General features: G+C 45.8%; 49 protein-coding genes. 24 read left to right on the forward strand and 25 right to left on the reverse strand.

Annotated features, from left to right (window positions below; all coding sequences use genetic code 11):
* Positions 1–3242 (reverse strand): DNA polymerase III subunit alpha (locus tag MHH60_RS26660; RefSeq protein WP_341161178.1); only part of this gene is annotated, 3242 nt, incomplete at its 3' end.
* Positions 3243–3383: 141 nt separating this feature from the next.
* Between MHH60_RS26660 and MHH60_RS26665 the strand changes: the two genes are divergently transcribed.
* The 3 genes from MHH60_RS26665 to MHH60_RS26675 all read left to right on the forward strand — a co-directional run bounded on the left by MHH60_RS26665 (position 3384) and on the right by MHH60_RS26675 (position 4611).
* The gene (locus tag MHH60_RS26665) at positions 3384–3707 is read left to right on the forward strand and encodes a YtrH family sporulation protein (RefSeq protein ID WP_036678886.1); all 324 of its coding nucleotides are present in this window, start codon (positions 3384–3386) and stop codon (positions 3705–3707) included.
* A 5-nt stretch (positions 3708–3712) separates the two neighbouring features.
* A complete protein-coding gene (locus tag MHH60_RS26670; RefSeq protein ID WP_038569663.1) occupies positions 3713–4213 on the forward strand; it encodes a DUF4044 domain-containing protein in 501 nt (166 codons plus the stop codon).
* 83 nt (positions 4214–4296) lie between these two features.
* Positions 4297–4611 carry a YtpI family protein gene (locus tag MHH60_RS26675; RefSeq protein WP_076133956.1) on the forward strand — a complete coding sequence of 105 codons (315 nt, stop codon included), beginning with the start codon at positions 4297–4299 and terminating at the stop codon, positions 4609–4611.
* 134 nt (positions 4612–4745) lie between these two features.
* On the opposite strand, the gene MHH60_RS26680 is transcribed toward MHH60_RS26675, so the two are convergent.
* Complete coding sequence (locus MHH60_RS26680; RefSeq protein WP_076124897.1) at positions 4746–6080, reverse strand: DRTGG domain-containing protein; 1335 nt, start codon at positions 6078–6080, stop codon at positions 4746–4748.
* A gap of 299 nt (positions 6081–6379) precedes the next feature.
* Here MHH60_RS26680 and MHH60_RS26685 point away from each other — a divergent pair, with 299 nt between their 5' ends.
* Together MHH60_RS26685 and MHH60_RS26690 are read left to right on the forward strand one after the other, a co-directional pair.
* Entirely contained in the window at positions 6380–7213 is an 834-nt protein-coding gene (locus MHH60_RS26685; protein WP_076133955.1) for a hypothetical protein, read from the forward strand.
* A gap of 133 nt (positions 7214–7346) precedes the next feature.
* A complete protein-coding gene (locus tag MHH60_RS26690) occupies positions 7347–7487 on the forward strand; it encodes a hypothetical protein (RefSeq protein WP_175617313.1) in 141 nt (46 codons plus the stop codon).
* Between the two features lie 782 nt (positions 7488–8269).
* Here the strand turns inward: MHH60_RS26690 and MHH60_RS26695 are convergent.
* A complete protein-coding gene (locus MHH60_RS26695; protein WP_076133952.1) occupies positions 8270–8551 on the reverse strand; it encodes a hypothetical protein in 282 nt (93 codons plus the stop codon).
* A 196-nt stretch (positions 8552–8747) separates the two neighbouring features.
* On the opposite strand from MHH60_RS26695, the gene MHH60_RS26700 reads away from it, so the two are divergent.
* Entirely contained in the window at positions 8748–9323 is a 576-nt protein-coding gene (locus MHH60_RS26700) for a hypothetical protein (protein WP_197740342.1), read from the forward strand.
* 167 nt (positions 9324–9490) lie between these two features.
* Here the strand turns inward: MHH60_RS26700 and MHH60_RS26705 are convergent, their stop codons facing one another.
* Positions 9491–9829, reverse strand: coding sequence for a YlbF family regulator (locus MHH60_RS26705; RefSeq protein WP_036683973.1), 339 nt, complete (start codon positions 9827–9829; stop codon positions 9491–9493).
* 305 nt (positions 9830–10134) lie between these two features.
* Here MHH60_RS26705 and MHH60_RS26710 point away from each other — a divergent pair, with 305 nt between their 5' ends.
* From MHH60_RS26710 to MHH60_RS26735, 6 genes are read left to right on the forward strand one after another with little or no spacing between them, the layout of a single operon-like run.
* A complete protein-coding gene (locus MHH60_RS26710; protein ID WP_036683975.1) occupies positions 10135–11502 on the forward strand; it encodes a YheC/YheD family endospore coat-associated protein in 1368 nt (455 codons plus the stop codon).
* A gap of 10 nt (positions 11503–11512) precedes the next feature.
* The gene (locus MHH60_RS26715) at positions 11513–12679 is read left to right on the forward strand and encodes a YheC/YheD family endospore coat-associated protein (protein WP_076133950.1); all 1167 of its coding nucleotides are present in this window, start codon (positions 11513–11515) and stop codon (positions 12677–12679) included.
* A complete protein-coding gene (locus MHH60_RS26720; protein ID WP_076133949.1) occupies positions 12680–14053 on the forward strand; it encodes a YheC/YheD family endospore coat-associated protein in 1374 nt (457 codons plus the stop codon). It begins immediately after the preceding gene.
* Positions 14050–15162, forward strand: a complete 1113-nt coding sequence (locus MHH60_RS26725) for a YheC/YheD family endospore coat-associated protein (protein ID WP_076133948.1) — start codon at positions 14050–14052, stop codon at positions 15160–15162. The genes MHH60_RS26720 and MHH60_RS26725 overlap by 4 nt, the downstream gene beginning before the upstream one ends.
* 26 nt (positions 15163–15188) lie before the next feature.
* The gene (locus tag MHH60_RS26730) at positions 15189–15707 is read left to right on the forward strand and encodes a GNAT family N-acetyltransferase (protein ID WP_076124882.1); all 519 of its coding nucleotides are present in this window, start codon (positions 15189–15191) and stop codon (positions 15705–15707) included.
* Positions 15689–16819, forward strand: coding sequence for a YheC/YheD family endospore coat-associated protein (locus tag MHH60_RS26735; protein WP_076133947.1), 1131 nt, complete (start codon positions 15689–15691; stop codon positions 16817–16819). The genes MHH60_RS26730 and MHH60_RS26735 overlap by 19 nt, the downstream gene beginning before the upstream one ends.
* Positions 16820–16896: 77 nt before the next feature.
* Here the strand turns inward: MHH60_RS26735 and MHH60_RS26740 are convergent, their stop codons facing one another.
* The 5 genes from MHH60_RS26740 to MHH60_RS26760 all read right to left on the reverse strand — a co-directional run bounded on the left by MHH60_RS26740 (position 16897) and on the right by MHH60_RS26760 (position 23620).
* Positions 16897–18282 carry an ABC transporter substrate-binding protein gene (locus MHH60_RS26740; protein WP_076133946.1) on the reverse strand — a complete coding sequence of 462 codons (1386 nt, stop codon included), beginning with the start codon at positions 18280–18282 and terminating at the stop codon, positions 16897–16899.
* Positions 18283–18375: 93 nt separating this feature from the next.
* Positions 18376–20022 (reverse strand): response regulator, encoded by a 1647-nt coding sequence (locus MHH60_RS26745; RefSeq protein WP_076133945.1) that lies wholly within the window; start codon positions 20020–20022, stop codon positions 18376–18378.
* Positions 20000–21769: a cache domain-containing sensor histidine kinase gene (locus tag MHH60_RS26750; protein WP_076133944.1), complete on the reverse strand. Its 1770-nt coding sequence runs from the start codon at positions 21767–21769 to the stop codon at positions 20000–20002. The genes MHH60_RS26745 and MHH60_RS26750 overlap by 23 nt, the downstream gene beginning before the upstream one ends.
* Positions 21770–21814: 45 nt before the next feature.
* Positions 21815–22633 (reverse strand): carbohydrate ABC transporter permease, encoded by an 819-nt coding sequence (locus MHH60_RS26755; RefSeq protein WP_036684144.1) that lies wholly within the window; start codon positions 22631–22633, stop codon positions 21815–21817.
* A 90-nt stretch (positions 22634–22723) separates the two neighbouring features.
* On the reverse strand, positions 22724–23620 hold the full coding sequence (locus MHH60_RS26760) for a carbohydrate ABC transporter permease (protein WP_038569654.1): 897 nt from the start codon (positions 23618–23620) through the stop codon (positions 22724–22726).
* Between the two features lie 237 nt (positions 23621–23857).
* On the opposite strand from MHH60_RS26760, the gene MHH60_RS26765 reads away from it, so the two are divergent.
* Both MHH60_RS26765 and MHH60_RS26770 read left to right on the forward strand, forming a co-directional pair.
* Complete coding sequence (locus MHH60_RS26765) at positions 23858–26398, forward strand: heparinase II/III domain-containing protein (protein WP_076133943.1); 2541 nt, start codon at positions 23858–23860, stop codon at positions 26396–26398.
* A gap of 26 nt (positions 26399–26424) precedes the next feature.
* Positions 26425–26745, forward strand: coding sequence for a cupin domain-containing protein (locus tag MHH60_RS26770; RefSeq protein ID WP_076133942.1), 321 nt, complete (start codon positions 26425–26427; stop codon positions 26743–26745).
* A 67-nt stretch (positions 26746–26812) separates the two neighbouring features.
* Here the strand turns inward: MHH60_RS26770 and MHH60_RS26775 are convergent, their stop codons facing one another.
* Genes MHH60_RS26775 through MHH60_RS26785 form a run of 3 tightly spaced genes read right to left on the reverse strand, consistent with a single transcriptional unit; the run spans position 26813 to position 29918 of the window.
* Entirely contained in the window at positions 26813–27940 is a 1128-nt protein-coding gene (locus MHH60_RS26775; protein ID WP_076133941.1) for a glycoside hydrolase family 88/105 protein, read from the reverse strand.
* A 47-nt stretch (positions 27941–27987) separates the two neighbouring features.
* Positions 27988–29010, reverse strand: coding sequence for an alpha/beta hydrolase family protein (locus MHH60_RS26780; protein WP_076133940.1), 1023 nt, complete (start codon positions 29008–29010; stop codon positions 27988–27990).
* A 17-nt stretch (positions 29011–29027) separates the two neighbouring features.
* Entirely contained in the window at positions 29028–29918 is an 891-nt protein-coding gene (locus MHH60_RS26785) for a pectinesterase family protein (protein WP_076133939.1), read from the reverse strand.
* A gap of 73 nt (positions 29919–29991) precedes the next feature.
* On the opposite strand from MHH60_RS26785, the gene MHH60_RS26790 reads away from it, so the two are divergent.
* Entirely contained in the window at positions 29992–30873 is an 882-nt protein-coding gene (locus MHH60_RS26790) for a helix-turn-helix transcriptional regulator (RefSeq protein ID WP_076133938.1), read from the forward strand.
* Between the two features lie 7 nt (positions 30874–30880).
* Here the strand turns inward: MHH60_RS26790 and MHH60_RS26795 are convergent, their stop codons facing one another.
* Together MHH60_RS26795 and MHH60_RS26800 are read right to left on the reverse strand one after the other, a co-directional pair.
* Complete coding sequence (locus tag MHH60_RS26795) at positions 30881–32335, reverse strand: glycoside hydrolase family 28 protein (RefSeq protein ID WP_076133937.1); 1455 nt, start codon at positions 32333–32335, stop codon at positions 30881–30883.
* Positions 32336–32354: 19 nt separating this feature from the next.
* Entirely contained in the window at positions 32355–33920 is a 1566-nt protein-coding gene (locus MHH60_RS26800) for a glycoside hydrolase family 43 protein (protein WP_076133936.1), read from the reverse strand.
* 202 nt (positions 33921–34122) lie between these two features.
* Here MHH60_RS26800 and MHH60_RS26805 point away from each other — a divergent pair, with 202 nt between their 5' ends.
* From MHH60_RS26805 to MHH60_RS26825, 5 genes are all read left to right on the forward strand, one after another.
* On the forward strand, positions 34123–36366 hold the full coding sequence (locus tag MHH60_RS26805; RefSeq protein WP_076133935.1) for an AraC family transcriptional regulator: 2244 nt from the start codon (positions 34123–34125) through the stop codon (positions 36364–36366).
* A 321-nt stretch (positions 36367–36687) separates the two neighbouring features.
* Positions 36688–37668: an ABC transporter permease gene (locus MHH60_RS26810; RefSeq protein WP_081388883.1), complete on the forward strand. Its 981-nt coding sequence runs from the start codon at positions 36688–36690 to the stop codon at positions 37666–37668.
* A 12-nt stretch (positions 37669–37680) separates the two neighbouring features.
* On the forward strand, positions 37681–38565 hold the full coding sequence (locus MHH60_RS26815; RefSeq protein ID WP_076133934.1) for a carbohydrate ABC transporter permease: 885 nt from the start codon (positions 37681–37683) through the stop codon (positions 38563–38565).
* A 141-nt stretch (positions 38566–38706) separates the two neighbouring features.
* Positions 38707–40239: a DUF3502 domain-containing protein gene (locus MHH60_RS26820; protein WP_076133933.1), complete on the forward strand. Its 1533-nt coding sequence runs from the start codon at positions 38707–38709 to the stop codon at positions 40237–40239.
* A 393-nt stretch (positions 40240–40632) separates the two neighbouring features.
* Entirely contained in the window at positions 40633–40776 is a 144-nt protein-coding gene (locus MHH60_RS26825) for a hypothetical protein (protein WP_179088868.1), read from the forward strand.
* A 724-nt stretch (positions 40777–41500) separates the two neighbouring features.
* Here MHH60_RS26825 and MHH60_RS26830 read toward each other — a convergent pair.
* Complete coding sequence (locus tag MHH60_RS26830) at positions 41501–42226, reverse strand: HAD family hydrolase (RefSeq protein ID WP_076133931.1); 726 nt, start codon at positions 42224–42226, stop codon at positions 41501–41503.
* Positions 42227–42419: 193 nt separating this feature from the next.
* On the opposite strand from MHH60_RS26830, the gene MHH60_RS26835 reads away from it, so the two are divergent.
* Together MHH60_RS26835 and MHH60_RS26840 are read left to right on the forward strand one after the other, a co-directional pair.
* Positions 42420–43583, forward strand: coding sequence for a YhgE/Pip domain-containing protein (locus MHH60_RS26835; protein ID WP_076133930.1), 1164 nt, complete (start codon positions 42420–42422; stop codon positions 43581–43583).
* Positions 43584–43679: 96 nt separating this feature from the next.
* Positions 43680–44189, forward strand: a complete 510-nt coding sequence (locus MHH60_RS26840) for a PadR family transcriptional regulator (protein WP_076133929.1) — start codon at positions 43680–43682, stop codon at positions 44187–44189.
* Positions 44190–44294: 105 nt separating this feature from the next.
* Here the strand turns inward: MHH60_RS26840 and MHH60_RS26845 are convergent, their stop codons facing one another.
* The 8 genes from MHH60_RS26845 to MHH60_RS26880 all read right to left on the reverse strand — a co-directional run bounded on the left by MHH60_RS26845 (position 44295) and on the right by MHH60_RS26880 (position 52314).
* A complete protein-coding gene (locus tag MHH60_RS26845; RefSeq protein ID WP_036684015.1) occupies positions 44295–44552 on the reverse strand; it encodes an AbrB/MazE/SpoVT family DNA-binding domain-containing protein in 258 nt (85 codons plus the stop codon).
* A 600-nt stretch (positions 44553–45152) separates the two neighbouring features.
* Complete coding sequence (locus MHH60_RS26850) at positions 45153–46679, reverse strand: S8 family serine peptidase (RefSeq protein ID WP_081388882.1); 1527 nt, start codon at positions 46677–46679, stop codon at positions 45153–45155.
* 93 nt (positions 46680–46772) lie between these two features.
* On the reverse strand, positions 46773–47408 hold the full coding sequence (locus MHH60_RS26855) for a DUF6033 family protein (protein WP_076133927.1): 636 nt from the start codon (positions 47406–47408) through the stop codon (positions 46773–46775).
* 1 nt (position 47409) lies between these two features.
* Positions 47410–47694, reverse strand: a complete 285-nt coding sequence (locus MHH60_RS26860) for a hypothetical protein (RefSeq protein WP_036684022.1) — start codon at positions 47692–47694, stop codon at positions 47410–47412.
* A gap of 16 nt (positions 47695–47710) precedes the next feature.
* Complete coding sequence (locus MHH60_RS26865) at positions 47711–48832, reverse strand: TIGR04066 family peptide maturation system protein (RefSeq protein WP_081388881.1); 1122 nt, start codon at positions 48830–48832, stop codon at positions 47711–47713.
* Entirely contained in the window at positions 48832–50235 is a 1404-nt protein-coding gene (gene ccpM, locus MHH60_RS26870) for a Cys-rich peptide radical SAM maturase CcpM (RefSeq protein WP_076133925.1), read from the reverse strand. Before ccpM ends, MHH60_RS26865 begins: the two co-directional genes overlap by 1 nt.
* A gap of 95 nt (positions 50236–50330) precedes the next feature.
* Positions 50331–50510, reverse strand: a complete 180-nt coding sequence (locus tag MHH60_RS26875) for a CLI_3235 family bacteriocin precursor (protein ID WP_076133924.1) — start codon at positions 50508–50510, stop codon at positions 50331–50333.
* A gap of 76 nt (positions 50511–50586) precedes the next feature.
* Positions 50587–52314 carry an ABC transporter ATP-binding protein gene (locus MHH60_RS26880; protein ID WP_076133923.1) on the reverse strand — a complete coding sequence of 576 codons (1728 nt, stop codon included), beginning with the start codon at positions 52312–52314 and terminating at the stop codon, positions 50587–50589.
* Between the two features lie 176 nt (positions 52315–52490).
* On the opposite strand from MHH60_RS26880, the gene MHH60_RS26885 reads away from it, so the two are divergent.
* Positions 52491–53246, forward strand: coding sequence for a LytR/AlgR family response regulator transcription factor (locus tag MHH60_RS26885; protein ID WP_341161179.1), 756 nt, complete (start codon positions 52491–52493; stop codon positions 53244–53246).
* Between the two features lie 26 nt (positions 53247–53272).
* Positions 53273–54037, forward strand: a complete 765-nt coding sequence (locus MHH60_RS26890) for a sensor histidine kinase (RefSeq protein ID WP_172628795.1) — start codon at positions 53273–53275, stop codon at positions 54035–54037.
* A 78-nt stretch (positions 54038–54115) separates the two neighbouring features.
* Here MHH60_RS26890 and MHH60_RS26895 read toward each other — a convergent pair whose 3' ends face one another.
* On the reverse strand, positions 54116–56209 hold the full coding sequence (locus MHH60_RS26895) for a glycoside hydrolase family 36 protein (RefSeq protein ID WP_076133920.1): 2094 nt from the start codon (positions 56207–56209) through the stop codon (positions 54116–54118).
* 119 nt (positions 56210–56328) lie between these two features.
* Entirely contained in the window at positions 56329–57639 is a 1311-nt protein-coding gene (locus tag MHH60_RS26900; RefSeq protein ID WP_076133919.1) for an ABC transporter substrate-binding protein, read from the reverse strand.
* Between the last annotated feature and the right edge of the window lie 32 nt (positions 57640–57671).

A 57671-nucleotide genomic window follows, 5' to 3' on the forward strand; every position in this document is an offset into this window, starting at 1 on the left:
GCGGCGGCACTACGGCGCTGCAACAGCCCGCGGAGAGCCTCCGCAGACAGCAGCGCCACTTCCTCGGCCAGCAGCTTGAAGCCTTCGTCTTCCTGCTGCACCTTGGCGCGCAAGGCCAGCAGCGCGCCCTTGGCAATCAAGCTGCGGCTTCGCTTCCACACCTCAGGGAAGAGCACGACCTCGCAGCGCTCGATCTGATCTTCCCATTCGACGAAGGCCATCGATTTCCCTTGCTTCGTCGTAATTTCCTTAACGGATACTACCATTCCGGCCGTAACCGTCTGGCTCTCATCCGCGGCTTCACCAAGATCCATCAGCCGCTGCATGCCGGGCTCCTCAAGCAGTTCCGCGCTATCATCAAGCGGATGGCCCGAAAGATATAACCCCAGCAGCTCACGTTCCATCTCCAGCTGCTGGCCAATGGTGAACTTAGGGATATCCGGATAGCGGATTTCCCAGTTCGGTGTCTCCACCAAATCGTCGAACAGCTGGATTTGCAGTTCATCCCGCTCCTTGCGCCATTTCAGCGCAGCGTCAACCGTCTCGTCCAGCATAGCCAGCAGCTGGGCGCGGTGACCCGGCAGACAGTCAAAAGCTCCCGCCTGCAGCAAAGATTCCACTACCCGCTTATTGCAGACCCGCAGGTCCACACGTCGACAGAAATCTAGCAGACTGTCGAACGGCCGCTCCTTGCGTACTGCCATAATGTTCTCCACTGCCAGCGTGCCGACGTTCTTAATGGCTGCGAGTCCAAAGCGGATATGCCCCGTTCCGGTTCCTTCGCCTGGAACCGGAGTAAACAATACGCCGCTCTCGTTCACATCCGGCGGCAACACGCCGATGCCCGTGCGGCGGCAGTCCAGCACATACTCCGCTACCTTGCGGTGAGTGCCCATTACAGCGGTCAACATAGACGCCATAAACTGCACCGGATAATGTGCCTTGAGATAGGCTGTCTGGAAAGCCAACACTCCATAAGCCGCGGCATGAGCACGCGGGAAGCCGTAATCGGCAAAGCGCACAATCATATCATAAACAGCATTCGCATCCGTTTCATTATACCCCTGCTGCAAGCTCCCTTGAACAAAATGGCTCCGTTCCTTATCCAGAGTCTCACGTTTTTTCTTAGAGACCGCTCGACGGAGCAGATCCGCTTCTCCTAACGAGAAGCCTGCCATCAGAGAAGCAATCTGCATGATCTGTTCCTGATACACAATGATCCCATAGGTGTCCGCTAAAATAGCCTTCAAATCAGAATGTGGATACTCTACTTCAATCTCACCGTGTTTGCCTGCTATATATTTCGGGATAAATTCCATCGGACCCGGACGATACAGCGCTAGAACCGATACAATATCTTCAAAGCCGTTAGGCTTCAGATCTTTAAGTACTCGTCTAACGCCCGCCGACTCCAGCTGGAAGACCCCTGTTGTCTCACCAGCCCCAAGCATTTCATACGTAGCTGGATCATGATCTGGGATGATACGGAAATCCGGAACACTTCCGCTCATTTCTCTAATCGAATTCATGCAGCGTTCGATAATCGACAACGTGCGCAAACCCAGAAAATCCATCTTCAACAGCCCAACGCTCTCCAAATGCTCCATAGAGTATTGGGTTAACGCCGTACTTTCGTTACCTTCCTGAAGTGGGACTGCATCGGTCAACGGACCTTTCGAGATAACAACCCCAGCGGCATGTGTCGAAGCATGGCGGGGCATGCCCTCCACCTTCATTGCCATATCCAGCAACCCTTTAATCTTTGGATTGGTGTCATAAAGTGCTTTAAGATCTGGTGTACTCTCCAGCGCCCTGGCAAGGCTGATCCCTAGTTGACCAGGTATAAGCTTGGCAGCTTTGTCTACCTCGTTATAAGGCAGGTTCAGCACCCTGCCTACATCACGAACGGCAGCCCGTGCAGCCATAGTTCCGAAAGTAATAATTTGCGCCACATGTTCTTTGCCGTATTTCTCCACTACATAACCAATAACCTCATCACGCCGTTCATCGCTAAAATCGATATCAATATCCGGCATGGTGATCCGTTCTGGATTTAGAAAACGTTCAAAGAGCAAGTTATATTTCAACGGGTCCACATCGGTGATTCGCAAAGAGTATGCGGTTAGACTACCCGCGGAGGATCCCCGTCCGGGTCCCGTAGCAATTCCCTGACGATGACAATAAGCAATAAAATCCCACACAATTAAAAAATAATCGCTGAAGCCCATACTCTCGATAACGCCCAGCTCATAGGTCAGACGCTTCTCAGCCGTCTCTCTTTGCTCAGGTGTAGCCCATTGCGGTGTATCTATATATCGTTCCTCCATCCCCTTCCAGCACAGCTCACGCAAATAAGCAGCGGAATCCATGCCTTCAGGGAGCGGAGAATAGGCAGGCAGAATATGATTGCCGAAGGTCAGCTCCAAATTACATTTTTCGGCGATCAATAAGGTATTGGCGATAGCCTGCGGCACATGCGGAAACAATGCCGCCATTTGCTCGCTGCTTTTTAAAAACAGCTGATCTGTTCCGATCTTGAGACGTTCCTCATCGTCCACCGTTTTGCCTGTTCCGATGCAGATCAGCACATCCTGAACTTCAGCATCTTCCTTTGCTAAATAATGGACATCATTCGTCACCACAAGTGGAATTTCACATTCCCCGGCAAGGGCGATCAGCTTGGGATTCACTCTCTTTTGCTCGGAGATCCCGTGGTCTTGCAGCTCCAGATAGAAATCTTCGCCAAAAATCGCCTTATATCGCAGCGCAGCCTTGCGCGCCTCCTCATCACGTCCATGCAGCAGATGCTGCGGCACTTCTCCGCCCAGACAAGCACTAAGGCAGATAATCCCCTCTGAATGAGCTGCCAGCACTTCCATATCAATCCGGGGTTTATAATGATGGCCTTCCAGATGGCCGATAGAGATCAGCTTCATCAGGTTCTTGTAGCCGGTTTCATTCTTGACGAGCAGAATCAAGTGGTAGATTGGTTGATCTTTTCGACTGCCCCGCTCACGGCGTGAACCCGCGGTTAAATAAGCTTCACAGCCAATAATCGGTTTGATTCCATTCTCTTTACACGCTTTATAAAAGGGGATGGCCCCGTACATCACTCCATGATCCGTAAGCGCCAGCGACTTCATGCCGTATTCGCCGGCCCGGCGCACGAGATCGGTAATGCGCGCCGCCCCGTCCAGTAAACTGTATTCGCTGTGCACATGCAAATGCACGAAAGGGCTCATAACCCCACTTCCTCTCTACTGCAAAAATCAAACATAAGATGAAACTATTTTATCATATTAAAGGGGGACCCGCCCATAGAATGGATTAAGAGCATAAGGACAGGCAAAGCTTGTAAATGCCTCGTCCGGGAAGGGGCCTGTATGAGCATTTTTATGAGCAAAGCTATCCTCGACTTCTTTATCGCCTTCGGCATCGTGCTTGGCGGAGCTATGCTCGGCGGAATCGGCGCCGTTGTATCCCTGCAACCGCCGACGCAAACGATGCTGGATGTGGCAGATCGGATTAAAATATGGGCACTAGCAGCCGCTGTAGGAGGTACCATGGACCCCTTACGGGTCATTGAAAGCAACATGATTGGAGGCAACCTCTCCCCCGCCATCAAACAAATCATGTATCTTGCCTTCGCTTTTCTAGGAGCCCATATGGGCAGTGAGCTAGTAAAATGGGTGTGCGGCAGGGGGTAACGCCAGTGAGAGTTCCACCATTCAGTCGTTTTCGCAGATTCACCCAGATCTCCGCTATATTCATGCTAGGGATCGTCGTAGGAGCTGTCATATACAATGCTATTTACCATGTAGGATATAACGTATTATGGCTTCATAATCAAGATCTGCGTGTACAGATCGAGCAATATCAAAAAGATATTCAGACACTCAAAAAATACAATAATACCTCAACCGTGATCAGAGAAATCAAAATTCGATCGGAGGAAAGCAAATCCAAAGAAGATACCCCACTTGACCCCGTAACTGTAAAATTAATCATAAGCCAAATGGGCTCAGATCTGGAACCGATGCGCGGCCGCAGCATGTTCGATATTGATACTGACAGCAAACTGGTTAGACTGCTGTTGGATGGCAAGCTATACATTGTGCGTGACAAGGAATACTCTGTCAAAATCCGAACCATGCTCGTCATGGAAGGCGTCCTGCAAATCTGGGTAGAAATCAGTCCTTTTAAGCGCAGCTGACAGCCATCGTGTGATACAATAATGGACAGACGTGGAAATTACTTCTTGGCTACTGCAAGACACGATAAAGGAGCTGGCTGTCCATGGTTTTATTTATCAAGTATTTATTGTTTATCCTGCTGGTGATCTTTGTAATCGGTGCCGCTGTGTTCAGCATATCCTCCCGCCGTGCCTTAAATCCCCAAGATAAAGGGCTGAAACGCTCCGTCATGAATGTAATGCTCGGTGCTATGCTCGTAACGCTATCCTTGATATCCATGTTTTTGTTTCGCGGCTCTACCGTTAATATCATTGTTGAAGCTGCCTTTCTGCTGATTGGTGCGTTCAACATCTTCTCGGGGATACGCAGCTATAGTTTTTACAGCCGTAGTCGCAGCCGCAGCCAGGAACAACACTAGTCGAAAACTTAGCTGCTGTTCTGACGGAATAGAAAGAATAAAATAGACTGCCCTCTCTTTCAATGATGAGGGCAGTCTATTTAGCATGTATACGATCCTATTTACCGTACGCTATCCAGCTAGCAAACCATTTTTTAGCCATGATCAATGGATTGCAGCATCAGAACAGCTTTGGCTACCAGAGTATCCGAGTGGCTGATCTCAATTTCAAGCTTACAGGTACGACGGCTGATTTCGAGCAGTCTCGGCATTACAATGATCGCATGTTCGATCTGTACCGGTCGGATAAAATAAGTGGACATATTATCTAGTACATAATCATTTCCTGTGATGTCCTTAGCTGCTTTAAATGCCGAAAGCGTCATAAGCGTAGACAATATCCCTTCAGAAATCGTCCCAAGATCCGTGGCCATCTGCGGTGTAATAAAGCCATGGAAGAACAATCGCCCCTCTTCGTCCCGCTCATCCGCAAAACCATTCCAAATGAGATGATCAAAAGTCTCTCCCAGCTGAGGTTGATTCCGGACATCGCGTAAGCTTTGCAGCACTTCTTTACGGGTTAGGGAGCCTACCAGTTTACGGTTACGGTCCACTATGGGCAGAAAATCCACGCCTTCCCACATCATGATCTGGGCCGCGGAGGCTAGTGAGGTTTGCAGTGCAGCTGTAACCGGACTGCGAATCATCGCCTTTTCAATGATCTGGCCTTCCGTCAATTCCTCTACATCGCGGCGACCAATAATGCCGATGACTCGGTTCCATTCATCCGTAACGGGAAAGCGCTGCTCTCCAGTTTCCTCAGAAACCTGTCGTAGCTCGCCGACGGTACTAGAGATTTTTAACGTATTCAGGCGCGGTTTGCTGTCGATAATATCCTCTACCAGCATAATTTTTTTCTTAATCAATCTATCAAAAATGGCACGGTTAATCATTGAAGCGACGGTAAACGTGTCATGTCTCGAAGAAATAATGGGAAGATCCAGCTCGTCTGCCAATGCCTTCACTTCACGGCTCGTCCCGAAGCCCCCTGTCACCAGAACCCCCGCACCCTGCTCCAGCGCTAGAGAGTGAACATCATCGCGGTTACCTACGATCAACAGACTGTCAGCATCTATATAACGGATCATTGCATCGACCTTCATCGCCCCGATCACGTATTTATGCAGATGTTTATTTAGTCCACTTGCCCCGCCGAGCACATGCCCTTCAACAATATCAACTACATCGCCAAACGTCAGCTGCTCTGAAATGTTCCGAGGTTTCTTTTCTACACGAACTGTACCAATCCGTTCCTTCGTGATGACTATCCCGAGATTCTCAGCTTCCTTCACTGCACGGTAAGCAGTCCCTTCGCTGACTAGCATTTCTTTGGCGAGCTTGCGAACAGATATTTTGGTGCCTACCTTAAGACCTTCAATATGCTGCAGCAGTTGCTCGTGTTTAGTAATCGCATCGCCTTGACCTTCCAACTGTTACACCCCCATGCTCCGATCTGTACTATACTGTACCTATTATACAACGATAGAATGGCTCAGTACAACCGATTCATAAGCTTCGAATTCGAATTTCACTCTCCTTACACAATCTACGATTTAGGTAGGTATTGCCACATAGTAAGTTTAAAAACCACCTTAAAATCGAATTTTTGAAACTGAATATCTCTGATGCGTTTTAAGCTGACCTTAAAAATTCGCTGCCTTTATTTAGCAAACTTTTCCTCTTTTTTATAGTCTGAGAATTAAAGAAGGTATAAAGGAGCATTGAAGAGATGAACAAGACCGCTTTATTACTACTTACTATTACTTTGCTTTTTATAGGACTGGTCGGCTGTGGAAATACGGAAAACGAAGTAAAACAAGCAGGCCAAATTGAGCTGGATGCAAATAATATAGTTTCTATCAACTTAATTGAAAAAAAACAGCCAATGGCCACTATTTCGGCTCCATCCTCCTTTGAACGTTTCGTTCAAGCCATAACTACTGCTGAATATGATAGAGGACAACTAGATATTGCTCCCAGCGATTACAGCACCACTGTGAACATGAAGGATGGTATAAGTTATGAGTTCTCCTTTTGGATCGTCGGAAGTAACAGTGGGTTACTCATTAAATCCGGACAAATGGGCCACTATCGTCTGTCAGATACCAGCAAAAAGGATCTATTGGACTTGTTTCAACCAACTTTTAATGAAGATAAGAATTCATCAGAAGACACTGCTAACCCGCAGCCCCCAAGCGTTCAAGTTACTGTTGGCGGTGAGCAGTTCGAGGCTATTCAAGGCTCTTATTGCTGGAACGAGAATGGCAAAGGCGTATGTGTGGATATAGCTTCTTACGATGAATTGGTTTCCAAACAAAAGGTACATCCTAAAGCCATCAGCGGTGATCGGGTAGAACTCGAATTCTCATATGCACCCAAGGAGATAGAGGTTATGGCTTCATTTCCTGGTGAGGAACGACCGGACGAAGCCCTTTCCGTGGACAAAAATAGTTTTCAACTCGCAGCAGGTAGCGGCAGACACCTATATATCATCCATGCAAGATGGCCTCAGGGAAGCGCCAGTTATGTATTTGAAGTTGAATGCTCGGTCAGTAAAAAGTAATCGGATTGTTTTTGCTCAACAAGTGGGGGGATGGTCGGATGATGGGATTGGATGGTAGGATGGTAGGATTATGCCCATCCTCTCTACGATCAGGAAAAAAGTTTATAATATCCATGTGAAAGGAGCTGAGCTTATGCAATTTCTTGTTATACTCGCGGTTCTCGTTCCTGCGGTGTGGTATTACGCGGCTCTTGGTAAACGGATATCTGCCGAAGAAAAGAAGGCTGGAAGAGATCTCACCAATGAGATCAACCCTTTTACGGGTGGAAAATAACATTTAGCCCCCTGCAAGCAATGCAGGGAGCATAAAAAAAGTCCACTGGCTTAGGCTAGTGGGCTTTTTCGTATGAGTGTGTCTCTTTTGTATGCTCTTTGTGTGACTTGTGTGATTGGCTCGTCATTCTGAGGCATTTATGCCTCTCTTTTGGCTACTTCTGCAATTTCCGCAGCATTCTGAGGCACTTATGCCCCTCTTTGCACCACTTCTGCGCTTTCCGCAGCATTCTGAGGCACTTATGCCTCTCTTTTGGCTAGTTGTGCGTTTTGCGCGGCATTCTAAGGCACTTATGCCTCTCTTTGCACCACTTCTGCGCTTTCCGCGGCATTCTAAGGCATTTTTGCCTCTCTTTGCACCACATCTACGTTTTCCGCAGCATTCTGAGGCACTTATGCCTCTCTTTGCACCACATCTACGTTTTCCGCAGCATTCTAAGGCACTTATGCCTCTCTTTGCACGACTTCTACGCTTTCCGCGGCATTCTGAGGCATTTATGCCTCTCTTCGCACCATTGCCGCGCTTTCCGCAACATTCTAAGGCATTTGTGCCTCTCTTCGCACCATTACCGCACTTTCCGCAACATTCTAAGGCATTTTTGCCTCTCTTCGCGCCGCTTCTGCGCTTTCCGCGGCATTCTAAGGCATTTTTGCCTCTCTTTTGGCTAGTTGTGCGTTTTGCGCGGCATTCTGAGGCACTTATACTTCTCTTTGCACGACTGCCGCGCTTTTTCAAGAGACCTGAAGCTAATCTAGCTTTTTTAGTAATCGACCCCAACTCTATTATCTTTGCGAAACTCTAGTTTCTTCATTCCACTTTGTCTGCCATTGCTCCAGCTTTGCTTTTCGCACAGCTTCCAAACGTTTGGTCTTTTCCTCATCAACCCCCATAATAAAATGCAAATGTGCCGCAATGACCATAAACGCAAAAAGTGACCAGACGACTCCAAAACCAAACACCCAGCTCGGTCCATTCGCAAGCGAAAGCTTCGGCAGTGCATACAAAAGCATGGCCAACGCCAGCAACAAATAGATACCATGTTTGAACTTGTTTCTTTTTCTCATTAATAACAGCTCCTTCGTAGACAGGATATTCGATTGAATCTATATCTCTACTCTATGAACATGAGGCCCGTAATATGAGACAAGTCCATTAAAAAATATATGCTTTTTCAAAATTATGTATAAAAGGTTAGCATTTATATAGCAGAAGATGCTTATATATGAGATGATGATTTCATTTAGGGGAGGCGTTTTTGAATTGAATGCAGCTTATAATCATACCGAATACATAATTCGCAAAAAAGTATTTTCGATCATGGGTGCGAAACTTCATATTTTTGATAGCTCTGAGCAGCTTGTGCTCTATTCGCAAATGAAAGCGTTCAAGCTTAAAGAAGACATTGCACTTTATACGGATGAATCCATGCAGAAGGAGCTTCTGCGCATAAAAGCCCGCAATGTGGTCGATTTTAGCGCCACTTATGATGTACACGATACAGAGTCTGGTGAGCATATTGGTGCTTTTCGCCGTAAGGGACTCAAATCTATTTTGAAGGATGAATGGATTATTCTTGACCGTCATGATCAGGAAATTGGAAAAATCAAGGAAGACAGCACCGCAATGGCTCTACTGCGCCGCTTCATCGCTATTATTCCGCAGAAATATAATATCGAGATGGATGATGCAACGATCCCTGCCTTCAAGCAAAATTTCAATCCATTTGTCACCAAAATTATGGCTGACTTCTCGGAGGATCGAAAAGGCAAGCTTGATCGCCGCTTAGGTTTGGCAGCTGGTATTCTTCTCTGCGCAGTCGAAGGTAAACAAGATTAGATTGAGGTTGAGGTTGAGGTTGAGGTTGAGGTTGAGGTTGAGGTTGAGGTTGAGGTTGAGGTTGAGGTTGAGCTTAGGCTAGCCATATAGCCACAGCCATAAGAAAGAGGGTGTTTCCAGAGCCACCGGCTTCGGGAACACCCTCTTTTGATTTTCATTGTTGAAATTTATTCGCCGTACAATTGAGACAAACTCTCGGTGATAATTTTATTTACATCCTCGATTACAACGCTCAGACGGCGTTCCGCATCGAACAGACGACGAATGCCAAGATTCAAGTTAAGCACCTCGAACAGCTTCTCCATCTTCTCCATTTCTTCCTGTGGAGGCATTTCTCCGCTCATCATCCGTTGTTGCAGCTCCATCTGACCTTGGCGGAAATTGTCCAGCATCGCTTTCGCTTCAGGATCCGTTTCTACGACCTTCATGGCATTTCTGATATCCGATACCTCGCTGCTCTCTTTAATGGCTTTCGCCAGTTCATGTGCTTTGTCGTGAATGCTCATTATGATTCCTCCTAAAAGTTTTGTTAGCGTACACTCCTCAGATCGTCTTCGTACAAAACTCACTCCGAAAACATACGCTTAAGTTTTGTTAGCAGCTGCTTCCTGAATCCACGCTGCTTTAGTTTCCAATATTCGCTCATTCCATACTTGTTTCGCTTCTTGGGCCGAGCTTATGAAATGACTGGGCAAGGTTTTTAGCGGTTAGGTCAATCACCAAGGGTCATCTGTCTCCATATGATGAATGATATGTAACCCTTAGCTACCAAATTGCCGGCATCATGCTGCCTACCGGAAGGAGATCCACGATGTCCCAATTCAAGATCCCGGTCCATACGGTCAACTCGGGCATCCTGCAGGAAAACGCTATAATGCTTGGCGAAAAATCCATGAAAAGACTCAAAATCCCGTCTCACGGAACACTCCAGCTGGCATTCGGCTCTTTCCGGCAGGAGGTTACCATTATCTCGGCTCCCAAATCCGACATCCTGCGTGTAAGCGAAGGACTGGCGCGGCGGACCGGATGGAAACACCGACAAACCCTCAACGTTTCTTACAGCTCTGTAAGCCGCACCTTGCGGCTAGGACCGTTGATCGGCGTGCTCGTCAGTCGTGACCATCCAGATAATCTCGACAGGTTGTTTGGACCCATTACCATGTTCTGTCGGGAATTGACAAATGCCTGCCACACACAAGGCGCCTATGTATATTTCTTTACCCCGGAAGCGCTGGAAACACGCAGTTCTTCCATTCAGGGCTGGGTATACAACGAGGGTTGGAGAAAAATGAGTCTGCCCATTGCCGATGTAATCAACAATCGGTTAACGACGCGAAAGGTGGAGAATAAACCTAGCGTACAGCATTTTTTGGCGGATGTAAAATCACGATATGGAACGCATTTCTTCAACGAAAAATTTCTTGACAAGACAGAGGTATTTGAAGCTTTAGCGCAAGACCCTTCCCTGCAGCGGTATTTACCTGAGTCGCATGCGTTGAACGGCTTTGCCGTAATGAAGAAGATGTGCAGCCATTACCCAAGTGTATTTTTGAAACCTGTACGAGGCAGTCTCGGCAAAGGCATACTTCGTATCTCTAAAGAAGAAGGCGGAGGTTACCGTCTGTTGTCTACTACCTCCATAGGTACACGCAAGCAAAGCTATACCACTCTCGCTAAATTGTACCAGTCCATCGCTCCCAAAATGAAGACTACTCGATACCAGATTCAGCAGGGATTGCCTTTAATGGAGCTAGGAAGGCGACCTGTAGATTTCCGGGCACTTGTTCAGAAGAATGGCAGCGGAAAATGGGGGGTTACCTCCATTGTCGCCCGCACCGCCGGCAGCAATCACTTCGTGTCTAATTTAGCTAGAGGTGGCAGTCTCAGCACTGTAAAAGAAGCAGTTAGCAAGAGCAGTCTTCCTCCGGGCGCAAAAGAAAACGTTCAGCTTCAGCTGCCCAGAGCAGCACTTGCCATTGCAAGAGGGGTCGAAACCTTTATCCCCGCTCATTTCGGAGAGCTCGGAATCGATCTGGCACTGGATCAATCAGGACGAATATGGCTCTTAGAGGTTAACTCCAAGCCCTCCAAGAACGATAATACACCGTTAAACGATCAAAAAATAAGACCGTCCGTCAAGCAAATGATTTTATATTGCCGCTACTTGGCCGGTTTATAAGGAGGACACGATGACTGAAACAGAAGTGGGGTTCCTCGGCATTATGACAGGCCGCCGCAACGGGAATCCACCGATCGCCGAGCCAGAGTTTTGCAGTCATTTATGCCGGGCAGCTCCTCTATACAGCCTAAAAGTCCTCGTATTTCATCCAGACGGAGTAGCGGCAGACGGGTCCTCCATTACCGGTTATACCTGGAAAGATGGAAGCTGGCAGAATACCACTTCTTCACCGCCAGATATTATCTATAATCGCTGCTTTTACGAAGGTCCGAAAGAAAGAAAAGAAGCTTCCGCTGCTCTCTCTACTCTTCATCGTTCCCTGCCTTGGTCTCGAGGTTTGCCAGATAAATGGGGTGTACATGAGATATTGAAGCGCGACCGGAGAGCAGCGGCAATACTGCCGGAAACTGTACTCTATACCGGTAACCGCAGGTTAAGTACAATGCTTGCTGAAAGAGAATATGGAGTCTTTCTAAAGCCCAAGGCCGGCACCCATGGCAAACGTACATTACATGCCATACTGCAAAACAGAGGCATGAGAGTACGAGGGCGTGACGGTACAAATACACCTTTTCAATATGTTTTCGACTCACAGGCTGAAGGACTGAACTGGATTCATGAATTTATCGGCTCACGCCGCTATATTATACAGCCTTTCCTGCACCTAACGAATAGTAAGGGGCAACCGTTCGATGTGCGTGTATTGATGCAAAAGAATGGCCTTGGCAGCTGGACTCTTACCGGCATGGCCGTACGGCTGGGTAACCAAGGTTCGCTGACTTCGAACCTGCATGGCGGCGGAACAGCTGTTTCTCCCCTGCCTTTTTTGCTTGCTGAATATGGTCAGGGTGGAAAAGACATCATGCGTGAGCTTGCTGCAGAAGCTGCATACCTGCCTCCCCTACTAGAGGCTGCATGCGGCAGGCTTGGAGAACTCGGCCTTGATTTCGGTATTGATTCGAGCGGTCGGATTCATTTACTAGAAGCAAATTCCAAGCCAGGGCGCACGGTATTCCGGCTGACGGGCGACCGCCGGGCTGCTAAGCTCGCCGCCGAGAATCCACTGTCTTATGCGCGCCATCTACTGCTCACACAACGACGGATACCATCCCTATCTACGGACAGCTCCGTTACAAACGGGAGAATGATAACAATGGTTCCTAAGGAGGATTCATAAATGAGTCTCACTTTTTGCAATGTGCATTTCACTAAGCAGCCCCAAAGAGTTGTATATGTATCAGGTGCACTGATGAAAAGCTTGAAGTTAACCGGGAAAAAAAATATACGCTTAAGGCTCGGAAAAGATGCCACCCCGACCATGATCAAGCCCATCAAGCGCGCCGGAAATCACCTATATCTCGCCTCAGGCGTAAAAAGCGCTATCAAGGTTCCGAAATCAGGTGGTATCTATTTACGCAATCTACAAAATGACGAGGTGCAGCTGGGACCTTTAGTTGGCATATTGTCCGATGGTCCTGCTTCCTCGTCTCAGCCCTTCGGTTCTCGCACAGGGTTCATCAAGCAATTGCTGCGGGAAGGCAGTAACAAATGTTATATATTTGCCTTTATGCCGCGTGACATCAACTGGCAACAGGAACAGGTCTATGGATATTTTTTGACTTCAAGCGGTAAGTTTGAACGAAAAATGGTCCCTCTACCTGATGTTGTCTATAATCGATTGCCCAGTCGGAGAGCTGAGACCTCACCCTATATCAACCAACTTCGCGAACGATTTATGCGGAAAAAAATTCCATACTTTAACTGGAGTTTTTTCAATAAATCCGATATCTACAAGCTTTTGGAAAATGATGGGGCAGCAAATCGTTATGTACCTGAAACACACAGCAATCCGTCCACGGAAAAAATGAGAGAAATGCTGGATCACCATCATTTTGTATACTATAAACCTTCTGCGGGAAGTCTCGGTCACGGCATTTATCGGCTTACCTATCTCCCGAAAAAGGGGTATTTTGCCCGCTACCGCCGCGGAGGAAAAAACGTACTTCTACGCTTTACTACCTTTGAGAGCCTTATGCGTATGCTTCGTTCGCGTCACGGTCAAAATCTGCAAAATTATATAGTTCAGCAGGGAATACGCCTCATTGAAATAGATGGCTGCCCGATTGATTTCCGGTTCCATATGCATAAAAACGGCAGTAATCAGTGGATTGTAGTCGGCATAGGCGCTAAAAAAGCCGGCCGTGGCAGTGTCACCACTCACCTTAAAAATGGAGGAGCATTGCTCACACCTCAGCAAGCACTCGGACGTGTATTCGGCGCAAGAGCTGATGAAGTACTGCAGCGTGCAAAGACTACAGCCATCAAGCTGGCAGAATCACTAGAAGTCCAGCATCGTCATTTGCTCGGTGAAATTGGCTTTGATCTCGGAATTGATCAGGATGAAGACATCTGGATGTTCGAGGCCAACGCCAAACCAGGTCGTTCCATCTTCCGTCACCCTTCCCTGCGCGCTGAGGGCAAAGCTTCCATCGAGCACATTCTGGAGCATTGTCTATACCTCAGCAAATTCCGCAGGAGGGATGAGATGTGAGCACCCATAATCCGGAAGATACAAAACCTGTTATTGCCATACTGACAACCAGCGATAAAGTAAGGCAATTTAATGGCAACCGCAGCAACTTCCGGGACATTATTCGCACAGGCAAAGAAATGGGATTTCTTGTCTACGTCGTCACTGTCCGTGACCTCAAGCTTGAGGAACGGATGGTGAACGGATATGTCCCATCGTCAAGCGGTAAAATCTGGTACAGCATTCCTGTACCTCTTCCACAAATCATTTATAACCGGATTCCTACCCGTGAGGATGAGGAAAAGCCTGCTGTGGTACGTAAAATAGCTCAATGCCTGGAACACCCAGGCATTAAGCTATATAATCCATATTTTTTCAATAAATGGAGTCTCTTCGAATGGTTAAGGGGTTCGCACTCCACCTCAAAGCATGTTCCAAAAACGAGACGATTACGCAGTGCAAACACCCTTACTGCCATGCTGAACCAGCATACCAGCCTCTACCTTAAACCAGAGAATGGCAAAGCAGGAAAAGGAATTATGCGCCTAAAATATCGTGCAGATACCGCTTTGCCTTACCGGCTCCAAATTCAAAGCGGGAAAAAAAATGTGACGTACAAAGCAGCTTCCATGGACCGGCTCTGGGCAAGAATCGGAAAAGAAAAAGGAATCTCTCGTTATATTGTGCAGCAGGCTATTGAACTGGCGACTCATCGGGGAAGACCGTTTGATCTGCGGGTGCTTCTGCAAAAAAACAGCAGAGGCGGCTGGGGAGTGACCGGCATAGGCGCACGCCTCGCCGGTGCCCGAAGTATAACGACACATGTACCACGCGGCGGTACTATTGAAGAGCCTGCCAGCATGCTGGAAAGTACCTTTGGAACCGAAAAAGCAGCCATGATCCTGAAGAGCGTGCCTACAACCGCCCTTCTTATCGCTAGACAAATTGAAAGAGCTTCTGATTCTATGCTCGGAGAGATGTCGATGGATCTGGGTGTAGATGAGAACGGGGGACTCTGGTTCTTTGAGGCCAACTCCCGGCCGATGAAATTTGATGAACCCGCGATCCGCAAGCTGTCCCTAGAGCGAATCTTTCACTACGGCCAGCACTTAGCGCGCCAGTTTAAATAGAAATCATTAAAAGGATGTGACACAGCATGCAGATATCCTCCATCTATGACACAAATGCCAAACAGTGGAAATCACGGCTGGCTGGGCTGCTTGAGTTTATAAGAGCACATGGGGAGAAGCGAATCACAAACCAAGCTTGCAAAGTACTAGCCCGACTAACTCCGGATCAGTTGTCAGAGCCGGGTATCTCGCTGCTTGTCGCTACCGTACGCGGTCAGAATGGGCGCCAGCTCGCAGGAGTCAGCTTCGTATCCGGTTTCGGTGCAGAAGCCTGTCTTGTCGCTGTGCATCCCTTCTACCGGAATAGACATACCGGCACTGCCTTAATGGCTGCCCAGCTGAAACGCCTCGGGCATCTGCAATGCAGTGTTGCCTGTGACAATACAGCTAGCCTAAAGATGTGCTTCAATATCGGCCTTGCTGCCGACACACTTACCACTGGTCCTACCGGCAAGCCAACATTACTGCTCCGGTCACCCCATCATACCGGCAGCACTACTATTTCTCCACAAGAAGGTGAACTCCTGTGCCAGAGCCCGTCTTAGGCATTCTTACTTTATATATTAACGAAGCCAAGCAGCTTGAAGAAAAGGCCGTGTACCGGAGAATGATCGTCGAGGGCAAACGAATTGGCTTGGATGTCTTTGTATTCACTCCCATGGATGTTCATCCCAGCAAAGAGCAGATCCATGCCCTTGTCTTTGATCCCAAGAGCGGAAAATGGTCACGCAAATGGCGTTCTTTTCCGAACATGATTTATGACCGTTGCCGTATTCAGCGCAGCTCACGCTTTCAGCAACTGCTTCGTTTCCGAGAACGCTACAATCATCTGTTATTTCTGAATCGTCCACTGCGCAACAAATGGACCATTCACCAAACCTTCTCACAAAAAAGCCGTTTCCGGCAGCATATGCCAGAAACTTTACTCTATCAGTCCTCTGCCGACCTGCGCCGGATGCTGAAAAGCAATTCAGTAGTCTATATCAAGCCGGCAAACGGCACAGGCGGACGTGGCATCCTCAGAATTGAGAGAATGAAGGATGGGCGAGGGGTATATGATATTCAGGGCCGTCGCCAGGATCGCCGAATCATTCCCACACGTAAAGTCTCTTCTACTCGGCTGGATTCCATCGTACGGCAATGGTGCATCGGCGGACGTTTCCTTATCCAACAGGGGATTCCATTACGTCTGCCGGGCGGACGTTTCCATGATTACCGGATGCTCGTTCAAAAGAATGGGCAAGGTGTCTGGGAACTGACAGGTATGGCAGCACGGGTCGGTGCAGCGCGAAGTGTAACCTCCAATCTTCATGGCGGTGGTCATGCCGTTCGAGCGGAAACGCTGCTGAAGGAATGGCTGGGTAGTCAGGATAAAACCGATAAGGTCATGAAGACTGCCGAGAAGTTAGGTCTTGATGCCGCAGCCTTCTTGGAAGAAAGTTACGGAGCCTTATGTGAGCTTGCATTGGACCTCGCCATTGATCGCGAAGGGAAAATTTACGTGCTGGAGGTTAATCCAAAGCCCGCCCGTGAAGTGTTCGCAAGATCTGGTGACGGAACCACTTACCGCAAAGCCCTGATTCGCCCTCTGGAATACGCGCTGTGGCTCTACAATAACAAAGGAACCCCGAGCACAGCTAAAACGACTGAGGAATAAAAATCATCTTAGTAGTCATCAAAAAAAGACGTCCCTAGCTCGTATTAATACGAAGCCGAAGGGGCGTCTTTTTCGATTTATTTGGCCAATGATCCCTGCAGGGAACCTGCATCGAAGTCCGGCTGTGCTTCGATATCGGTGTCACCTGCGGCTTTGGCTTTTTCAAGTGCCGCATTATAGCGAGTGTTCAAGTCCTGAAGCTCTTTATCTAAATCTCCACCACCAAAAATGTATCTATTGAAGACATCAACCTTCTTTAGTCCTTCCAGACGTCCCTCACTGATGACCATCGGAGTCGCTGGATAAATCCCGTCTAACTTTGTAGGCAGAAAATCTTCAATTCCTGCAATGTCTGGTGCCTTGGCAACAGTAGCAACCGATGGAATAACCGAAACCCCATACCCTGCTTCCTGGTAAGCAATCTGCACATCATCACTGTACATCCATTCAATAAACTTCCAAGCTTCTTCCTTATGCTTCGAATCCTTGCTCATAGCCAAATAACTTCCTGCAATAACTTGGCTGACACCCTTCTGCTCCCCGTCAATGGTTGGAGGAATCGCAGCTGCCCAGCGAATTTCAGTTGGGAATTGGGTTTTATAGACCGTCGGCTCAACGGAATGGTTGAAATACATGCCGATCTTGCCTTGAGCAAATTGCGCACGCAGCGGGTCGATATCAAGCGATTCCGATCCTGGCATCATACTTCCATCCACCTTAATCTGCCGCAGCGCCTCAGCAACCTCTTTATAGACGCTAAAATCAAATTGCCCGGTCTGGAAGTCGAAGCCCTCTGTGCCCTTAGTCTTGCTAAGTGTTGTTATTGGATAAGCGATACGCTCAAATCCGCTGGTACTCTTGAAATTACCCGCGAAGCCGTAAGCGCCTATATCTTTTCCCGCTGCCGTAATTTTCTTGGCATCCTCGACCATCTCTGCGAGTGTGGTAGGCGGCTCTGTAATGCCAGCCTTCTCGAACAAATCTACGTTATAGATGAGGCGCCAGAACTGACCGATATTGGGAAGGCTATATATTTTGCCGTCAACGGTATTTTTCTCGTTAATAAGTACGTTCTCGAACCGGCTCTTCATCTCAGGTGAAATGTAGCTATCAAAAGATTCCAGATACCCTCTTTTGACCCAGGTTGGCACGTTATAAGTGTCCACCCGTAGAATATCAGGCGCCTGCATGCTGGAGAAGGCAATATCCACCGACTGCGTATAGTTCTCTGCCATAACCTTCATTTCAATCTCGATATTGGGATTAAGACCTTCATACTCGCTGATTTTTTGTTCAATAAAATCAGAATCATGACGATCAATGGTCCAGTAGACCAATTTTGTTTTTTCGGAGTTTGTATTGCTGCTGCTTACCTCCGTATTAGATTCGGATGATGAACAAGCGCCCAACGAGCCAGCCAGCATCAGCGAAACTCCAGCTAATATCCATTTGTTTCTTTTCATCTAAAATGCCTCCCTTTTCTTTTGAAATCGCATTCATTTCTTAAGAAAATTATAATTCCACTGCCCTTTTATCAGTGAAGGAGAAAACAACTGTCAATGGGAGACGAAATCACTGTTTCCCTCTACTTTGGGCAAGGTATATTTTGCACGAAAGTCCGTCGGCGTCATTCCGGTGTATTTTTTGAACTGCTCTGTAAAATAGGGACGATCCTCATAGCCCAAAGAGATGGCAATATCCTGAACCTGTATGCCTTCCAGCACTAGCTCCTTGGCTTTGTCCATTCGTCTCCCGATAATATATTGGGCCAGTGTCATCCCCGTCTCCTTTTTAAAAAGATTGGAGAAGTAGCTAGGACTGAGATGCACCTCCCGTGCACAGTCGGCGACGGATAGATTTCGCTGCAGATTTCCATTGATATGAGTGATGGCCCGATCCACAAGCATACGCGCGTCACTGCATTGGCGTTGTTGCAAATACGTACAGCCCAAACGGCAAAATTCCCGAATCTGGCGGCTAAGATCTTCAAAAGAGACTGCACTGCTCATGTCTGCAAGCTTATTTTCCAGAGTTTTAACTTCCGAATCCGTTGCTTTTTCCGAGAAAATCCGATGGATAGAATGAGCCAGTTCAAGACATAGCGTCTTAACGATGGACGGATTAGGTGTTGCCGGTGCAGTAATCCAATCATGCCAAATATGATCCAGCTGCTCCTCTGCTTTGGGCAAATTCGCCGAACGCAGACAATAAAGCAATTCCTTCTCCTTGTCATATGAGTATCTCGGTAGCGCGGCATTCACGACTGCATCTTCAACATAGGTGTACACACTGTTCCCACCGTTCAGAAAGGTGTTCGCAAGTGCAGACAGCGCCTGCGCATAGGAAGCAGAAAGCTGCCCTACCTCCTCCACCTCTCTCCCCAGTCCAATGGACACCGTCTGGTACGTATACCGATGGACATTTTCCCGGCATTTCTCTGCAAGTTGCTCCATATTCGGCTCCGCCAGAGGGTTCATCACAATAACGAACTGATTCACATTTTCCCGGAACACAATGCCCCGAGTGTATTCAGATATTGTATTTTCCAAAATATTCTGTACGGCAAAGCGGATTAATTCCACCTCGGAAACTGTAAGTTCTGATGTACGTTCCACAAAAAAATCCACTTCCGCTACCATCACGCAAAAGTTATGGTTATTCATCTCGATATTGTAAAAATCCCACTGCTGGCTCAAGTGCTGCTGCCTAGTTCCGTAACGGATGAGCAGACGCATATATTCCTGACGCAAATAAGGTAAGCTCTCTCGCAGCTTTTGTTCCATGCCCATCATCTGCTCAGCTTGACTGCGTTCCCGTTCCAACACTTCTTTGGCCTTCAACACGGATTCAAGTACTTGAACCTTGGTATACGGTTTTACAATCAGATCAAAGGCACCCAGCTTAACAGCTTCCTGTGCATAAGTGAAATCAGAATAACCCGTCAAAAAAATCAGTTTGATGCCTGGCTGCTCCGCTTGAAGGCTCCGCATCATCTCTAAACCGTCCTTAAAAGGCATTCGGATATCCGTCAATACGATGTCAGGACGATGCTTGCGGATCTGCTCCAGACCTTCTTCCCCGTCTGCCGCGGTGGCCGCGATCACAATCCCATGTTCCTCCCAAGGAATCCGCTGCGACAATCCGCGGACCACTGCAGGAATATCATCAACAATACATATTTTAATTGAATGGGCGCTCAGGATTTATTCCCCCTTCCACAGGAATGGATAGAACAGCTTCGGTTTCAACACGCGGACTGCTTCGAAAGACCAATCCGGCTTCTTTTCCGTAGTACAGCTGCAGTCGGCTACATATATTAGACAGAGCGTACCCTCCACTGCCGTTCGGCTCCTTCAGCCAGGCATTGAGTTTCTCCGCATTCATGCCGGTTCCGTTATCGGTAACCCGGATGAGCAGTGTGTTATTGGCTACTTCTACGGAGATCCGGATCACTCCCCCGCCCCTTAATTCCTTAAGACCGTGCAGGATAGAGTTCTCCACCAAGGGCTGAATAATAATTTTCAACACAGGAAGCTCCAGCAGTTCCACTCCGGCATCAATAGTGTAGTCAAACAACCCTTCGTAACATTGCTGCTGAAGGTTTAGATACTGACGGACATGTTCCAGTTCCTTGCCTAAGGTCGTAATTTCCTGCCCATTATTCAGTCCCAGCTGAAACAGTGCAGACAGCGAAATGACCATTTGTTTCACGTCTTCATACTCATCCATCTCACATTTCCAGAAAATCGTGTTTAATGTGTTATATAAAAAATGAGGCTCGATCTGCGCCTGAAGCGCCTTGATCTCCGCTTTTCTCTTTTCTTTTTCTGTATCCTTGACTTCAACAATCAACTCGCCAATCCGGTCTAACATCTGGTTAAATTTGCGTCCCGCCTCCCCAATCTCATCCTGGAAAGGACTCTGGAAGCGTGCACTGAGATCCTCTTGCTCAACACGAGACATCGTCCGTTGCAGTTTCAGCAGCGGTCCCAGTAGCAAAGCAGACAGATACCTTGCAAGAAAAAGCGCGATGACAATACATGCCGCCATGATCATCAACACCAGCCATTGAATACTCCGAACAGGTTGCAGCAGTTCCTTTTTGGACAGGTAGCTGACCAGCACCCAGTCTTTTGCATACCCTGAGCTGGCATAGCTGAGCAGCATTGGCCCATCCCCAGCAGAATATTCAAAATTACCCCGGTCCGCCTCCTTCAGTTTGTCCAAAAACACAGAGTCCCGAGACCATCCCGGACGTTCCCCGTCTCCGAAGACGCTTTTTCCCTCTTTATTGATCAGTAAAAAACGCGCGGAGCCAAGACTCCCGCCTCCACTTACAGTATCTTCTAGAATGTCCTCTTTTACATTCACGATCAAAAATAGATCAGGGACATAATTGTCTGTAAGCGGCTGCAAGACTAGGGAAATAACATGATGCTTCCCGGCAAATAGCTCGTCCCGATGACTCTCCACCCAATTGGATTCAGGTTTTTCCTTAATCCGTTGGTACAGCGAAGATTCTAGAAATGGGGTCAAGGTTCTGCGCTGATTGCTGGTAGAGTAGAAATCCCCGTCCGGCGTACTGATCAAGATAGATTCAATGGAGTTTTCCGTCAACTCTACCTGCGTGAAGGGCGCTTGCAGCATAGAAAAATTGGCGAAAAAACGTTCTATATTATGAGCTTTAATATCCCGGATGGTCTGCTGATAAGCTTCGCTCAACATCATCGTGGAGGAAGCCACAATGATTTGCTTTAACTTCTGGTCCAGGACATTGATTGACTGATTCAGCACATTTTGATTTAACTCGACAGAGTTACGCTCCATCGCCCGAGAAGCGATGGAGTAAGCCAATAAACCAGTGACAGAAATACAGAATACCGTCAGTGCGGTAAAAGATAGCCATATTCTTTTCTTCAAAGAGGTACGATAAACCCAGGCCTTCAGCATGTATTCACATCCTTCTTGAATAGCTGTCCGAAGCCCACCCTGAATTTAGCCCTTTACAGAGCCAGCTGTCATCTGCATGAACGATTTATTAGCGAAAATATAGACAACAATCATTGGCAGCATGGACAGACATGCACCCGCGAGCATCAATTGAGGTTGCGCCGCATCGCCGATACCATATTTTAACCCCGCTAATCCTACGGTGAGTGTCTGTAATTTGGGCTGTGTCATAGTAAAAACCAGCGGCAGAATATATTCGTTCCATGCTCCGCGGAAGGTCCAGAGCGCCGTGACTCCAAGGGCGGGCGTCAGAAGCGGTAAGATAACTCGAAAGTATACGCTATAGAAATTACAGCCGTCAATAAAAGCAGCCTCATCCAGATCCTTCGGAATCGCTCGTACAAAACCAATCAACATAAAAAATGCCGTGGCATGCGCACTAATCAGAATAATAATGACACCCCATAACGATTTCTGTAAATTAAGCGCTACCATAAGGTCAAATTGCGGCCGAAGCACCACAGCACCGATCGAGATGAACAGCGTGCAGGACTGAATTACAACATAAATGCGTTTCCCGTAAAAATCGACTCTCGCTACCGCATATGCGGCCATCGTTCCAATTAATAGAGTGCCTAGGGTGGTAAAGATACTGATAAACACACTGTTCCATGTAAAGCGGGCAAAGTTAGCCGAATTCCAAGCCTGCGCGTAGTTTCCAATCTGCCAAGATTTAGGCAGCAAGGTAGTTCCTGTCGTCAACTCCAGATTGGTCTTAAGGGATCCGAAAAAAGCCAGAATAATCGGAAACAACGCAAAAGCCGCCACTATAAGTAGAAAAATCCACAGCAAGGTCCGGGACAGCACCGCTCGGGTCTTGAAGGATCGGACAGGCTGGACCGAAGTGTTCTTCGTCTCCGCATGTAATGTACTCACTGTTCATTCTCCTCTCTTTTAATAGATATCATTTAGCTTTTTAGATACATAAAAGTAGACTAATGTAATCAGACCTACAATAACTGCCGTGGCAAAACCAACCGCACTACCGTAGCCAAATTGCTGAATGCTTGTACCTCCACTGGATACAGGGAAGAACAGCTTATACAGGTACAGGTACATAACTTCCGTCTTGCCATAAGGACCGCCTTCGGTAAGCACCATAATACTCTCATAGCCTTTTAGGGAGGCGGTAATAGCGAGCATAATGATCATTTGCAATACAGGTCCGAGCATGGGAACGGTGATGTTCCACATTTTTCTGAAGGGTCCAGCTCCATCTATAGATGCCGCCTCATAGAGATCCTCAGGAATGTTCTGTAAACCAGCGATAAAGAGCAGCATATAGTTACCGATAGCCCCCCATATCGCAATCATAATAGCTGTTAGCAAGGCATATTTCGGCCCAAGCCAATCTATCGGAGCGGAAATAATCCCAGAGCCGACCAATAGCTGGTTAACCATCCCGTTGTACGAATTAAAGATAACGTAAAATACGATGGCCATAACCGAAGCACTGATTACGGTCGGCATAAAGTAAATCGCTCTTAGCAGCTGCCGCCCTTTTAGTGCACGGTTAAGGACAACCGCCAGTAAAAATGATAATGGCAAGGTGATGAGCAGCTTGCCTCCAGCGTAGATAAAGGTGTTGACCACTGACTTCCAGAATTCCTGATCCCTTAATAAGCGCTCGAAATTCTCCAGTCCGATAAACAGGGGTTCGCCGAAGCCCTGGTAATCATAGAACATGTACTTCAGAGCCCAAAAGATCGGATATACTCCAAAAACCAGCGTCAGAATCAAACTGGGAGCAACGAAGGTCCAGGCGTTAATTTGACGTTTTGATAAATTCATTTATTGTTCCTCCTGTCCATTGGACTAAGCTTATGTCCTTAATGATAATTCTATCCGTTCGTAACGGTTAGGGAGAAAGCGACTGCGCTTGGGGGAGAATTTCACTTTTTCAGTTGCTTTGTCCCCTTTCCTTCATTTGTTTATCTATCCCGTCCTTCGTAAAGCCACGTTTATACTAAATTAAGAGAAAGCTCACAAACGAACCATGACTACTTTACAAGGAGGTTAGAACTACCGATGATTTCAGCATATGGTGGCGGTACACGCCCCTTCGGATGTTATACCGAAGGAGAGCTGGAGGGCATACGCCTGAGAATCGAACAGCTTCCCAAGGTCCGGCAAGAGTATGAAAGACAACGACAGCTATCTGAACAATTTGCCAGCCGAGAAGCTGCTGCGCCACTCCATAAACTCGGCGTGTTCCGGGTAGAACCCTTTGTTTTTAAAACCCCTCCCAGTACGGCCTTCCTGAAGCTTTCTGTACAGATTCGGGGAAAGGGCACGGCACGCATCGGGGGCTTGCGTCTGACTCATTCTCAGCTTGGCTTGCCGGTTGAACTAGCAAATGGCGCTCTAGAATCTGGGATGCTGGGGTGGAGTCAAGACCGAGAAAACGGAAGCAAAGTATATCTAGAGAAATTGGCCAGCTGGCAGCAGGGTCTTCAGCCATCTGGTGTGACTCCATCTGGCGCTAGTCTGGCAGACGATTTGCAATGTATCTGCATCAGTAATGAGGAAGTGAAGGGATTGACAATCCTTCATTATGGAGAGACCATACCTGTATTCGAAGGTGATCATTACAGCGTGCAGACAGCACTCAGTCTGGAAGCTCCTCTAGGCGAAGGAATCTGCATCGGGGTCCATTTTCTAAACGCTGCGGGGCAGCCGCTAGGAACTGAGCTGCTCTCCCCGCTTTTTAATCGGCCGACGCTTACCAATTGGGCCTACCTGCTGGAGGCTACGGGAGCGGACGCCAATATGTATATGATCACGGGTGAAAGTGTATTTGCGGTTCGAGCCAAGCAAAAGCTCCAGTACATGCTTGCTGATATGCGGGTAGGCATGGATATTTTCCGTAGAGACGGCTGGCATGACGATGATACTTACGGCGCGGTGCATATCGGGAGGGGGCTCGCTGCTGCTTCTGTAATCTACGATCAGATTGCTGGCAGCAGTGTATTCCTCACTGGAGAAGAAACCGAACTTCTCGCTCATTTCCGGTATATCGCAGAAATGATGATGGATACCCACTACTACCGGTTTGATCTGGAGACCTTCCCAGATGAAAAGGGAGGAAAACGCAGTAATTGGAATGCCGACCGGGCAACCGGACTGGGTGTATATGCCCTCCTCTTTCCCAATGAAAAACAAAGTGAGGCATATCTTGATCATGCCCTCTCTGTCATCAACTGGCAGCTGGCAGAAGTGGTGGATTCAGACGGCGCATGGCCAGAAAATATTCGCTACCATGGCGCAGTATTGCATCGCTATTTTCTATTTTTCGTCCTATTAAAGCGTTTGAAGGGCATTGATTATTTCAAGCGAGAAAAGGTAAAGGGCATGTACCGTTTCCTTATCGGCACAGTGACTGCACCCGATATTATTCAAGGAGGCTCTTCTGGCTCCCCCATCCTGCTTACACCAGCGGTCGGCGATGCCAATGTGCAGGAACAATGGTTTCGCCTGCTTGGATACGCTGCCCCATTCTATATGGACGAAGACCCCCAGCTTGCCGGGGAAATGCTCTGGACGTGGAAGCACGGCGGAGAACCGATTGAGGATAGTGGCGCTTTTCCTCTGCCTCTGATCGCGCTGTTATATCCACAGCCCGATTTAGCAGAACAAAGGCCTGCACTCGACTCCGTACATTATCCCGATATCGGTTATGTCATCTTCCGCAACGGAGAACAGAACCTTCAGCATTATGCAATCTACGAGGCTTCTCCGCTGACTTATCACGCTCATCATGATGAAGGGCACTTCTCCATCTGGGCAGATGGTGTCCCAGTAACCCTTGATTCTGGAACGGGAGGTTATTATAACGGAGATCGGTATTGGTATGTGTCCAGCGCAGCTCATAATGTTGTTCAATTTACCGATTCATTCGGAAATTTTGCCAATGGGCCACTGCAGAGCACATGCAAGGATGTGCGCTTTTCAGAAGAGTTAGATCATGCCAGCAGTCTTATTCCAGATGCTAACGCCAAGGAATATGAGCGGAATTTCTTGTTCATTAAAGCAGGCTTTAACGTCTACTTGATATGGGATCGAATTGAGGGAGCATCGAACAGCGTCTGGAATCTGCATACACTCAGTACTGATGCAAGTATCATGGAGCAATCCATTGATGCAGCTTGCCTAAACGGCAAGCACCTAAGCGCTTATATCGCCGAACCAGAGCTTCCAGTGATTACAATGGGAGAAGGCGCTGTAGCCGGAAATTATCCGCTGGCAGAGCAGCAACATTTCCGTGTTCATGGTGGTACAAGCGATTACGTCATTCTGCTTCATCCCCGGACAGAAGATGCTCCTTCATTACAGCTTGAACAGCTTGATTTTGAAGAGGCTATCGAAGGAGTACGCTTGTACAGGATATCCCGTACGGATGGGAAATGGTTTATCGCCGCCATCAACGGCACCAAGGAGGAACACCTTGTTACTGTTCCGGGTCTCGGACCGCTTAGGCTGCTCGGAGAACCTGAGTCAACGTCCGGGCAACCTGAACCAACCCAATTAAAAATTGAGGCAGGCAAAATTCACATCGCCATGCCCCGATAACTATATAGAAGGAGGAAGATTAGAACATGAGCAATCTTGGAGTATGGGAACCAGCAGAACCGGGAGTTAAACGCTGTATCTTGAATGCTGCAGCCAGTCTGATGATGATGGAGGTTCATTTCGAAAAGGGAGCCGAGGGCTATGAGCATAGCCATCCTCACGAGCAGATGAGCTACTGTCTGCGTGGAAGCTTTGAATTTCGTATTGACGGCGAGAAGCATAAGGTAACCGCGGGGCAAAGTATTGCCATACCGCCAGAGGCAAGGCACGGTGTTACCGCATTGGAAGCAGATTCTGCGCTGCTCGATGTCTTCACACCAATCCGCGAGGATCTGCTGAAACGCTAATAAATATATATCTGGCAGCAAAAAAAGGCCCAATCATTCCATTTCTTAGGGAATGATTGGGCTTCTGTTATTTTTCAGCTTGGTACCGTTCCACTTCAAGGGATGCTAATAACAATGGAGCGACGCCCATAGGCACATCCGACAGTACGTCCTCAGAGATATAGTAATCGTATGAGCCATTACGGTCTTTGCTCAGACCCGCTCCATGACAAATCCGGTGCAAGTGAACACCTTGTTCATCCTCTTCAGTCAAATGCGTCAGAATGCCTTCATACCCTTGCAACATCGCCTCTATAAAAGAGGGTTCCAGATAACCTAATCTTAGTCCCTTAGCCATCGCATAAACAAACATGCACGAGCCGGAAGCTTCAAGATAATTGCCTTTTCTCCCCGCTTGATCTAACACCTGGTACCAGAGGCCAGTCTCCTTGTCTTGAACCTCCAGAAGCGCGCCGCACATCCGCTGGAAAATGCCAATGATCGTCCCCCGCTGCGGATGAGTGAGCGGAAAATGCTCCAGGCAATCAACCACAGCCATCGCATACCAACCCATCGCCCGGCTCCAGAAATGAGAGGACAATCCGGTAGACGAGTCAGCCCATTCCTGCTCTTTGGACTCATCCCAGCCATGATAGAGCAGGCCGGTCCGTGGATCACGGGTCCGTCGCTCAACCAGCAGCAGCTGATGCGCCGCTTCGTCAATCAGTTCAGGTCGTTGAAAGACCTTGCCGTATTCCGCTAGGAATGGCGATGCCATGTACAGCCCGTCCAGCCACATCTGGAAAGGATATACCTTCTTATGCCAGAATCCCCCTTCGGAGGTGCGGGGATGTCCAATAAGCTGTGCGGCCAGCAAATGGGCTGCTTCTGCATACCGTTTTTCTCCGGTTTTCTGGTATAGCAGGAACAGGTTTTTCCCTTCGTTAATCTGGTCCAGATTATATTCTTCCAGCCTGTAGGTACGGATGGAACCATCATCTCCAATAAATGTGTCCATATGCCGCTCCATAAAGGAGACATACTCAGGCTGGTCGAGCTGAACACCCGCCCGGGCCATTGCCATCAGCAACATGCCCGGAACATACGCCCATCTTTCCAGCACATATTCATGCTCTCCCTGCTTGTTGCACCCTCCAAGAATCGTATTCGCAATTTTACTGGACAAGCGAACGGTTGTTGCTTCAGTTATAGACATCCTTATTCCTCCTTCGTTTGTCATCCATATGAAGTCTAATCTTATGCTCAGGTGAGCTGCTTGCGCAGCCAGGCAAAGGCTGGTTCACCATGAATCTCATGACCTCCGGTGAAGAAGTCCGCCTCTACCTGTCCGATATGATTCGCCGACCTGTAAATCGTCTGCAACTGGGTTAAAGCAGATTTTGTTCCGCGCGGGCCAAACAGATGATCGGCATCTCCCGATTCGAGGAACAGGCCACGCGGGGCAATGAGGCCCAGTAGGTCAGGCATCTCCGCTTCCAGCAAAATCCCTGGAATATAATTATCAAGGCAATGATTACGTGTCAGAATACTGTCTGCGAAAGTATTGGCATACCCGCTTACGACCGCACAAGCGATTCGTTCGTCAAGTGCAGCTGTGAAGCCAGCTACCAGTCCCCCGCCGGAAATACCCATAATTCCAATCCGTTCATCCTTAACTTCTTTTCTTGTCTGCAGATAATCCAGTGCCCGCATGGTTTCGTAGATACGGTAGCCGGCCATCGTCTTCCCAACCATCAACAATGCGGATGACAGGCGGAAGCAGGAATTACGTCCAGGCTCCCCGCTTGTTAGGTCTTCTTCCAGTCGTCTGTCGCCAAAGCCGAGCAGCTCCGGGGCTGCCACTACAAAGCCCTGTTTCACCAGTGAAACGGCGAAGTCCTTGTGCAGCCCGGGATCTCCCTGCCGATCCGATCCGTCCGGATTCAAGCCTACGATCTCCCGGCTTCCATAGCCATGTCCATGAATGGCAAGAACGGCAGGGGCAGGGGTAGAAAACGGCTGATCCGGGATCAAAAGATACAGCGGCATGCGCAACCCTTCATAGGTAGTTATCTCTATACGTTCACGGGTATACCCGGAGCAGACGGTACGTTCCAGCAGAACCGGTTGCAGCTCCTCAGCTATTTCTGGAAAGCCACCTAATCGCTCCGTAAATGCTGCCGTAAGCTCATCGCGCCATTGCTGAAAGGGCATGTCTTTGCTGAAAGCCGAGTTGCGTTGAGCTGAACCAGCTAGTTTTTTCATGTATTGTTCCAGAGGCTCCATCCGAGGTACTCCTTCCCTTAATATCCTTCAGGATGCCAGCCATCAAGCACGGACAACACCCTATACTCCGCAGCTTCCTGTGGAATCAGCTGCCGCGACCATGCAGCTCTGGCTTCGGGATTAGCTCCCGGTCCACTGCTGCCATATTCTTCATAGCGGCTAGTTTCCTCCCTGTCCGGCTGCCCCCAATTATGCCAGCCTTCGCCGATAATCGAACTGTCCATGACCGTTCGGATAAAAGCCACATGTGCATAAGGACGCCAAGGCCGGCCAAGATACACTTCACTTACACCTTGACCGCTAGTAATTTCACAATCGAGGAATACATAACCAAATGGTGCGCCTTCAGGCGTTGATGCGGCGGTAATATATCCTCTGGAACGCTTGTTATGCAGCCGGCAACGTTCAAACAACGCCGTAGCCGCGCCAAAAATATAATCCACATCGCCTTCAATGTAGCATTCGTTATAATATTGCTTCCCTTGCCCTGTATACAAAGTATCCTGATCACCCAGCAGGCGTACACGCCGGAATACAGCATGACCAGCATCAACAAAAGCAGCCACCGCCTGGCCAGTGCCAGGACCTGATGCATTTCGAATGGTCAGATTTTCAGCGGTGAAATGCTCAGCGAATACATTCAGGGTGCCGGATTTGAACGTGCCAAGTGGCTCTCCGTCCGGACCTAAAGTATGGGCGTTGTCTGACCAGGTAATGATGGTGGAATTCGTGTCTTCCCCCAGTAGCAGAACCGGAGGGGTTCCCTGTTTCACAGTGATTTTTTCCTCGTAAATGCCGGGTTTGATACGAATCGTCACTTCTTCCTTGTGTTCCTGTGGAATTGAATCCAACGCTTCCTGTAGACTACTGAATCCTTCATCGACACTCTTAGAGACTGTAATTAACATCTGCGGCTCCTTTCCTATCAACCTGAGTTTATTCTATAATAACCGTAACGCTTCGTAAGAGAAGAGGAGAATTATGACTAGCCTGACTAGCCCCAATCACAAATATCATATTGAAGAAGACCGCTACAGCATCCAGCATATGAAACGTAAAGGCATCACTGCTATGCCACGTCCCCACAGCCATGACTTAGCCGAGCTGTACTATCTGATACAAGGGGAGCGGGTATACTTTGTGGACGACCGAGTCATTACGGTTCATAAGGGTGAGCTTATTCTTATCTCCGGCCGGGAGCTTCATTCCACAGCAAGCTCGGAAGTAGCCGAATTCGAGCGGATTCTGATCAACTATGATCCTGCTCTTCTACCGCCATCCCTGCAGAATGAAGCCATCTGGTTTCATGACCGCGGGTACCGCTTGTTCAAGCTGACCCTGCGCGAGCAGGACGAAGCGGAAATCCTAATGAACCGGATGCTGGAAGAATGCCGGTTGCAGCGGCCGTATTACGAAACCAGCGTAATCGCTTTATTCTCCGAGCTGATGATTCTCCTTCAGCGTTCAGAGAGTATCTCACAAGCTGGAGGGACGAAACATCCGCTCCATCATCTAGTAACGGATGTAGCCACCTATATCCGCGATCACTACCGTGAGACCCTTACTCTGGAAGAGACTGCAAGTAATTTTTACATTAGTCCTTCATACTTGAGCCGGGTATTTCACCGATTGACGGGTTTTCACTTTCGGGAATACATCGTTCATGTCCGCGTAAGGGAAGCCGAACGCCTGCTTGTCGGATCTACAGGCAAAATCCAGGAGATCGCCTCCGCTGTAGGATTTGAACATCTTTCCCATTTCAATAAAACATTCAAAAAATCAACCGGTCTGACCCCGCTCCAATACCGAAAAGAAGCAAGGTCAGACCCACGGAAGTTCAAGACGGATTTCCATCATCCATAGAATTTTTTTATCTCTCTGTGATCGTCAAATCTTCGGAATGAGTGAGCGTGACGTGACTGCATCTATATGCTGTTATCTTCGGCATTTCCGAAGTCTGCAACCGAATACGATCCAGCTTGAGCCCCGTAGCATGCCGCAGCACAATTCCCCGGTCACTCACTGCGTGGAATTTTTCAATGGTTAGATCAGCAAGCGGCATCTCCGGCAGCCCGTTAACCAGTAGAGCGGTTGCCGCACCATGGCACACAATGTTCTTCAGGGTAATCTTCCGAAATTGCGGAGTTTCCTCTGTAACCGAAAATAACTGCTCGTCATACCCTTCCGATCCTTCAACTCCTGCATAGAACATATGAAAGGATACAGCCTCGTGGATGATGCCGGTCATATTGATATTCTCCATTACAATATCCTCCACCACACCGCCTCTTCCCCGGGTGCTTTTGAACCGCAGGCCAATATCCGTGCCGATGAACAGGCAGTCGCTAACTCGAACTGCATGTACACCTCCGGACATCTCGCTGCCGATCACAACGCCTCCATGTCCGTGATATACCGTGCAATTCCGGATGGTAATATACTGGCAGGGCATTCCCAACCTACGGCCTTCCTCATCCTTGCCTGACTTGAGACAGATGGCGTCATCACCCACATCAAAGCTGCTGTGCTCAACTAGAGCATGCGTGCAGGATTCCAAATCAAGACCATCGCCGTTTTGCGAATACCAAGGATTACGTACCTGAACATTTCGTACGGTAATCTGTTCGCAACCAATGGGATGAAGACACCAAGCAGGTGAATTCTGGAAGGTCGGTCCTTCCAGCAACACCCGCCGGCAATTGCGCAGGCTTAGCAACGTCGGACGCAGATACGTACGAGCAGGCAGATAAGCCTCCATACTAGTTTCTCCCTTGTCCCACAGCTTCCGGCAGAAGTCCTCACCTTCCATAGCTTCCCGTGAAGGCCACCATACTTCGCCTTGTGGATCAAGCACTCCTCCAGATTCGATCAAACGCTCCCATTGCTTCTCGGTCATCTTAAACCGCTTCACTGGGCGCCAGCCTTCGCCACTGCCGTCGAATATCCCCTCACCGGTTATTGCCACATCGCTTAAACCTTCTCCATCGAGCGGAGCCTGACAGCGCCAGCCGGCATTCCCCTCATAATGGGAAGAAAGTAACGGATACAAGGTATGATCAGGGTCAAACTGCACCAATGCTCCCTTTTCTACATACAGATTAATTCGACTATGCAAAGTAAGGGGTCCCGTGCGCCAGATGCCAGCTGGAATAACAACCTTTCCGCCTCCCGCCGCAGCGCAGGCATCCAGTGCAGCCTGAATAGCAAAGGTACATAGGGTTAATCCCCCCTCTTCTGCCCCATAATCCGTGATTGCAAAAGTCCGTTCGGGAATCTGGGGAAGCTCGGGGATCGGATACGTGTTAGTTACAAGATTGCTGCTCATTGAATTTCACCTCCTCCTATTACTCAAGTCCTTCATAGCTAAACCAGTCGAAATCAGCATAGCTTTCGCTCTTTGCGCCTTGAGAGCTTGTGTACATCCCGAGGTATGCTCCTGTGAATCCTCCGGCCAGATCGGTGCTGAGCACTCTGCCATCCGTCCGTTCGCAGAAGGCTGTCCACTTGGCGGCTTCAGAAGGTCTGTAATAGAAGCTATACTCTTGTCCTCTGGCTTCCACCTTAAGCTGTATCTGATCCTGTGGATATGGCACTGACGCCAGCAGCTGCTCGCTGCCACCCATCCGATGAATCAGCTGTAATACACGTTCGCCTGCCTCCAGCCCCAGTTCATAACGGAAGTGGTGATCCGCATTTTGGAGGAGAACAAGACCAGCCACTTCCCCTTCTGCAGCAGGACTAAACGTCATGTCCGTCGCCGCTCTGAAGCTCAAATGCTGCTGACGTCTACCGATATAAGATGGATTGGTGATCTCCGAGAGCCGTTCTGGCTTCAGGCGAAGCCGCAGAACTCCAGGCTTGTCGGTGAGACTCCAGAATTCACCCCGCGGTGTCCGCAGGAAATTCCAGATCGGTGCCAGCTCATTGGCCATAAACTCATCGCGTGCAGGCAATTCCGGCCACTTTGTCTCCGGCAAATCCGGAGCCTCCGTCTCAAATTCCAGCACTCCTTTGCCGGGATTGACCACAGGCCATTCATTCTCCCAGATTACCGGTGTCAGGAAGGTTTCACGTCCCAGATTGCGGTAATAACCACCGCTGGTTCGTGAAGCCAAGCAGAACATCCACCAGTCACCATGCTGAGTCTCCACTAGCTCTCCATGACCCACATTAACAATAGGATACGCTCTGCCAAGATGGCGATGCGTCAGAATCGGATTGGCTTTATGGCCCTCATAAGGACCGGTCACACTCTTGCTTCTGGCAATCGTAATCGCATGAGTATGCCCGGTGCCGCCCTCGGCAATCAGCACGTAATACCAAGCGCCGATCTTATAAATATGCGGTCCCTCTTGCGCATGAGCTACCTTGAGTGCGCCTTGCCAAATACTATGCTTCGGACCGATTAGCTTCCCTTGGCTGAGATCAATCTCCTGCAGCCAGATATCCATATGCTTCGGATAATCCTGCCCTTCCGGCGGAACACGATTGCCGGTATAATACACCTTGCCGTCTTCATCGAAGAACAAAGAGGAGTCAATACCGGGTGCATCCTCCAGCCATACAGGGTCAGACCAGTCTCCGGCCGGATCGGTTGTTGTTACATAGAAATTATGCTGGTTCTTGTCATTGTCAATAAAAGTAGTAATCATATAGAAAACTCCCTCATGATAGCGAAGCGTCGGTGCCCAAATGCCCATGGAGGGAATCGAGTGATCCAGATTGAGCTGGGACGGGCGGTCCAGTACATGGCCAAGCTGGCGCCAATTGACCAGATCCTTGCTGTGGAAGATAGGAACGCCTGGGAAAAATTCAAAGCTTGAAGTCACAAGATAATAATCTTCACCAACACGGATAGCGGAAGGGTCAGGATAAAATCCCGGCAGCACTGGATTGCGGAATGTTCTCATTAAAAGTAATCCTCCTCAAAACAATTCAAATGTAAGCACCACCAATTATAGTTCGTATAAGTTTAACTTTCTTGTATTTTCTATGTTCTATTTCTTCATTTTTATACTTTCATGCTATATTGCCCATATTTCACTCCTTGTCAGCGAATAGCCTTTCCCTCTAGAATGGGTGTAATAGGATTTACCTGAAGGGGTGAGCAGCTTGGGAAAAAGAAAGAAATTGTACTCCCGCTTTTTTATGAGCCTAACCGCGATTTCAGTTTGCTGTATTCTAGTACTCGCTGTAGTGATCTTTTATTGGTACCGGAATATTACGATAGATAATGTCAACAAGGCGAACCAAAATGTACTGGTGAATACTGAAACCGTTTTTACAAACTATGAAGAGATCGTCCAGAACTACGCTATGGACTTCTATAGGAATCCAAACATCAACGCGCTCATGATGAATGGCGATACCAGCTGGAGCGACCAGTTGTACAGTGCCTTAAGCCAAATCCGCGGAGCATTGGTTGTGAACCAATATATGGAGAATGCCTACATCATGGGAGTGGATGAGCCTGTTGCCATGTTCGAAAACCTTCCGCTAAGCCCTGAATCCAAGCTGGAGCTGTTCTCGAGAATGCGGGATAACATTATTGTTGAATCACCGTTTCTGTGGGAAGCAACCTTGAATAACGGTGCCCCCATTACCCTGCTTACCGTGTTCTATAATGACCGGGCATTTGCGGATAGCGAATATAATGGTGCGGTAGCGCTGACCGTCAATTTGGGAAAGCTGCAGAATAATCTGTTTACGCAAAAAGAAGGCGAAGCCACCCGTTACGCTGTGCTTGACGGAAAGGCATCGGTGCTCATGCACAGTGCATTATCTGACATCCCTCTGGAAGAGGGCATGTTAAAGCAGGTGGTGTCCTCCACCTCTGAGAGAGGCTCTTTTGTCTATAGGGGAGGTGAAGAGCCGCAGCTGATTACTTATGTATATTCTGCAGCGGACAAGCTGTGGTTTGTGTCGGAGACTTCCTACAAGGATAGCATCCGTGATATCTCCAATGCCCGCAATCTGATGACTGGCCTATGCTTGGCCTTGATTGCCGCCGCATCTATAACCGCCAACCTGATCTCGCGGCGGATGTATAAGCCAATCGGCCGGCTGTTCGGCAATATCGCTCATCTATCTGGCAATGAAGAAGCGCTGAAAACCGGTGGCGATTTCGATACCGTAAGCCAGGAGCTCGAACAGATTGGCGTTAAGCTGGAGCAGCTAAAAAAAGAAAGCGATGATAGCGCCTTGATGCGGTGGCTGCTTTCCCCGCAGAGAACACCGGAGAACAGCAGGACACCCCTGATGAGCATAGCCGCTGCTGGGGGAGCATATTGTGTATGCGTGCTGACCGCTCTGGAGCCCGAACAACCTGAAGACTCCGACTTCCGGCATACCTTTGAGGACAACATACAGCAGATTGAACATGCCTTCTGTGAACTTGCAGCCATTCAATCCTTCCGCCCGCATCAGGGCACTGCTGTGCTGATTCTGAGCGAGCTTCACAGCGGCAGCTTCGGCGATTACGCTTTGTACCGCGGCAAATGGGAAGAAGTCGCCGCTCAGCTGCAGCTTTCCGGAGCCTGCTGCGCCTTCGGAATCAGCGGGCTGACGGATGATTTAAACCTACTGAGGGCTAAATACAATGAAGCTGCGGACAGTCTGCAATATAATAAATTTCATGTGCAGCAGAACATCATCTTTGCCGATGATACGATCCATCTGAACAGCAGCCCAATGCCCGACAGTGCCCTTGAACCGGTACTGCAAGCCGTTAAGCAGACGGAACTCTCTAACCATATTCCGCAGGCAGTGGAGAGATTGCTGGCAGTAGCCTGCAGTTACCGCGTCGAGCCTGCCACCATCGCTTTATCGAGACTGGTCTTTGAGCTCAGTCGCACGGCTGAGCTTAATGCAGACGTCCAGCATTCCGGCTTTTTAGATAATTACCAGCATATCTGGCAGATCCAAAGCTATGACAAGCTATTGAATTGGATTGTAGACAGCTGTTATACCGCCCACGAGCGCATTGCCAGCATGAGCGCTGTACAGACCAAAAGCATTGCTGGTGAAGCCATTTGTTATATCAGAGATCATTATGATGACTCCAGGCTCTCCCTTAATGCCCTTGCCGACAAGCTATCGCTAAGTCCCGCTTATCTCAGTAGACTTATTGCCGACGAAGTAAACTGCAGCTTTCCCGATTTCGTTAACCTGCTGCGTCTGGAGCAGGCGCAGATGTTATTAGTCACTGAGCTTGGCTTGGATATCCGGGAAATTGCCGAGAAAGTGGGCTACAACAGCAGCACCTATTTTACAACCCAGTTCAAAAAGCGTTATGGGGTTACACCTTCCAAATGGAGAATGAATCATATTCTGCAAAAACAGAATTTTCCTGATTGACCCGCCAAAAGTAAGGAACAAAGGGGATGTCCCGGCAGCATTTTCATAGCCGGAGACATCCCCTTTTTGGCTTTCAATGAATAACCCTCGCGCCGGCCTATACTATGAAATCCCCCTTTAAATCAGGCTTTTGAGCACCCTAAAAACAAAAAAGTTCTGTCTTTTTCGTTTTTTTAAGCCGCCTTTTTCCGCTTTTTTTAACTTTTTTCCGTTTATTATGATAGCGTTTACATTCCGTGTGGATTTATGATTTTCATGTAAAGCGTTCTCCTAAAACAAGAGACGGAAATGACAACGCTAGTATAAAGGAGTGGACTGTTAATGATGCAAGAGGCTACATCGGAGACACAAGGAATGCCAAGTCCGGGAATTAGGACGGCCAAAGCCAAGAGCTTCCGTAAATCCCTAAGGAAGGACAGCTCGCTTTATTTGCTCGCTCTTCCGGGAATCGTCATTCTAATTCTTTTTGCTTATCTGCCGATGAGTGGTCTGATTCTCGTCTTTAAAAATTACAACTTCAACGACGGAATCTTCGGCAGCCCGTGGGCCGGCTTCTCTAATTTCGAGTTTTTCTTCTCTAGTATGGAAGATTCTCTTAGGGCTACACGCAACACGGTGATGTTAAATGCGCTGTATATGCTAACCGGCACTTTTTTTTCAGTGGCCATCGCCATTATTTTAAATGAGCTGCGCAGCAAATGGTTTATCAAAATCACGCAGAGCGTCATGTTTTTCCCGTATTTTATTTCCTGGATTATTATCGGAGCTGTTCTGTTCTCCCTGCTGGATTACGACAAAGGCATTATGAACCAATTGCTCCAGACATTCGGCTTCTCTCAGGTTGACTGGTATTCCAGCCCTTGGCTGTTCGTAATCATTCTCGTGCTAGCGAATATCTGGAAAAGCGCTGGTTACGGCGCCATCATCTATTATGCGGTGCTGCAAGGCATCGACACTTCCTATTATGAAGCTGCAAGAATCGATGGTGCCTCCAGATGGCAGATTATCACCAAAATTACGGTGCCCATGCTGATTCCGTCGATCATTCTGATGACGCTGCTGGGCATCGGGGGCATGCTGAAAGGCGACCTCAGTATGATTATGGGGGTAACGTTCCTGAACCCGTTACTTTTGCCGACTACCGACATTATCGACGTGTATGTATACCGCACAGCCATCCGTTCCGGAGAATTCGGCTTTGCTTCAGCCATCACGCTCTATCAATCCGTCTTTGGTTTCATTCTGGTGCTGGTGGCCAACAAATTAGCCGGCTGGTATGACAAAGACAGCAAACTATTTTAGGAGACTGATAAGATGCAAACTACCGAAAACAAAGGCCTGCTCATTTTCTTTTACATCTGTATCGCCATATTTTCAGTAATCTGTCTAGCGCCGTTTATTCTGGCAGTATCCGGCTCATTATCTACCGAATCCAGAATCGCCGCGGAAGGCTATTCGTTCTGGCCCAGAGGCTTTACCTTTGAAACCTATGAATTCCTGTTCGGCTCGAAGGCACAGCAGATTCTGCGGGCGTATTCCATGTCGGTGATCGTTACGGTGCTGGGTACCGTGTCGGCCGTATTGGTGACCACCGCTTACGCTTATGTCATTTCCGTTAAAAGCTTCCGGCTCAAAAATTTCTTCGCCTTCTTCGCCTATTTTACAATGCTGTTCAGCGGAGGAACGCTGCCATGGTATCTGCTCAGCACCAAATATTATCATTTGGGCGATACGCTCATCGGCCTGTTCATCCCTTATGTGCTTAGCGTCTTTCTGATGTTTCTCATGGCTAACTATTTCCGAAGCATCCCGCATGAAATTGTGGAATCTGCGCAAATCGATGGTGCCGGACATCTGCGCATCTTCTTCAGCATTATGATTCCGCTGGGCCGCGTCGGACTGGTCACCATCTCACTCTTTTACGCACTGCAATTCTGGAATGACTTCTATTTGCCACTAATGCTGGTATCCGATCAGGATCTCTATACGATCCAATATTTGATGTACAACATGATGGCGAACATTCAGTTCCTGGCTTCCGGCAACGCTGCTCAAGTTGGTGGAGCTATCATCGCACCGCCACTGGAGACAGCCAAAATGGCAATGACCTGTCTGACCGTTTTGCCAATCGCCATATTATATCCTTTTCTCCAGCGCTTTTTTGTCAAAGGCATTATCGTAGGTTCAGTCAAAGGCTAAATTTCAGTAAAGATACCAAATTATGTTCGGTTGCACCGGGTTTATGCTCCCCTACTTCTTGATGTACAATGGGACTTAAGGGAGCTCGACCTTTGCAATAGATGCCTCAAACATTATGATTCTATTTCAGGAGGGTTCATCATGAAAAAGAAAAAAGGTTGGTTAAGTTTGCTCCTAGCTGCGGTGTTCTTGGTAAGTGGCTGTGCTCAGGGCAACAATGAAAGCGCTCCCCCTAGTTCTGGGACTGGAAATGAAGGTACCTCTTCCTCTACGGATAGCGGTAGTAAAGACGGCAGCGCCTTGGCTCCTGCCAAATTGAAAATTGTGCTGTACGGGGATGAGTCCAACCGGATGAAGGAACTAGCGAAGACATCGTTCTACGACACTATTAAGAAAGAAATCAATGCTGAGGTTGAATTTCAGTTTCTTCCTTGGACCGAATATGGCGGCGGCAAAACTGACTTAATGCTGTCTACGGGAGAAGACTTCGCAACCTATACAGATGCCAATTACATGGTAAAATCTGTGGCAAAGGGGCTTTATGCCGACCTCACTCCATATGCCGATGCAGCAGCTGATTTGAGTAAAAATGTGGACGAGGCTTCCTTCAAAGCCTTTCAGCTGGAAGGCAAGCAATATGCGATTCCCGTCGGCAACAAACCGAATTCTGCGGAATTCTACAGTGCGCTAGTTAGACAGGATTTACTTGAAGAAGCCGGCATGACACAAGTCACTTCACTGGGGGAACTAGAGCAGTTCTATGATAAGGTCCATGCCATTCATCCCGAACTGATCGGGTACGCCAACACCGATGCACGCAGACTCCTACAATATGATTACACGGACAAAAACCTCTATTGGCAAAATGATTTTATTGCCCTGGATGAGTCTGTGAAGGATGATAAAATTATTAGCTGGTTTGAAACCGAAGAGTTCAAGAGTTATGCGAACCTTATGCACGGCTGGTATGAAAAAGGAATCATTCCGAAATATGCCGCCACCAATGTTCCACAGCTGCAGTCTGACTGGAACTCCGGTAAAGCGATGTTCTGGGCCGGCACAGCGGCACGTCCGTTCGAAGGTGCAGCAACCATCTCACAAGCAGTGCCTGATGCCAAACTGGTCAACTATTTCCTCGGCAGCGGCCGTCCAAAAATCAGCCGCGGCACTTACAGCACCGCCTTTTTTGTCTCCACCGCAGCTAAAGACCCTGAACGTTACGTCATGTTCTTCAATCTGCTGCAAAAAAACCAGGACCTGTACGACTTGTTCGCCTACGGGATAGAAGGAACTGACTATACGCTGGATGAAAACGGGCGTTTGACCAAAATAACCACTGATTCGCTGATCCCTGACTGGCTGCTGATGAACAAAAACTTCATGCGTTTCGACAACACGGTACCGGACGAGTTTATTGCAGAATATAAAGCTTGGGACGATGGAGCCATCATTTCCAAAGGTGCCGGCTTCAACTTTGACAATACACCCGTCAAGAATGAAGAAACGAAGCTGAACGGCGTATTCACTGAATACCTCGCTCCGATCGGCAGCGGCTTCAGTGATTATGACACCGCCTTCCCTAAAGCACTGGACAGACTAAAAGCAGCAGGAATAGACAAATATATCGCTGAATACCAGAAACAATTTTCCGAATGGTACGCTAAGCAGCAGTAAGCACCGCCGCGGCAATTATCACACAGCTCAAGAAGCGTGTCTCCATTAAGGAGCACGCTTCTTTTGGTCTTCGAACGCCGTGGTGAAAGCGGTATAATGGCCAACTTTGAATCATACGACGGCGAGCAGGATAATTCAATTGGTCACCGAATACTTAAATCAGGTTTTAGGTCATAAAAGGATAAGGGTGAGTTATGTGCCAAATGATTACGTTTGGGGAATTTTCGTTGCTGATACTCTTACAATAATTTTCAAAGTAATTCAAGCGCCATTTTATACTGGAGATACACTCGTTATAGGTTAATACTATAAATATTATTCCTATTCTATATTAGACCAATAAATACCTACAGCGCTATTATGTTATTTATAATAACGTGGAGGGATGGTCTGATGTCTATTTATGATTTTCAAGCAAAGTCAATTCATGGTGAGCCTGTTGAATTCGATAGAAACGGTCATGTATACGGTAGATACGAAACAACGACTGAACCCTTTGACATAGAGCCATTTATTGAATCACTTCTTTTAAAGTAAATGCATCCAATTGGTAATTTAACCCACAGAGAACGATAGTTTAACATAAAGGGTTTACATATTAGGCATGCAAAACATATAGAACCCTTTATGTTATTTAAATCTCTTTTCTTACTTTGATTAAATAATATAAAGTCAGAATAAATTGTATTAATAAGATAAGATATAAGCCAATAACGAGTAATACATAAAGAATTGCCTGTCCTCCCCCCCATATGATTAGTTAAGCCAACCTGTAAGGAAAAAAAAGAGCATTGTGGTACCCACACAGATAAGGAGTAATAGTTCCAATTTTTTTTCAAATAGATGTTTTATAAACCATAGATAACTTACAATGCACAACAAAAGAACAGCACTATAAAAAAACAAGGAATCATAATGAGTTACAAATAGGCTCCCTCCACCAATAGAAAAGACTATACCTATAACTAAAAACCACATCCCCACTCCAATCGCAGCACTTAAAGCAATAAAAAAGAAACTCATTATCATATTTATGCTCCCTTGGCCCACTTCTCAGTTGCCATATTTTACCTCTCCATGATTTATCGGATTACTTCCTTTATTTATGTATATATCTTTGCTGCAAGACGACGATACTGATTTCTTTCAACTGAACCACCATCTTTTTTGACTAATAAAAAGACAACCTTCTTGAAGAAGGTTGTCTTTTATGTGATCAAGCGCATGCTTGTAAGCTAAGCAAACTCCCCATCGTAAGTTCTTATTCACTAATCGCTGCGTTGTCGTATAAGTCAACCAATTCGTCGAAGGAGGTAATAATGACATCAGAGCCCTTCAGCTCATCCTGACGTCCGAAGCCTGCATAGGCGCAGCCGATTACGGTCTGGCCATTTCCTTTACCTGCCTGAACATCAGAAGAACGATCCCCAACCATCCAGGCGCTGCTGATACCATGATTATCCAATAAAATGCGCAGCAGCTCGGTCTTAGTCGCAGTGCCTTGCCCCCCCGCACTATACAAGCCTTCGAACAACTCCTTAAGCTCATGCACCACAACGATGCTGTGAATGTAATCCTCCAGCCCGTTGCTAGCCACAAACAGCTTCACTCCGCGCTCTTTAAGCGCTGTCAGTGTCTCAACCACCTGTGGATACAGTAGTGTGCCTCCGGCTTCAAGCCCTTCAATCTCCAGCTGCAGGAGCAATTCATCCGCCCGGCGGTGTACGGCTTCATCTGCTTCAGGCATAACATTCTTCCAAATGTCTGCCAGCAACATCCCTAAGCAGCCTAGAATACGTTCTTCTGGTGGTGTAGGTCCTACGTATAGTCCCTCTTCCCGCAAAATATCGAACATTTTATGATATGCAGGTAATAAAAGACTTTCAGTCTGGAACAATGTTCCATCCATATCAAATACAATCGCTTCTGGCTTGTTCAGTTTCGCATGAACCACGTTTTGTTCCGTTCCATGTACTTCGTTACTCATCTGTTGTTCCTCCCCATTCTGTTCTGCTTCAGGTAAGACATTCATCTGTGCGATATTTCCAGTACAAGCCCTATGATATATGAAATCACTTTGTAATGTCCATGCTCTTAACTTTTTCTGTTGCAGTTTATATTTCGTTATGCTATATTTCAATCTGTAATATCACAACTTGAAATATAAAGGAGAAATAACCATGTCAAATCCATTAATCATACGCTTCCTCAAGCAGCCTGCTACCATCATTGGAATTATAACTGCACTGTTGTTCCAAGTTTTTTTCAGCTTAATTTGGATTACAGGGTACGATCATGTAACGGATCGGGTAGATCAGTTGCCCATTGCTATTGTTAATGAGGATGGTACAAATGCCCAGCCTATAGTCGATGGAATTGCAGGATCACTTCAGTTCGTAACCAGACAGGATCTCCAACTAGAAAATGCAAAAGAAGCACTTGAGCATAGAGAAATCCGCATGATTATCAATATTCCCCAAGGGTTCACTGGACAGATCAGCAACCCATCTGCAAAGACTGAACTCCACTACTTCTTAAATGAATCTAATCCGCAGATGGTCAGCAATGTCATGCAGACGGTAGCACTTAAAGTCACGGCTGCAATGAACACTCAAAGCAGTAGTTCAGCACTAAGCCACACCTTGGATGCTATGAATCTGCCGCAGGCACAAGCGGAGATCATCAAAAGTGCTGCAAGCAGCCGCATTTCCGCCAACGTCGAAATCATTAACCCTACAACTAATTTTGCACAAACTATGGTTCCCTTAATGATCGTTACCGCCTCATTTACCGGTGCTATGTTACTCGCGATGAATCTCCATAAAGCTTCCTCCAACTTGTCTGGACAATTTAGTAAATGGAATCGCTTTGCAGCCCGATTTGTCATTATGGGTGGAACGGCTGTGCTTATCTCACTAGTGGGAACTATCATGGTTAACTCACTCGGTATCCACTCTAATCGTGGCTTTCTGCTTATGTGGCTGTTCGAGTTCACGGTAATTCTCTCCTGCATGATCCTTGCTCAGTTTAGTCTGCTGCTCCTCGGGGATGCTGGCGGCTGGCTAAATATTGCCCTTCTCTCCATGCAAATGCTAGCGTCCGGAGCAACTATTCCACGCGATGTGCTTTCACCTTTTTATAACTGGATCGGTCCCTTTTCGCCCGCTTACTATGCAGTTAATGGTATGCTCGACCTGGTTATCGGGGGTAACGGGGTATGGAAGGATATGTTCTATTTACTCTGTATTGGGGCAACAATTGCTGTTTTAAGCGTACTTGTCACTTCCCTACGTAAAGAAACTCGGATCTCACGAGAACAAGAGCCCGTGCCAGCAAATGCGTAATTATACAGTTTGCCACTCCGGCTATGCCATTTCAAATTGAGAGCGATATGCAGTTGTGATATGGTAGGAAGTGAAAGAAAGGAGCGGCAATGATTTATGAACATACAAGATGTTATTCTGGGGATTTTAAGCGAAAAACCTCATTCTGGTTACGAGATAAAACGACATTTCGAGGAATACTTCTCATTTTTCTTCGATGCCAGCTATGGCACGATCTATCCTACCCTAAGCAAGATGGAAAAGCTGAATCTGATCACTAAAGAATCTGTGCGACAGGAAGGCAAACCCGACAAAAATGTATTCACCATTACCTCTGCCGGCTTGGATCAGTTCCACGCTTATCTACAATCACCAGCCGAAAAAGAGGTTCTGCGTTCTGACTTTTTTATGCACCTGTATTTTGGGGAAAAGACGGACAAAGAGAACATAGATAATCTGCTTCGGCAAGCATTGATAGAAAAGCAGGCAATGTACGACGATCTGGAACAGAAATTGAACCAGCTAGATCATAAGTTATCCTCCTACCAGAAGTTGTGCATGGAGCTAGGCCTCGTACAATATGATGCCTTTATCAAAAAAATCCAAAGTGTGCTAGAGTCTAAATAAAACCCGCTTTCGAAAGTACACCCTAAAAAAAGAACCAGTATTACATGCACATCTTGTGCTTGTAATACTGGTTCTTTTTTTAAAAAATCATATGTGGTATATGGATTATGCTCTATCAAAGCTTGCAATAAGTTCATCAAGAACATCTTTGCTTACCATTTTACCTTTGAAATTGATCAGGTTTTCTGAGCTTCCGGAGAAGATACAAGTTGGCTCATATTTTCTAAGGATAATCTTTTCAGCGTCTACAAAAATTTCGAGCGGGTCTTTTATGTCGATTCCCATTGTTCTACGCAGTTCAATAGGAATTACGATACGTCCCAATTCATCCACTTTTCTTACTATGCCTGTTGCTTTCATCATCGTACATCCTCCCTTGAAGTCACATTTATAATCATTCTTGCTAAAAGCTATGTACGCTTCTATATGATAGTAATGATTACGCTACTACCTAATTCTAAAGTTCTATTCATTTCCTGTCAATTATTTTTCTACATTATATGATATTATTCGACAAAATTTCGACAATGTATGATATCTGTTGAGCACCAAGATTTGAAGCCGTGTCAGAACACAAAAAAATAGGGGCTTCTCGGGAATGTCGAAATCCGCCCAGAATGTAACCCTACTAGATGACAATTCTACCCTAAAAAACCTTCGTTAATCTATTTGTAAATCTTGTCACTCCGCTTATCCGCAATCACAGTAAGAGGAAATTGTCGAAAACTAGCAAGAACGCTACTCCGTCATTTACCCAGATGTTTAGTAAGTCAAACTTAAATAGGATCTATCATTGGAATAATAATTTCGCTATGAGTAGTGTGTGTATCGAATCCTCATGTAAATACAAGGCTGATGATATCACTGTAGTGTAAATACGATGAATCCGGAAGTCGACTAACGAGGGGCTAGCAAAGAAGTTAATGGAGGGTATTCTAAGTGTTTGATGATTTTTGTCCCCCATTAAGAGAGTAAATAAACTATAGAATTATATAGTTCTCCGATAAAGGTTTCATCAATCTGTTTAATATTGATAATACGTTCCTTGCATAAGCCATTTACAGCAAAAGTTGCTTGAAAGTAACCGTTTAATGGTTCAATGTCTATGTCTATTTCAATATCCGTTTCTATTTTATCCGAAATATCATAGCCATATAAGACATATATCGCGATATCGTAAGATTTCTTATTCAGAATTAAGGAAAAATAGGAAGATGTCTGCGCTGAGTTTGTCTCAGGAACATAGTCTATTCCGTATAAAACTCCGATAGGGTGATTCGATGCAAAATAACTGTTATAGTTATTATTTTTAAATTGCCCTTTTAACCAGAGAATAACTTCAAAGTCAGTGTCAGCAGGGATGTAAATAGAAACCATTGGCTCTTCGATCAGCAATGGGGTGCTGTTAAGTGTGTAAATGTTGTGTATTTTGAATAAGCTATGCCATAACTTAATGTTAGTACACTGATTGTTAACTATCTCGTTCATATCTTTTCCTTGGTAATTGTCAATAAACACTACATTTTTATTGTATTTCGAAGCAATCCACTGTAATTCAACATAAGCATCAGGGTAAAGATCTCTGCTGATCACAACGAGAGTCTCAATATTTTCTTTGTAAGCCAATAGGGCTGCATCAACAGCATCATAAGCCGACTCAGCGGGAACGACAATTTCACCGTGTATGTTAACGCAAAGATTCCGATTGTCCAATTTGCATTTTCCGTTCACATAGCATACTAATATATCACTTATCCAATCAGGGTCAGCATAGTAAATAGACAAGTGTTTATCGTCCCTATAGTTATTTGCCATTTTCGACAACATGAGTTTTATTTGCTGCAAGTTAGTTAGGTGAGATTTACCAATGAGTTCACATACTTTGGCTGTAATCATGGGCGCGGCAAAGCTGTTCGAGTTGCTGCACTCTTTACCATTCAAATGATGTCTAGCAAAAGCCGTAAATTCTATACCGTCGATGATATCATCATTGAGATAAAACTCCCCTTCGTGCAGTGTGTTGCTTACCTCTCTCTTAACGCCTATAACGTTTGAAAAAGAAGCTGGATATGTAATATAATCATGATTACTTGCGGCACTTACAATAACTAAGCCTTGACCAGCAACCTTGTTTATAACTCTCTGCGTTTCTAATAAATCCGCTGAGCAATGGCTTCCCAAGCTGATATTTACAACTTGGATATCATTTTGAATGCACCATTCTAGTGCACTATACAACTTCTGGATATTTCCCCTTAAGGTATCAGACAATATCTTCAAGCTATACATATAGATTTCCGGATAATAGTGCTTAATTATGCCTGCGCAGATGGTGCCGTGAGTTATTCTTTCGGGACTGTCTATTGTATAAGCGTCTATTGTGAAATCTTCATTGAAGATCAACTGTTGAACAACCGGTTCACCTAGCAAATATTCGTTGATACCATCATCAATCACGGCAATTTTCACTTTAGCTTCGATGTTCATCATCTCCTTTTACAGTTCAACAAAAATAAAACCGCCTCATTGGTCACAAATCCATTGACCCAGGCGGTAGTCATGATTAAAAAAGTGATTAATCATTTAATTAAACAGGTTCTTTTTCCGCAGCATCGAATCCAGACTAACTTGTAGCACACTATTTAAATACATGCTATCTGCTTCGCCATTATTGGAATTCTCAATAAATAACCCGGATTGTGATAGGCTAGTGCTACTACTTAATTTACTCAACGAGTCCAACTGCTCCGCCTTTTTCTTTTTATCTGCCTCTACTTCTTTATTAATCTTCTCCCGCTCGGCAGGTGTTAAATAATCACCAATCACCCAAAAAGTAGCTGTTCCATCCGGATGTATAATGACGCCACTGGCATCACCGGGTTTATCATTAGCGCTGGAAGCAAAATGATCCTGAATAATTGCTTCTACCCTTTTTTGCATTTGTGGATCTGTTGCCGACTGATTCAGTATATTTGGAGCAATGGTTACATTCCCTTTGCCAACGCTACCAGAGTATACACTTTTCACTGCTTCATTGCTCTTTGGTATGGCTTGAACGTTGATTTTAATGTCGAATTTTTTTTCCAATTCCGTCAAAACCGCTTCTGAACTCGATGTCGATAACGCGTCTTGAAATGAAATCTCTGAACTCTTATTTTTCTGGATTACCATTGCAGCCCCCGCACGATTCAGGCTACTGAGTGAAGCTACATTCAACAACTTAAACCAACTCCCTTATTCTTTTTTCCTGTAGAATGCGGCAAACTGTATTATTAATTCGATCTAGGCTGTTGAAGCATCCATTTAATATATCGGTTTCCGGAATTTGTATTTTTAGTTTTTCCTCAATATGTACAAATAGAACCAACAAATCTCGTGGTGAGAACTGCATCGCCTCGCCCAATAAATCTTCATAGAAGTAGTTTTCATTAAGCTTGATCTTGTCCATTCCCATTACGTCGAATAATATTTCGTTTATCTGTTCACGCACTTGATCCAGATCCATAAATATCACCCTTCTTTTATACGATTTGCATATTTTCCTTTAACAATAGAGCTTCACAGCATTCTGCTAATTTCAAAGTGTCTGTCCCATTTAACGAATTAAAAAGAGGAACCTTTGACTCTAGCGATATTTGTGCAATTTTTTCATCAACCAACTTAGAATCAACCGTAAAAAACTTCAATTCTTTATCCTGTTTGCTTCTGCCCGTATCAAATTTATGATTTGACATATTAAAACAATCAATATCAAAACCTAATTTATGCTTTGTTGACACACATATCTTATCGAGAAACTCTCCATTAAAATCATCATAGGGCAAGTTCATAATACCGACATCCGGATGGATTGCACTAGCCGCCTCGAATGCAGTAATACCAAATCTATTGGTAAACAGATTATTATATACCATTGTCCCGCCTGGAATTCCGATAATCATTACATCAGGTCGTTCGTTCAATTCAATATATTTACAGAAGTGATTAAAAAGAAATATTTTATCTATCTCCGCTTCTTTATGATTAAACATAAAATCAGGAAAAGAATGAAATCCCATAATCTCACAATAAGATTTTGTCCCAATTTGACTTACTTTGTACCCTTCTTTCAAGAAATAATCCCTTAGGCTAAGCTGAACATCAAATTTATTGGATTTTTCCATAAGACTCGCCACGCAGATTATCGGAACATTAATATCCAGCAGTATTTTCTCAACGAGTTCTACTTTCGTTCTGTCAATGTCAATTCCAAAAAAACTTGTGAGTTCCACATTATTTTTCAGGCATACCTTCTTTACCATTTCAACTTCATGATCAGCACATCTGTTAAGCAGGACAATATCTTTCCCCATCTCTGCGGCTTTGATAATTGTCGGGAACACCACTTTTTCAAAACTGCATTCAAATTCACAAATCATTAACACATCAAATTCATCATCTGAAAAAGAATCTTTAACTTTTATACCCACATCCTCACCATAATAGCTGTACGCTGCATCTTTTTCATTTAGTCCAAAACCTAAAGGTGCCATTAATGAAACAAGCTCATAGTTGCCCAGTAAATTGGAGAATCTGACGACCGGACCGAAATCTGCATGATATGGATAAACAATTGCTCTTTTTTTCACCATTGTCTCCCCCATTACACTTTTTCTTTATCAAAGTCGTAGCCTAACTCTCTTAGTACGCAATAATCTTTAAACAAACTCTCAGTGTTTTCTTTAACTTTATTGCAGATACTTAATTTTTTGGCAGTAGAAAACTCATTGATATCATCAGCGGCCATTGCACAAGAAGTGCAATATCTAAAGGCCCAGCACTCTTTGCATTCTTTCTCCGTTATTGTTCCAATGTTTAGTATGTTCCGGATATTATCCAATTCAAAGCCTGTATCTATATGCCCAATCCTCATTACACTAGATGCTTCACTAACTCTTTCACAGGGATACAGAGCACCGTCAGCATTCACAAACAATCGTTGTACTCCTGGAACACACGGTCCGGAATGATGGTCTTTTTTTACATCATAGAAAGAGATTCTAAGCCTGTTATGGACATTCTCCTGGATTTGATCAAAGCTTTCCATCACCAGCTTGGATACATCACTTTTCTTAAGCCTACCAAATTTATAAAGAAATAATTTAAAAACTTCGTAATTATACATCTTGATAAAACTGTCATTGATTAAGGACTCACTTTTTTTGTAGCTACTTGCTATATCACTTGCCATAACAGCAAAGTCTTTTACGGTCTCATAGTTTGAAAAAAAGTTTGTGGAACAGCTAAAATCCGAATTTGGATCAATTACTGCATTGAACATCACTTTATTAACATAGTCTGGTGTTTTGTTTTTGATATTTTCAATATTATCCATAATAGTCTGAAAACTACCTTTATTATTTACCGCAAAAACTCGGTTTCTATCATGCGCGACTTCATCGCCATCCAGGCTGATCGTTAAATTAAAATCATTAGAAGATAAGAACTCTAAGGTTTCGTCAGTAATTAAAGTTGCATTTGTAGTAAGGTTAAACGTTAGTTCTTTGCCCGCACTTTGTTCTCTGGCATAAGCAACACAAGCTTTTATTAAGTCCATTTCCAGTAAGGGCTCTCCTCCATAAAATCCAATATTAATAATTGGAGAATCTACGGAGTGCTCAATCAAAAACTTAATTGCTTTCAAAGCAACCTCTTTTTTCATTCTCTTATTGGTATGTACTCTGTGTAAGTAGCTCCCTGAATATGCGCAATAGCTGCACCTTAAATTACAGTTTTGCGTGACCTGCAAAGTTATCGAGCCAACACTTCTGCTTAAATTGTGCTGCAAAGAGTCGCTCATGGGATGAATCATCTCAAAATCCTGTTTCTCCGCCAAAAAACCGGAATCAAATAAGTTTTGAATCTCCGGTTCCACTTGTTCAAAGTTTGAATTTCTATAGTTCAACAAAGCCTGATAGGATCTTTCATTTAATTTAAGAAATGTATTTGCATTCGCATCGAACATATATTTTCCCGTTACCGTTTCAAATAAATGAAATACTGGCACCTGAACTCCCCCCCACTCTAAAAGTGAAGCAGGACAGCTTTTTTAATAAAGCCATTTAGCCATCCTGCTCTTAGCTATACTTAAGATTGCACTTACTACCCGATTCCAATAGCCGTCATCTTCATGGAGTTACCAGTATAGCTTACTTGTTTCATGGCTGCTTTGTTTGATCCGCTGGCATTGCAGGTACATGCATAACAAGGACATGCACTGCAAGCTGCATATGCCTCTAACGTTTCATAATTTGCATTTGTTCTTTTTACAAGTTGTTTCATATGCCTATTCCTCCTTTCAAATCGTATTTATCTAAATATCAATATTTGATATTTAAATCACTCGAAGGGTAAACCATTAAACGAATTGATGCTGTTGTGTGATGAGCCGATACCTTTCATTTGTATAAGACAACTTCTCATGAAGTCCAATAGCGGATACCTGACCTTTTTCTAAAAAGATTACTCTATCCACATGCTTCAGAATTTCCGGCCTATGACTGACTATAATCACTGTATTGTTACTGAGTGCTGTATCTAATAGATGGTTGATGGCTTGTTCAGAGTGAAGATCAAGGTTGGAGGTCGCTTCATCAAAAATCACCATAGGCCTGCTTTTTACTAATGCTCTGGCTATCGCGATTTTTTGTTTTTGTCCACCGGACAACTTGTTCCCATTAGAACCTACGACATAATCCTCAAACCGGATTGTATCCTTCTCTAATAATTGGGTAGCCTCAATAGCCTGTCTATACTGCTCCTCATGGTTTTCACTGTAAAGTTTTATGTTATTTTCGATGGTTGTGTCAAAAAGATATATCTCTTGACTAACAGTCGAAATTAATTCCCGATATTCATTCAAATTAATAGCCTTAATATCCACTCCATCAAATAAAATTTGTCCTGTAAGTGGTTCGTAAAACCTCTGGATTAAATTTAGGATTGTAGACTTCCCCGAACCATTCATTCCTACAATGGCCACTTTCTCATGGCTGCCAATCGTGAAATTCACATTTGACAAGATCAGTTCAGTATCATAAGCAAAGCTTACATTCTCAAACTGAATGCTCCCAAAAGGGTTGAGTAGCTTCACATCATAGTTGGCGGATTCTACATCACAAGCTTCGATTTCTTCCTCGAGCAATGAATAATACCTTCGGGCAGAAGGCATTATCCCCGACAATAAGTATCCAATATTCAACATCGATGAGATAGGAGTGGTCACATAAGTGCTATAAGTAATAAATGCAAATATACTTCCTACCGAAAGCTTTGAATCTAATATCATCGTCGATCCAGAAGCATATATAAGAAGAACTAGTCCTCCAATTAGAAATCTCTCCACAGTAATCCGCCAATTATCCAATAAACTGATTCCCATATGGGAGGTTATTACTTGATTCTGCTTGTCTGCAAATTCTTTTTCTTTGAAAATGAATAAATTAAAAAGCCTTGTTTCCTTCACACCGTTCAAACTATCCTCAAACCAATGCGAATATTCTCCATCCTTCGTGATGTATTTTTCCGCAAGAGACTTTCTTTTTTTAGCAAACGATTTCAAAATTAAATATTCTATAGGGATTAAAATAAGCACAATGAGTGTAAGTTCCCAACTTATGATAAAAAGTCCAATAACTCCTCCTACCAAACTAAAACACTGACTAACAATAAAAAGCATACTACCATCCGTTATTTGCGAAATATTTGATATATCGGTGCTAACGCGATTTAAAATTTCACTGGAGTTTTTATCAGTGAAATATTTCACTTTCACTTTCATAAGTCGATTAAATGCAGCTTTATGCAACGAGTAGATAATATTTGAAGCTATTTTTATTCTTCGTTTTTCTTTGAGCAAATCTAAAAAGCTACTGAACATTGAAAAAAGAAAGATGTAAATTGCCGTTAAAATAATGGTTCTAACATCTGATTTCATAAATCCTTCATCAATAATAATTTTGTTGAACATCGGCAAAATGGAACTAATCAAAGTAGAAAATATTAAGAGCAGAAAAATAAAACATAAATTCTTTTTATGCGGTTTGAATAATCCGATAAGTTTTTTAAGGGTATTCTTATCATTCATAGAATATTTCCTCTTCTAGTTTCAAACTTCGGTTTGACATTGATAACGCTATCAATATATCATATAAAAGAATATTTGGGGTAATTTGGTAGCTAATGGTTGAAATAGGAGGCTGAATGACGGTTTGTGTCAGGTTTTGGTATCTCTGAAGATTAACAAATTTAATTATGGGGGGAATGACTTTGTTACGCATAGCCGTATGCGATGACGAGGAAAAGGAACACGAGTTGCTAAAGGAATATCTCCCAAGACTTATGCAAAGCACGGTTTACCCTTTCGAGACCCAATATTTTACTTGTGGTGAGGAATTGCTTCACTATTATAATCAACAGAGTAGTTATCCTTTTCATATACTTCTAATGGATATTGAACTGAGAGGATTAAATGGAATCGAGGTTGCAAAAAAAATCCGTGCACTTCCGGATCGGGAGGTTCAAATTATTTTTTTGACTAACTATCCGCAGTACGTAATGAACAGCTTTGATGTGCAACCCTTCCATTATTTGATTAAACCGGTAGATTATGAGTGTTTTGAGGCAAAGATAATAAAGCTATGTAACTATATCATTTCTTCTGTAAATAGGTTTCTAATGATTAAAACTGAAGATGGACATATGGTGATCAGAACTTCTGACATTATTGCGATTGTTAAAATCAAACATTCCTTGGCTAAAAACCGGCTAAAGATCATTACCTCAATGCAGCATTACATAATTTCAGGTACAATTTCAGAATATATAAGTAAACTAAACCGTCCGTTTATGCTTATTCATCGTTCCGTTATTGTTAATCTTGAACATGTCCATAAGTTTACAGCTACTTCCGTAGTCATGACCAATCAAGAGCAGTTTCCTATTGGCCGTACTCAGGCAAAAGAGGTTAAAGAAGCCTACGCCTATTATATGATTGCACAATTCAAAGAACGAGGATGACGACTCTTTATCTATCAATGGTCATCATGATGTTGCTTATTCTGCTAATCAGAGAAACCATCCTTTTATTCGGTAAAATTAATGAAAATACCAAACTAACTAAAGAAAATCTGCAATTACATAAACAGATGGATTATCAACACAACAGCTATGAAAAAACCGCACATTCCCTTACAAGCATCAAACAAGTTATCCATGATACGAACAAGCAATTGGTATATGTCCGGACTTGTATTCAGAACAATGAGATTCAGGAATCTATCCATCATATTAATTCAATGCTCGGTCAAATTCATCAGCCTTCTCTAAAACTATCAACAGGTAATTTGGTAATTGATTCTTTAATTGGTAACGCGCTAAATATTGCTTGTGAACATAAAATTGCTATGAATTATGATATTCATATACATGCCGAAGCTATTGATATTGACCGGTTTGACTTATGTACCGTGATCGGGAACGTGCTGGATAATGCGCTAAACGCCGCTGCAAGAGTTCCAAAAAAAGAAGATAGATTTATTCAGCTGCTAATTTTCACTACCGATACTTCATTGTTTATCCAAGTCACCAACTCACGGAACAATTCTAGCAGTATAGTGCAGCATAATTTTAAAGAGAATCCCGCTTTTCACGGATTCGGCTTAACAAATATTCAAAGTGTCACCGAAAAATACGGAGGTCATCTGGTTACTAACGCTCAAAATAATGAATTCGAAACGATCATTGTACTGCCTTTTTTAAACATACTTTCAGCAGATACGCCAATCCTGACCGAATTAGAAAGGCAGTGAATAAACTATTTCCCTAGCAAGCTACAGCGACCGCTCCCCCAAACATCAGATTGAAGGGGAGCAGGCCCGCCGCAATCTTTACGAAGTAATCTCAAACAATCTCGCTGTTTTTCCTGGTGGGAGCGCCACCGTCAAAACTCCTGCTGATTTATCCCAATTCCAGGTTGAGCTATGCTGCTGAGGATAGGCACAGGCGATCGCTGGTTCAAGTCCCTTCAGCTCTTCTATCGGCAATTGGACATTTGCAGCTTCTCCGTCAATCCGCCATACCGCGACATACCGTCGTTCGCCGCGCCGCAAGCCAAGGCTGACCCATTCGCCCTCACTGTCCGGCAGGCCGAGCGGCCAGAAAGGTGTGGCGTGTGGGATATCACTGCGAATGGTTTTGTAATAATCCAGCGCTTCTTTAACTAGACTTCTGCGGTGAGGTTCAAGCTCCGCCAAATGACCGCTCTGGTGTACACGAAGCAACAACGCATTAACCATATTGAAGATGACTTCCTCATCGTCCCCCTCGCGCAGCGGATAAGACCAAACTGCGGACTGCTCCGGTGTCAGTGCTGCCGGAGAACCTGCGGCAATCGCCGCATACTGTACATAATCCTCCTGGTCGCTGGTAGACTGGATGCTGTGTCGGCTAAGCATCGCATAATCCATGCGCATTCCCCCGCTGGAACAGTTCTCGATAACAAGCTTCGGATAACGAACAAAGATGCTGTCCAACCAAGCCAGATAAGCGCGGTTATGCTGTAGCAGCCCATCTCCGAAGCTGTCCGCATCCGTTTCTGTCCCAATGCCTGCATTGATGTTGTAATCCATTTTAATGTATCCTACACCGTACTGCTCAACCAGACGCGCAATAACACCGTTTGCATGATCAATGACTTTCGGGTTGCGGTAATCTAGCTGATAGCGGCTACGGTCCTTAACCCTTTTACCATGCCGCATGAAAAACCAGCTGTCATCAGTCTCCGCAAGCTTCGGGCTGTTGATGCCCATAACCTCCAGCTCAAGCCATAGTCCGGGAATCATCCCTTTGCTGCGGATATAGTCGAGCACATATTTAATCCCTTCCGGAAACCGATCGCTGGAAGGCTCCCACTGGCCTACGCCATCCCACCACTCTCCGGGTGCATACCAGCCAGCATCAATACAGAAATATTCACAACCTACTTCTGCGGCAGCATCAATTAAAGGCAGTAGTTTCTCAGTCGTTGGGCTTCCCCATAGGCAATTCATATAGTCATTAAAAATAATCCGCAGCAGCTCATTATCCTCATTAGGTCTGCGGATCATCCGGCGATATACCGTAAGCTGTTCTGCCGCGCCCTGAAATCCTCCCTGCACAGCACCTACAGCTGCTGGCACCGAAGTAAACTCTTCACCGGGAGCTAGCTTCAGCCACCAATGGTTGTCATGTTCTGTAGGTCCGCTGACCAGCAGTGTAAGCTGATCGTATTGATCCGTCAGCTCCCAATGCCAAGAGCCGTTATGCTCAATCTGCCAGAACAAGCTTGTCCCGCTCTCCTTATTATGCAAAACCGCCATCGGCAGAAGTTCCGCTGCTGACCAAGAGCCTGTATTGCTTGCGGCAATTCGTTTGGAGCCACGGTCTGCCAAATGATACATCCCAAGCTCAGGCAGGCGGTAAGTCCGCCACTGAAGTTCACTCTGCCATCCGCTGTGGGCAAGGGTTACTTCAATCTTATCATTGCGCTCCCCGCCCCCCTCTTTGTCTACACCTGTAAGAGCAAAGGAGGAGATGTATTCCACTGCCACCTCAGCTTCTCCAGCATTCTTTAGCACTGTCCAGCTTCGAACGATTTGCACGCCCTTGTAGAACTGAAAATGCTGCACTGCCTGGATTCCTGTAATCGGATCAGCCAAGCTAAGCTCCAATTTACGCCCGAGTGCATTCACTGTATCGCTGTGTCCCACATATACCATCCGAAGACCCGGATAGGATGCTCGGTGTGTGCGCCCGTGATATTCGGCGCGGTCTTCGCCCGATAATTGCAGCTCCAGCAGCCGGAAGCCTTGCTTGTTCTTATCCGCTATGGCTGCTTCCAAAGGTGCCGCGCCAAAATGCAATAGCCGAACATCCTGATCTTCCGTAACTTCAATCGTAAGAAATAGTCCATTTTCAATGATTTCAATCATTTTGCTATTCATAATAATGTACCTCCTGACTTTATCTCAGTATCTTCTTATGATTATATAACATATAAAAAAGGGACGGTTCTCCAGTAAGTGAATCTTACCTTGGAGCCCGCCCCCTGATCTGAACCTAGTTATTCTGCCGATCCGAATTGAATCCAAGCTTTTTGAATTTCATAAATGGCTTGATCCTTAGTTTTGCTGCCGCCGATGTAAGCCTGCATGAGCTCACCAAATTTTTGGTGGAAGGTATCCAGAGAGTAGTTCACGGACAGGTCACCGGATTTCTCTGTCTTGAGGATCTCTTCCATTTCTTTTGGCATTTGCAGGTCAGGCATTGGAGCATCCTTAATTGGAGGAATAACCTTAGCTACTGTTGAGAACCAGTTCTTACCGTATTCAGAAGTATACAGCCAGTTGAAGAATTCAATAGTCTCACCAGCTACAGCAGAATCCTTATTGATACGCAGCGCTTGATCCGCACCAGTAATGATCTGGGACTGTTCAGCCTTGTCGCTGACTGGGTAACCCATAATGCCCAGGTCGAAGTCAGGTGTGATTTTCTTAATGGCTTCTTCATCCCATGCGCCTTTACCCGTCATGAACGCTGTTTTGCCGGATGCAAAGTCGCTGACTTCAGCATTGCTGTCCCGTTCAAGCGGTTTGTCTGTGCCATGTTTAACAGTAGTATCAACGAAGCTGAAGAAGTTATTGTACAGCACCGGGTGATCCTTGATGGTGGTTTTTCCAGCGATAAAGTCATTTACAAGTGTCTTAGCATCCGTACCCGCATCTTGGGCTGCCGCATCTACGAAGTGTTGGAAGATATGTTTCCATACCCACCACTCTTTATAGGCGTTGGCAAAAGGAGTAATGCCTTTAGCTTCAAGCTTAGTAATCGCATCGTCCATTTGGGCTGTTGTCTTAGGAACTTCTGTAATCCCCGCATCAGCCAACAGTTTCTTATTGTACATCAGGACGAATAGATTTCCTTTTACCGGAAGACCGAGTACTTTACCGTCCGAAGAACTCATGTTAGAACGCACTGCATCGGTCATCGCTGCAGCCAGTGGCTCATTAGTTAAGTCAGCACTATACTCCGCAAAAGTATCAATATCTCCGCCCGCTGTGGTCTGGAATACGTCAGGTGTACTTCCCGCAGCAATCTTCGATTTGAGCACCGTATTGTAGTCAGCCTGCATAATCTCCAGATTAATCGTCACATTCGGTTTAACTTTCTTGTACTCGGCAATATAAGCGTTAAAAGCATCAGTGTACTCGGGTGATGCGGTGAACATATTAATCGTGACCGGCTTGCCAGAATCTGTGGCAGGAGTATTCCCTGTTCCGCTATTGTTAGCGGCATTGTTGTTTCCGCCGCAACCCGCCAGTAATCCGCCGACGAGCAGCAGACTCGCAGATAAAGCCATAAATCTTTTTAACATGATGTTGCCCCCTTTTCCTCATGCATCTAGTG

The sequence above is a fragment of the Paenibacillus sp. FSL H7-0716 genome, from assembly GCF_038002705.1.
In the GTDB taxonomy this organism is placed as follows: domain Bacteria; phylum Bacillota; class Bacilli; order Paenibacillales; family Paenibacillaceae; genus Paenibacillus_AQ; species Paenibacillus_AQ odorifer.

Bases quoted from the DNA above. Each gene is read 5' to 3' on its own strand.
- MHH60_RS26890 (WP_172628795.1), top strand. From the start codon at position 53,273: ATGATGTTGCTTATTCTGCTAATCAGAGAAACCATCCTTTTATTCGGT.
- MHH60_RS26860 (WP_036684022.1), bottom strand. From the start codon at position 47,694: ATGGATCTGGATCAAGTGCGTGAACAGATAAACGAAATATTATTCGAC.
- MHH60_RS26885 (WP_341161179.1), top strand. From the start codon at position 52,491: ATGACTTTGTTACGCATAGCCGTATGCGATGACGAGGAAAAGGAACAC.
- MHH60_RS26865 (WP_081388881.1), bottom strand. From the start codon at position 48,832: ATGGGGGAGACAATGGTGAAAAAAAGAGCAATTGTTTATCCATATCAT.
- MHH60_RS26790 (WP_076133938.1), top strand. From the start codon at position 29,992: ATGACTAGCCTGACTAGCCCCAATCACAAATATCATATTGAAGAAGAC.
- MHH60_RS26830 (WP_076133931.1), bottom strand. From the start codon at position 42,226: ATGAGTAACGAAGTACATGGAACGGAACAAAACGTGGTTCATGCGAAA.
- MHH60_RS26845 (WP_036684015.1), bottom strand. From the start codon at position 44,552: ATGATGAAAGCAACAGGCATAGTAAGAAAAGTGGATGAATTGGGACGT.
- MHH60_RS26760 (WP_038569654.1), bottom strand. From the start codon at position 23,620: ATGAATTTATCAAAACGTCAAATTAACGCCTGGACCTTCGTTGCTCCC.
- MHH60_RS26685 (WP_076133955.1), top strand. From the start codon at position 6,380: ATGAACAAGACCGCTTTATTACTACTTACTATTACTTTGCTTTTTATA.
- MHH60_RS26765 (WP_076133943.1), top strand. From the start codon at position 23,858: ATGATTTCAGCATATGGTGGCGGTACACGCCCCTTCGGATGTTATACC.
- MHH60_RS26695 (WP_076133952.1), bottom strand. From the start codon at position 8,551: ATGAGAAAAAGAAACAAGTTCAAACATGGTATCTATTTGTTGCTGGCG.
- MHH60_RS26750 (WP_076133944.1), bottom strand. From the start codon at position 21,769: ATGCTGAAGGCCTGGGTTTATCGTACCTCTTTGAAGAAAAGAATATGG.
- MHH60_RS26895 (WP_076133920.1), bottom strand. From the start codon at position 56,209: ATGAATAGCAAAATGATTGAAATCATTGAAAATGGACTATTTCTTACG.
- MHH60_RS26875 (WP_076133924.1), bottom strand. From the start codon at position 50,510: ATGAAACAACTTGTAAAAAGAACAAATGCAAATTATGAAACGTTAGAG.
- MHH60_RS26675 (WP_076133956.1), top strand. From the start codon at position 4,297: ATGGTTTTATTTATCAAGTATTTATTGTTTATCCTGCTGGTGATCTTT.
- MHH60_RS26740 (WP_076133946.1), bottom strand. From the start codon at position 18,282: ATGAAAAGAAACAAATGGATATTAGCTGGAGTTTCGCTGATGCTGGCT.
- MHH60_RS26775 (WP_076133941.1), bottom strand. From the start codon at position 27,940: ATGTCTATAACTGAAGCAACAACCGTTCGCTTGTCCAGTAAAATTGCG.
- MHH60_RS26715 (WP_076133950.1), top strand. From the start codon at position 11,513: ATGACTGAAACAGAAGTGGGGTTCCTCGGCATTATGACAGGCCGCCGC.
- MHH60_RS26800 (WP_076133936.1), bottom strand. From the start codon at position 33,920: ATGAGAACATTCCGCAATCCAGTGCTGCCGGGATTTTATCCTGACCCT.
- MHH60_RS26795 (WP_076133937.1), bottom strand. From the start codon at position 32,335: ATGAGCAGCAATCTTGTAACTAACACGTATCCGATCCCCGAGCTTCCC.
- MHH60_RS26705 (WP_036683973.1), bottom strand. From the start codon at position 9,829: ATGAGCATTCACGACAAAGCACATGAACTGGCGAAAGCCATTAAAGAG.
- MHH60_RS26665 (WP_036678886.1), top strand. From the start codon at position 3,384: ATGAGCATTTTTATGAGCAAAGCTATCCTCGACTTCTTTATCGCCTTC.
- MHH60_RS26770 (WP_076133942.1), top strand. From the start codon at position 26,425: ATGAGCAATCTTGGAGTATGGGAACCAGCAGAACCGGGAGTTAAACGC.
- MHH60_RS26825 (WP_179088868.1), top strand. From the start codon at position 40,633: ATGTCTATTTATGATTTTCAAGCAAAGTCAATTCATGGTGAGCCTGTT.
- MHH60_RS26720 (WP_076133949.1), top strand. From the start codon at position 12,680: ATGAGTCTCACTTTTTGCAATGTGCATTTCACTAAGCAGCCCCAAAGA.
- MHH60_RS26850 (WP_081388882.1), bottom strand. From the start codon at position 46,679: ATGATGAACATCGAAGCTAAAGTGAAAATTGCCGTGATTGATGATGGT.
- MHH60_RS26690 (WP_175617313.1), top strand. From the start codon at position 7,347: ATGCAATTTCTTGTTATACTCGCGGTTCTCGTTCCTGCGGTGTGGTAT.
- MHH60_RS26820 (WP_076133933.1), top strand. From the start codon at position 38,707: ATGAAAAAGAAAAAAGGTTGGTTAAGTTTGCTCCTAGCTGCGGTGTTC.
- MHH60_RS26815 (WP_076133934.1), top strand. From the start codon at position 37,681: ATGCAAACTACCGAAAACAAAGGCCTGCTCATTTTCTTTTACATCTGT.
- MHH60_RS26785 (WP_076133939.1), bottom strand. From the start codon at position 29,918: ATGTTAATTACAGTCTCTAAGAGTGTCGATGAAGGATTCAGTAGTCTA.
- MHH60_RS26730 (WP_076124882.1), top strand. From the start codon at position 15,189: ATGCAGATATCCTCCATCTATGACACAAATGCCAAACAGTGGAAATCA.
- MHH60_RS26780 (WP_076133940.1), bottom strand. From the start codon at position 29,010: ATGGAGCCTCTGGAACAATACATGAAAAAACTAGCTGGTTCAGCTCAA.
- MHH60_RS26880 (WP_076133923.1), bottom strand. From the start codon at position 52,314: ATGAATGATAAGAATACCCTTAAAAAACTTATCGGATTATTCAAACCG.
- MHH60_RS26835 (WP_076133930.1), top strand. From the start codon at position 42,420: ATGTCAAATCCATTAATCATACGCTTCCTCAAGCAGCCTGCTACCATC.
- MHH60_RS26810 (WP_081388883.1), top strand. From the start codon at position 36,688: ATGATGCAAGAGGCTACATCGGAGACACAAGGAATGCCAAGTCCGGGA.
- MHH60_RS26710 (WP_036683975.1), top strand. From the start codon at position 10,135: ATGTCCCAATTCAAGATCCCGGTCCATACGGTCAACTCGGGCATCCTG.
- MHH60_RS26840 (WP_076133929.1), top strand. From the start codon at position 43,680: ATGAACATACAAGATGTTATTCTGGGGATTTTAAGCGAAAAACCTCAT.
- MHH60_RS26900 (WP_076133919.1), bottom strand. From the start codon at position 57,639: ATGTTAAAAAGATTTATGGCTTTATCTGCGAGTCTGCTGCTCGTCGGC.